The organism is Brumicola blandensis (assembly GCF_031846165.1).
GTDB lineage: Bacteria > Pseudomonadota > Gammaproteobacteria > Enterobacterales > Alteromonadaceae > Glaciecola > Glaciecola blandensis.
Map to the genome: position 1 here is coordinate 57,672 of NZ_JAVRIE010000005.1, position 57,671 is coordinate 115,342.

The 57,671-nt window shown below is 42.4% G+C and carries 49 protein-coding genes and 1 pseudogene (2 of these 50 cut by a window edge); 29 read left to right on the forward strand and 21 right to left on the reverse strand.

The features are described 5' to 3' along the window. The 5 genes from RM544_RS12550 to RM544_RS12570 all read left to right on the forward strand — a co-directional run. Window positions 1-113, forward strand: the 3' portion of a protein-coding gene (locus RM544_RS12550) for a recombinase family protein (protein WP_311362148.1). Its footprint begins 445 nt before the window's first position; 113 of the gene's 558 nt are visible here — the last part of the coding sequence; the start codon falls outside the window, past its left edge; it ends in the stop codon at window positions 111-113. A gap of 103 nt (window positions 114-216) precedes the next feature. Next, on the forward strand, window positions 217-1,203 hold the full coding sequence (locus RM544_RS12555; RefSeq protein ID WP_311362149.1) for an AAA family ATPase: 987 nt from the start codon (window positions 217-219) through the stop codon (window positions 1,201-1,203). 25 nt (window positions 1,204-1,228) lie between these two features. Then, window positions 1,229-3,730, forward strand: coding sequence for a S8 family peptidase (locus tag RM544_RS12560; protein WP_311362150.1), 2,502 nt, complete (start codon window positions 1,229-1,231; stop codon window positions 3,728-3,730). 71 nt (window positions 3,731-3,801) lie between these two features. Then, window positions 3,802-6,402 carry a DEAD/DEAH box helicase gene (locus RM544_RS12565; protein ID WP_311362151.1) on the forward strand — a complete coding sequence of 867 codons (2,601 nt, stop codon included), beginning with the start codon at window positions 3,802-3,804 and terminating at the stop codon, window positions 6,400-6,402. Window positions 6,403-6,621: 219 nt separating this feature from the next. Then, the gene (locus tag RM544_RS12570; RefSeq protein ID WP_311362152.1) at window positions 6,622-7,563 is read left to right on the forward strand and encodes a Kelch repeat-containing protein; all 942 of its coding nucleotides are present in this window, start codon (window positions 6,622-6,624) and stop codon (window positions 7,561-7,563) included. An 84-nt stretch (window positions 7,564-7,647) separates the two neighbouring features. On the opposite strand, the gene RM544_RS12575 is transcribed toward RM544_RS12570, so the two are convergent. Together RM544_RS12575 and RM544_RS12580 are read right to left on the reverse strand one after the other, a co-directional pair. Then, window positions 7,648-8,625 carry an MBL fold metallo-hydrolase gene (locus RM544_RS12575; RefSeq protein WP_311362153.1) on the reverse strand — a complete coding sequence of 326 codons (978 nt, stop codon included), beginning with the start codon at window positions 8,623-8,625 and terminating at the stop codon, window positions 7,648-7,650. Further along, complete coding sequence (locus tag RM544_RS12580; RefSeq protein WP_311362154.1) at window positions 8,625-9,134, reverse strand: MarR family winged helix-turn-helix transcriptional regulator; 510 nt, start codon at window positions 9,132-9,134, stop codon at window positions 8,625-8,627. Before RM544_RS12580 ends, RM544_RS12575 begins: the two co-directional genes overlap by 1 nt. A 271-nt stretch (window positions 9,135-9,405) precedes the next feature. On the opposite strand from RM544_RS12580, the gene RM544_RS12585 reads away from it, so the two are divergent. Beyond that, window positions 9,406-9,876, forward strand: coding sequence for a GNAT family N-acetyltransferase (locus RM544_RS12585; RefSeq protein ID WP_311362155.1), 471 nt, complete (start codon window positions 9,406-9,408; stop codon window positions 9,874-9,876). A gap of 109 nt (window positions 9,877-9,985) precedes the next feature. After that, window positions 9,986-11,686, forward strand: a complete 1,701-nt coding sequence (gene ggt, locus RM544_RS12590; protein WP_432264485.1) for a gamma-glutamyltransferase — start codon at window positions 9,986-9,988, stop codon at window positions 11,684-11,686. Window positions 11,687-11,805: 119 nt separating this feature from the next. Here the strand turns inward: ggt and RM544_RS12595 are convergent, their stop codons facing one another. The 3 genes from RM544_RS12595 to RM544_RS12605 all read right to left on the reverse strand — a co-directional run bounded on the left by RM544_RS12595 (window position 11,806) and on the right by RM544_RS12605 (window position 17,105). Continuing rightward, the gene (locus tag RM544_RS12595; RefSeq protein ID WP_311362156.1) at window positions 11,806-13,524 is read right to left on the reverse strand and encodes an amidohydrolase; all 1,719 of its coding nucleotides are present in this window, start codon (window positions 13,522-13,524) and stop codon (window positions 11,806-11,808) included. A gap of 89 nt (window positions 13,525-13,613) precedes the next feature. Beyond that, the gene (locus RM544_RS12600) at window positions 13,614-16,325 is read right to left on the reverse strand and encodes a TonB-dependent receptor plug domain-containing protein (protein ID WP_311362157.1); all 2,712 of its coding nucleotides are present in this window, start codon (window positions 16,323-16,325) and stop codon (window positions 13,614-13,616) included. Window positions 16,326-16,559: 234 nt separating this feature from the next. Further along, window positions 16,560-17,105, reverse strand: coding sequence for a type II secretion system protein (locus RM544_RS12605; protein WP_311362158.1), 546 nt, complete (start codon window positions 17,103-17,105; stop codon window positions 16,560-16,562). Window positions 17,106-17,539: 434 nt separating this feature from the next. Between RM544_RS12605 and RM544_RS12610 the strand changes: the two genes are divergently transcribed. After that, entirely contained in the window at window positions 17,540-18,553 is a 1,014-nt protein-coding gene (locus tag RM544_RS12610; protein WP_311362159.1) for a hypothetical protein, read from the forward strand. 288 nt (window positions 18,554-18,841) lie between these two features. Here the strand turns inward: RM544_RS12610 and RM544_RS12615 are convergent, their stop codons facing one another. After that, window positions 18,842-19,501, reverse strand: coding sequence for a substrate binding domain-containing protein (locus tag RM544_RS12615; RefSeq protein ID WP_311362160.1), 660 nt, complete (start codon window positions 19,499-19,501; stop codon window positions 18,842-18,844). Here RM544_RS12615 and RM544_RS12620 point away from each other — a divergent pair. Both RM544_RS12620 and RM544_RS12625 read left to right on the forward strand, forming a co-directional pair. Then, a pseudogene (locus RM544_RS12620) lies at window positions 19,491-19,775 on the forward strand (zinc-binding dehydrogenase); the annotation flags it as partial. The gene RM544_RS12615 and the pseudogene RM544_RS12620 sit on opposite strands and share 11 nt — an antisense overlap. Before the next feature lie 42 nt (window positions 19,776-19,817). After that, entirely contained in the window at window positions 19,818-20,456 is a 639-nt protein-coding gene (locus RM544_RS12625) for a DUF4437 domain-containing protein (RefSeq protein WP_311362161.1), read from the forward strand. A 67-nt stretch (window positions 20,457-20,523) separates the two neighbouring features. Here the strand turns inward: RM544_RS12625 and RM544_RS12630 are convergent, their stop codons facing one another. Continuing rightward, window positions 20,524-21,204 carry a hypothetical protein gene (locus RM544_RS12630; RefSeq protein WP_311362162.1) on the reverse strand — a complete coding sequence of 227 codons (681 nt, stop codon included), beginning with the start codon at window positions 21,202-21,204 and terminating at the stop codon, window positions 20,524-20,526. A gap of 145 nt (window positions 21,205-21,349) precedes the next feature. On the opposite strand from RM544_RS12630, the gene RM544_RS12635 reads away from it, so the two are divergent. Further along, entirely contained in the window at window positions 21,350-22,483 is a 1,134-nt protein-coding gene (locus RM544_RS12635) for a helix-turn-helix domain-containing protein (RefSeq protein WP_311362163.1), read from the forward strand. Between the two features lie 25 nt (window positions 22,484-22,508). On the opposite strand, the gene RM544_RS12640 is transcribed toward RM544_RS12635, so the two are convergent. Beyond that, window positions 22,509-23,315, reverse strand: a complete 807-nt coding sequence (locus RM544_RS12640; RefSeq protein ID WP_311362164.1) for a UDP-2,3-diacylglucosamine diphosphatase — start codon at window positions 23,313-23,315, stop codon at window positions 22,509-22,511. Window positions 23,316-23,619: 304 nt separating this feature from the next. Between RM544_RS12640 and RM544_RS12645 the strand changes: the two genes are divergently transcribed. The 6 genes from RM544_RS12645 to RM544_RS12670 all read left to right on the forward strand — a co-directional run bounded on the left by RM544_RS12645 (window position 23,620) and on the right by RM544_RS12670 (window position 32,122). After that, entirely contained in the window at window positions 23,620-27,951 is a 4,332-nt protein-coding gene (locus tag RM544_RS12645; RefSeq protein WP_311362165.1) for a hypothetical protein, read from the forward strand. Between the two features lie 95 nt (window positions 27,952-28,046). Beyond that, window positions 28,047-28,553 carry a DUF3087 domain-containing protein gene (locus RM544_RS12650; protein ID WP_311362166.1) on the forward strand — a complete coding sequence of 169 codons (507 nt, stop codon included), beginning with the start codon at window positions 28,047-28,049 and terminating at the stop codon, window positions 28,551-28,553. A gap of 352 nt (window positions 28,554-28,905) precedes the next feature. Next, complete coding sequence (locus tag RM544_RS12655) at window positions 28,906-29,418, forward strand: hypothetical protein (protein ID WP_311362167.1); 513 nt, start codon at window positions 28,906-28,908, stop codon at window positions 29,416-29,418. A gap of 95 nt (window positions 29,419-29,513) precedes the next feature. Beyond that, window positions 29,514-29,933 (forward strand): MAPEG family protein, encoded by a 420-nt coding sequence (locus tag RM544_RS12660; protein WP_311362168.1) that lies wholly within the window; start codon window positions 29,514-29,516, stop codon window positions 29,931-29,933. 41 nt (window positions 29,934-29,974) lie between these two features. Further along, window positions 29,975-30,655: an SDR family oxidoreductase gene (locus RM544_RS12665; RefSeq protein ID WP_311362169.1), complete on the forward strand. Its 681-nt coding sequence runs from the start codon at window positions 29,975-29,977 to the stop codon at window positions 30,653-30,655. Window positions 30,656-30,751: 96 nt separating this feature from the next. Further along, complete coding sequence (locus tag RM544_RS12670; protein WP_311362170.1) at window positions 30,752-32,122, forward strand: MATE family efflux transporter; 1,371 nt, start codon at window positions 30,752-30,754, stop codon at window positions 32,120-32,122. Window positions 32,123-32,238: 116 nt separating this feature from the next. Here the strand turns inward: RM544_RS12670 and RM544_RS12675 are convergent, their stop codons facing one another. The 5 genes from RM544_RS12675 to RM544_RS12695 all read right to left on the reverse strand — a co-directional run bounded on the left by RM544_RS12675 (window position 32,239) and on the right by RM544_RS12695 (window position 37,923). Further along, window positions 32,239-33,300, reverse strand: a complete 1,062-nt coding sequence (locus tag RM544_RS12675; protein WP_311362171.1) for a metal-dependent hydrolase — start codon at window positions 33,298-33,300, stop codon at window positions 32,239-32,241. A gap of 101 nt (window positions 33,301-33,401) precedes the next feature. Beyond that, window positions 33,402-34,565: a winged helix-turn-helix domain-containing protein gene (locus RM544_RS12680; RefSeq protein ID WP_311362172.1), complete on the reverse strand. Its 1,164-nt coding sequence runs from the start codon at window positions 34,563-34,565 to the stop codon at window positions 33,402-33,404. A 7-nt stretch (window positions 34,566-34,572) separates the two neighbouring features. Further along, complete coding sequence (moeB, locus tag RM544_RS12685; RefSeq protein ID WP_311362173.1) at window positions 34,573-35,355, reverse strand: molybdopterin-synthase adenylyltransferase MoeB; 783 nt, start codon at window positions 35,353-35,355, stop codon at window positions 34,573-34,575. 13 nt (window positions 35,356-35,368) lie between these two features. Continuing rightward, window positions 35,369-36,613 (reverse strand): molybdopterin molybdotransferase MoeA, encoded by a 1,245-nt coding sequence (gene moeA, locus RM544_RS12690; RefSeq protein ID WP_311362174.1) that lies wholly within the window; start codon window positions 36,611-36,613, stop codon window positions 35,369-35,371. Between the two features lie 86 nt (window positions 36,614-36,699). Then, window positions 36,700-37,923 carry an acyltransferase family protein gene (locus tag RM544_RS12695; protein WP_311362175.1) on the reverse strand — a complete coding sequence of 408 codons (1,224 nt, stop codon included), beginning with the start codon at window positions 37,921-37,923 and terminating at the stop codon, window positions 36,700-36,702. A gap of 321 nt (window positions 37,924-38,244) precedes the next feature. On the opposite strand from RM544_RS12695, the gene RM544_RS12700 reads away from it, so the two are divergent. From RM544_RS12700 to RM544_RS12725, 7 genes are all read left to right on the forward strand, one after another. Then, on the forward strand, window positions 38,245-39,618 hold the full coding sequence (locus tag RM544_RS12700) for a methyl-accepting chemotaxis protein (protein ID WP_311362176.1): 1,374 nt from the start codon (window positions 38,245-38,247) through the stop codon (window positions 39,616-39,618). 174 nt (window positions 39,619-39,792) lie between these two features. Further along, window positions 39,793-41,421 carry a glycoside hydrolase family 16 protein gene (locus RM544_RS12705; protein WP_311362177.1) on the forward strand — a complete coding sequence of 543 codons (1,629 nt, stop codon included), beginning with the start codon at window positions 39,793-39,795 and terminating at the stop codon, window positions 41,419-41,421. A gap of 95 nt (window positions 41,422-41,516) precedes the next feature. After that, window positions 41,517-41,891, forward strand: coding sequence for a VOC family protein (locus RM544_RS12710; RefSeq protein WP_311362178.1), 375 nt, complete (start codon window positions 41,517-41,519; stop codon window positions 41,889-41,891). A 68-nt stretch (window positions 41,892-41,959) separates the two neighbouring features. Then, a complete protein-coding gene (locus RM544_RS17695) occupies window positions 41,960-42,034 on the forward strand; it encodes a hypothetical protein (protein WP_489752807.1) in 75 nt (24 codons plus the stop codon). Between the two features lie 220 nt (window positions 42,035-42,254). Next, the gene (locus tag RM544_RS12715) at window positions 42,255-42,617 is read left to right on the forward strand and encodes a GntR family transcriptional regulator (protein ID WP_311362179.1); all 363 of its coding nucleotides are present in this window, start codon (window positions 42,255-42,257) and stop codon (window positions 42,615-42,617) included. Next, window positions 42,617-43,519: an ABC transporter ATP-binding protein gene (locus RM544_RS12720; RefSeq protein WP_311362180.1), complete on the forward strand. Its 903-nt coding sequence runs from the start codon at window positions 42,617-42,619 to the stop codon at window positions 43,517-43,519. The genes RM544_RS12715 and RM544_RS12720 overlap by 1 nt, the downstream gene beginning before the upstream one ends. Then, complete coding sequence (locus RM544_RS12725; protein ID WP_311362181.1) at window positions 43,516-44,439, forward strand: hypothetical protein; 924 nt, start codon at window positions 43,516-43,518, stop codon at window positions 44,437-44,439. Before RM544_RS12720 ends, RM544_RS12725 begins: the two co-directional genes overlap by 4 nt. Before the next feature lie 57 nt (window positions 44,440-44,496). On the opposite strand, the gene RM544_RS12730 is transcribed toward RM544_RS12725, so the two are convergent. From RM544_RS12730 to RM544_RS12740, 3 genes are read right to left on the reverse strand one after another with little or no spacing between them, the layout of a single operon-like run. Next, window positions 44,497-45,186, reverse strand: coding sequence for a LytR/AlgR family response regulator transcription factor (locus tag RM544_RS12730; RefSeq protein WP_311362182.1), 690 nt, complete (start codon window positions 45,184-45,186; stop codon window positions 44,497-44,499). Continuing rightward, window positions 45,187-46,257: a sensor histidine kinase gene (locus RM544_RS12735; protein WP_311362183.1), complete on the reverse strand. Its 1,071-nt coding sequence runs from the start codon at window positions 46,255-46,257 to the stop codon at window positions 45,187-45,189. It abuts the gene before it with no gap. Continuing rightward, the gene (locus RM544_RS12740) at window positions 46,257-47,903 is read right to left on the reverse strand and encodes a serine hydrolase domain-containing protein (RefSeq protein ID WP_311362184.1); all 1,647 of its coding nucleotides are present in this window, start codon (window positions 47,901-47,903) and stop codon (window positions 46,257-46,259) included. The genes RM544_RS12735 and RM544_RS12740 overlap by 1 nt, the downstream gene beginning before the upstream one ends. 165 nt (window positions 47,904-48,068) lie before the next feature. Here RM544_RS12740 and RM544_RS12745 point away from each other — a divergent pair, with 165 nt between their 5' ends. Next, the gene (locus RM544_RS12745) at window positions 48,069-48,974 is read left to right on the forward strand and encodes a TolB family protein (protein WP_311362185.1); all 906 of its coding nucleotides are present in this window, start codon (window positions 48,069-48,071) and stop codon (window positions 48,972-48,974) included. A gap of 3 nt (window positions 48,975-48,977) precedes the next feature. Here RM544_RS12745 and RM544_RS12750 read toward each other — a convergent pair whose 3' ends face one another. Further along, the gene (locus RM544_RS12750) at window positions 48,978-49,148 is read right to left on the reverse strand and encodes a hypothetical protein (RefSeq protein ID WP_311362186.1); all 171 of its coding nucleotides are present in this window, start codon (window positions 49,146-49,148) and stop codon (window positions 48,978-48,980) included. A gap of 294 nt (window positions 49,149-49,442) precedes the next feature. On the opposite strand from RM544_RS12750, the gene RM544_RS12755 reads away from it, so the two are divergent. Further along, window positions 49,443-51,566 (forward strand): diguanylate cyclase, encoded by a 2,124-nt coding sequence (locus RM544_RS12755; protein ID WP_311362187.1) that lies wholly within the window; start codon window positions 49,443-49,445, stop codon window positions 51,564-51,566. Here the strand turns inward: RM544_RS12755 and RM544_RS12760 are convergent. After that, a complete protein-coding gene (locus RM544_RS12760; RefSeq protein ID WP_311362188.1) occupies window positions 51,563-52,156 on the reverse strand; it encodes an acyl carrier protein phosphodiesterase in 594 nt (197 codons plus the stop codon). The genes RM544_RS12755 and RM544_RS12760 overlap by 4 nt on opposite strands. Window positions 52,157-52,180: 24 nt before the next feature. Continuing rightward, window positions 52,181-53,335, reverse strand: a complete 1,155-nt coding sequence (locus RM544_RS12765; RefSeq protein ID WP_311362189.1) for an aminotransferase class V-fold PLP-dependent enzyme — start codon at window positions 53,333-53,335, stop codon at window positions 52,181-52,183. A gap of 172 nt (window positions 53,336-53,507) precedes the next feature. Here RM544_RS12765 and RM544_RS12770 point away from each other — a divergent pair, with 172 nt between their 5' ends. From RM544_RS12770 to RM544_RS12780, 3 genes are all read left to right on the forward strand, one after another. Continuing rightward, window positions 53,508-54,008, forward strand: a complete 501-nt coding sequence (locus RM544_RS12770; RefSeq protein WP_311362190.1) for a prepilin-type N-terminal cleavage/methylation domain-containing protein — start codon at window positions 53,508-53,510, stop codon at window positions 54,006-54,008. A gap of 154 nt (window positions 54,009-54,162) precedes the next feature. Continuing rightward, window positions 54,163-56,232, forward strand: coding sequence for a glycoside hydrolase family 97 protein (locus RM544_RS12775; protein WP_311362191.1), 2,070 nt, complete (start codon window positions 54,163-54,165; stop codon window positions 56,230-56,232). 103 nt (window positions 56,233-56,335) lie between these two features. Continuing rightward, window positions 56,336-56,737: a hypothetical protein gene (locus tag RM544_RS12780; RefSeq protein WP_311362192.1), complete on the forward strand. Its 402-nt coding sequence runs from the start codon at window positions 56,336-56,338 to the stop codon at window positions 56,735-56,737. Here the strand turns inward: RM544_RS12780 and RM544_RS12785 are convergent. Together RM544_RS12785 and RM544_RS12790 are read right to left on the reverse strand one after the other, a co-directional pair. Continuing rightward, window positions 56,729-56,989: a DUF5062 family protein gene (locus RM544_RS12785; RefSeq protein ID WP_311362193.1), complete on the reverse strand. Its 261-nt coding sequence runs from the start codon at window positions 56,987-56,989 to the stop codon at window positions 56,729-56,731. The genes RM544_RS12780 and RM544_RS12785 overlap by 9 nt on opposite strands. Before the next feature lie 49 nt (window positions 56,990-57,038). Beyond that, on the reverse strand, window positions 57,039-57,671 hold the 3' portion of the coding sequence (locus RM544_RS12790) for a MipA/OmpV family protein (protein WP_311362194.1). It continues 378 nt past the right edge of the window; the window shows 633 of its 1,011 coding nt (coding positions 379-1,011); its start codon lies off the right edge, out of view; it ends in the stop codon at window positions 57,039-57,041.

Below are 57,671 nucleotides of genomic sequence, written 5' to 3' on the forward strand. Positions count from 1 at the left end.
AAAAAGCAAAAGCTATGTTAATTGACCCTATGATGACCAAAGCTGAGGTGGCTAAGTATTTTAACGTAAGTAGACCCACTTTAAATAAAGCATTGTGCGCAAGCGTTCAATAAAGCATAGGAGGTTGTATAGTTATTGAGGTTTGCTCCTGATGATTTTTATCGTGATTGTACAGTTAAAGAGGTATGATAGCTTCATACTGGGGAGATCCATATTATGGCCAATGCAAATCAATTAAAAGCGCTACTAAAATCGCATTTAGAGGGCGACGATAGCCGTTTTTATTCTGTCGCAATGCAAGTAGCCGCTCATGAAGCCAAGCGAGGACATGGCAAACTTGCGGAAGAACTGCGCACGTTAGTTGATCAGGCCAAAGCTAGTCGAGTAATTGAATCGAAGAGTAAAGCTGTTCCTATCAGTAAACCTAGAGGAGAACTAGCTAATCTCCTAAGTGTGAGTTATCCCAAAGCTCGACTTGGCGATATGGTGCTAAGTAGTGATCTTACTAAGCAATTGGAACGAATTATTCGTGAGCAACGTCATGCAGCCGAGATCCTATCACATGGTTTGTCTCCTCGGCGTAAGCTTTTGTTAGTCGGCCCACCAGGAACTGGCAAGACAATGACCGCGTCTGTATTGGCTGGTGAACTAGGTCTGCCATTATTTCAAGTGCGTCTAGATGGTTTAATTACCAAATTCATGGGTGAAACTGCTGCCAAACTGAGGCAGATTTTTGAATCCACCCATCAGGCTCGTGGAGTCTATTTTTTTGATGAATTTGATGCAATAGGCTCTCAACGAGGATTAGCAAACGATGTTGGTGAAGTACGACGTATCCTTAACAGTTTTTTGCAAATGATTGAACAGGATGATTCTCATAGCATCATAATTGGCGCCACTAATCACCCGGATATTTTAGATAATGCCCTATTTCGTCGTTTTGATGATCTGCTGCACTATGAGCTACCGGATGAAGTGCACATTGCTAGCGTTCTTAAATCTCGGTTATCACGCATAGCAATTAAAAATACATCTTGGAAACGATTGTCTAACAAAGCCATCGGATTAAGTTACGCGGAATTGTCCCGGGCAGCGGATGAAGTGTTGAAAACAGCATTGATTGAGCGAGCAGAAAAGATATCAGAAAAAGATATTACTCTGGCATTAGAAGAACGCCGAAAGCTATCAATTAGGTTGACGTAAAAACAATTAACGATAAGGACGTTGTATGGCAGAAAGGGAGCAAAATAATCATCCGCACTTTATTTTTCAAAATAGTGCACATTCTGAACAATTCACCTCGCCATTGAAAGGCGGCGCAAGTTCACCAATTCCCAATAGAAATCGAAATAAACATGGAGGAGCGTTACTTGGTAAGCTCCAGCAATTGAATCCTGTTTTGAATGATGCAACTACGCAGCAAAGGTTGGCTGGTGCTGATGAAGGTTTTGGTCTGCAAATTGAATTTGAAAGTTTCCCTGATGTTGAACTGGCTTTTGAATCTCTGGCCCGGGAGCGCTCAGGCATCGAACTGCGAAATGTCCGTTACGACGATAGTAAAACCTTTGCTACTGTATTTGTGCCTGATGGTAAACTTGTGTTTTTTGAAAAACTCATCTCTGCTTATCTGGACGAAGATAAGGACAAAAAAAGTGGTCCTGCACACAGTAAGTTATTGAATGCAGTATCGGACATTCGCGCGGCTACTATACAAGCATTATGGACCGATTCTCCCGAAACTATGCCAACTTCTGACGATGAGCGTCTATGGTGGGAAGTTTGGTTGCCAATACGTGGTGATAGACAGGCTACAGTGAACCAATTCCGAGAAATGGCCGAGGGATTAAACTTTCGGATCGCTCCCGGTGAGCTCTATTTCCCTGAACGTTCAATTTTACTGGTCTATGGTTCAGTAGGCCAAATGAAGCGTTCAATGATGACATTAAACAGTATCGCAGAGTTACGACGAGCTAAAGAAACAGCAGAATTTTTTGATGACTTAGTACCCGACGAGCAGGCACAGTGGGTAGATGAGCTAACTGCGCGATTATCAATACCCGAAGAAGATGCAGATGTACCTTATATAAGCCTATTTGATACAGGTGTAAACAATGGGCACCCTATGCTACAAGAATCTATTTCTAATGTTGATAAACATAGTGTAGAACCCGCTTGGGGAGTTGATGATATCGAAGGCCATGGAACAGAAATGGCCGGGCTTGCCTTACTTGGAAATTTAACCGACTTACTTGCAGCGAATACGCCAGTAGTAGTTTCGCATCGTCTTGAATCAGTTAAGCTCATTCCAGAAGATGGTGCTAATGGTGGAGACCCTCAGCTTCACGGATTCCTGACTTCCGAAGCGGTAGATCGTCCTTCCATTGTAGCCCCACATCGTAAAAGGGTTTATAGCATGGCAATTACAGCCAGAGATAACCGTGATCGTGGGCGACCTTCTGCATGGTCATCGACTATCGATAGGCTCGCGTTTGATGCTGACGAACAAGGCGAAACCCCTAAGCTGTTTGTTCTATCTGCTGGAAATATTAAAGACCCAACTGCTTGGATGGAATATCCGCAAAGCAATACATCAGATGGCATTCATGACCCGGCGCAAGCATGGAACGCTATAACCGTGGGTGCAATGACTAATTTGGCAAGAATTACAGAAGCCGATGCGGAACACTATACACCTATTGCAAATGTTGGTGGGCTAAGTCCATTCAGCACAACGTCTCAGACGTGGCAATCACATTGGCCATTAAAACCCGATGTGGTTTTTGAGGGGGGCAATGCAGCACGAGACGGTTTAGGCGCAGCCTGGATGAGTAGTTTGAGCTTGCTAACAACTCATTTTAAACCTACTGAGCGGATGTTTACAACGAGCAACGCAACAAGCGCCGCTTCAGCACTTTGTTCCCAAATGGCCGCTCGTCTAATGGCAAAGTACCCTGAATTATGGCCAGAGAGTATTCGTGGCCTGATAGTGCACTCTGCTCAGTGGACAGATGCTATGAAAGGTATGTTCCTTCCCGAAAAAGGAGAGCCGACTAAAGCGCAAACGACAACGTTGGTAAGGCATTGTGGATTTGGTGAACCCAGTCTCGATAGAGCCATGTGGAGCGCGGATAATTCTTTAACCATGATATGTGAGGAGTTTTTAACCCCGTTTAAACGCGAAAAGGGAAAAGAGCCTCAGCTGCGTGATATGAATTTACATCGCTTACCATGGCCTTTGCAAGAACTTGAAGCACTTGGTGAAACACTTGTTGAAATGCGAGTCACATTATCCTATTTCGTTGAGCCCAACCCCTCTGCACGTGGTGTTACATCACGTTATAGGTATGAGTCTCATGGTCTTCGTTTTGATGTAAAACGTCCCTTAGAGAGTGAAGCGGATTTCCGAGCTAGGATAAATGCTGCGGCCAGAGATGACGAAGAGCGGGTAAACAGAAATGAGAATGACCCAAACTGGTTGATTGGTAAAAAGAACAGACATAAAGGCTCTTTACATTCCGATACGTGGAAAGGCAGCGCAGCAGAGTTGGCAAGCCGTGGTGCCATTGCAGTTTACCCATCACTTGGGTGGTGGAAAACACGGCCTGCAACTGAGCGTTACAATCAGCGCGTTAGGTATTCACTAGTTGTTTCAATTAGTGCTCCCGATATCGATGTGGATCTATATACGCCTATCGTCAATCAAGTTGGTGTTCCAGTTGTTATTGGATAAATAGACAGATTTTTGAATTTAGCTTAAGTGCAGTAGCTGTATAACAAACAACAATTGAAGGGAAGGAATAAATGGCCTTTAAAAAAAGAACAAATAGAGTTACTGCATCTGCGAGCCCGGATCAACTTTTTAGAGAGTTACCACGGCGTAAATATCCAGATGTGTTGCCTCACCAAAAGTCTATCATGCAACTATATGCTGAAGAAGCGGAGAATGTTCCAGATGTAGCTTTACAGCTACCAACGGGAAGTGGAAAAACTCTTGTTGGGCTCCTCATCGCTGAGTGGAGAAGAAGGAAGTATGGAGAAAAAGTTGTTTATATCTGCCCGACTAAGCAATTAGTGAATCAAGCTGTTGAACAGGCCGATGCCCGTTATGGGCTGAGTGTTTTGGGTTTTACTGGCAAAGCTAAGGATTATGATCCCAGCGATGTTGCTAAATACAAGCAAGGTCAAAGTGTCGCGGTTACAACATACAGTAGCGTTTTTAATACAAACCCATTTTTCGAAAACCCAGATATAATTATAATCGACGATGCTCACGCTGCGGAAAATTACGTCTCGAAATTGTGGTCTTTAGAAATTGAAAGATTGAACACATCTCACAAGGCTGCGTTCGATGCTATTTGCGGCCTAATTAGGCCTTACTTAAACCCTACAAATTTTTCAAGATTAACAGGTTCTTGGGAAAGTCCTCTTGATAAGACTTGGACAGATAAAATACCGGTACCAGTATTCGAACAATTCAGATCTGACTTGATCGGCATCCTGGATGAATACACCTCAAGTAGTGCATTGAAGTTCGCTTGGTCGATGCTAAGGGGAAATCTGGATGCTTGTAGCATGTACCTATCAACAAAAGGTATTTTGATTAGACCACTTTTACCGCCTACATGGGCTCATGCACCTTTCACTGGCGCTAAGCAACGTATCTATATGTCTGCCACGCTAGGTGAAGGTGGAGATCTCGAAAGGTTGGTAGGGCGAAAGAATATTCACCGGCTAGCCATACCTGAAGGATGGGATGTGCAAGGCGTTGGACGTAGGTTTTTCATTTTCCCATCTCTATCTCTAAAAGAAGATAAGTGTGTTGATTTAACTATCGAGCTTTTTAACAATTCATCACGCAGTTTAGTGCTTGTTCCTAATGATTCACTCAGCGAGCAAGTGAAAAGTGCTATTAATGATAAAACTTCCTTAAAGGTTTTCGGTTCAGAGGACATTGAGGAGTCAAAACAAACTTTTATTGATACTGATGGCGCGGTAGCTGTCGTAGCAAATAGATATGATGGTATAGACTTTCCTGGAGATGAATGCCGATTGTTAGTTATCGAAGGGCTGCCTAAAACTGTGAATGCTCAAGAGCAGTTCTTAATGTCACGAATTGGAGCTAATGTTTTATTTAATGAGCGTATCCAGACTCGCGTAATACAAGCGATTGGACGTTGCACAAGATCGCTTGAGGATTACTCAACTGTAGTTGTAATGGGTAGTGAATTGGTCGACTTTTTAGCTGATACTAAGCGTAGAAACTACTTCCATCCAGAATTACAAGCGGAATTGGAGTTTGGTGTTGATCAGTCAATAGACTCTACTTTCGATGATTTGAAAGAAAATTATGACATTTTTATCAAGAATGGTGAGGACTGGGAAGACGTTAACGCTGAAATTGTAGATATTCGATCAGGTAAAACTAAAGCAAAGTTCCCTGGCATTGGTGAACTTGAGCAGTGCGTATCTAGAGAAATTGATTATGTTCAGGCCCTTTGGAGTAGTGACTTTGAAACAGCTCTCGACAATGCAGAACAGATATTGGGAATATTAAAGTCGAGTGAATTAAGAGGGTATCGAGCATTATGGGAATACTTGGCTGGATCGGCTGCCTATTTAGCAGACAAGAACCAATTTGATGGATATAAAATAAAGGTCAGGGATCACTACAATCGCGCAAAACAAGCGGCAAAAGATATTCCTTGGCTTATTGGACTTCATCGATATGCAAGTGTACCTGTCGACTCTACAGAGCAAGATGTTTCCAATTCAAGGCTAATTTGCCAAGTGGAAGGGATCGAATCATTGTTAAACTCTATGGGCAACATGCATGATCGAAATTTAATAAAGCGTGAAAAGAAAATCCGAGAAGGACTTAATAGTAGTAATCAATTCGAAGAAGCCCATAGATTACTCGGCGAACATATAGGGTTCAATGCTTATAAAGTTGAAGAAGACGCATCACCTGATCCATGGTGGCAAATTCAGGACATATGCTTTGTTTTTGAGGACCACGCCAATGCTGAGACAGATACCTTCTCAGCAAATAAAGCGAGGCAAGTTCATACACATCCTAACTGGATAAGAGCAAATGTTGACTCTTGTAAGTCGGATTCGGTAACTATATTACCTGTTTTAGTTTCGCCTGTTACTAAAATGAAAGTAGGGGCTGAACCTCACTTAAAGAATGTAGCATTTTGGAGCTTGAATGAATTCAAAGCTTGGGCTGAACGAGTCTTGGATTTCATTCGAAGAGTACGACCATCATTTCAGGAAGCTGGAGATCTTGCTTGGAGGGCTGAGGTTGCGCAAATGCTAGTGGAAGCACAGTTAGATGTAAATTCAATCAAAACCATGTTTGAGAGCAATCTATGCGCGAAGCATTTAGAAACTGTTGAGTAAATGATCAGAGTTAAAACGTAAATAAATAATACTTTTTAAACACTGAAAAGGACTTTTTGTTTACATTTTTCTTTTGTGAGTAAGCTATAACTATTAAAAACGCTTATGGTTCTTGGTGTGTAGAAGAAGTTTACAATCTATCGAGTCTCATAAGTGGAGTAGAGGCCACATAGCGAGTCTGCAAAGTGCGCCTATCACCATTATTAATAAGGATATTTAATGAGATTTACAAAATTTATTCAGGCTATAACAGTCATTATTGCCATTTGTACAATAAGCGCATGTTCCGCCTCACCACAGATGAGCGGCACATTGACCTTACCCGCTTCTAAATTGGGTCTTGCCGCTGTTAACGATGATCGCCTTGTCTATGTCGTGGGGGGCTCTGGTAAATCTTTATATGGTGACATTGATATCATTGACCCACAGTCAAACACCATAAAAACGCTCAAAAATAAGCTTACCCCAAGACGTTATCATAGTGCTATTTTTGATGGTGATGAATCTATTTACATATTGGGTGGGGTTGGCTTAAAACAGGGGCGAATGGGTTTGGTTACCGAAGTCGAAGTGTTCAATACCCGAACGCATGAAGTGACTACGATACAAAATTTACAAGCAGCAACTAGGATCAACACCGCAGTTTTCCATGAAGGTAAAATCTATGTGATGGGCGGCAGTTATCAAAGTAGGCAAGGTTTACGATCAACTGCGACCATGTTTATGTACGATACAGCTAGCAATAGCTGGTCTAGGTTAGCCGACATGCCTAGCGCTAAAGACACTAGGGCATTTGTTAAAGATGACTTTATTTATGTTGTAGGTGGTTATGATCATAAAATCAGTATGGCGGTTTTTGAACGCTATAGTATTGGTGAAGACCGCTGGGAAACACTTCCACCTTTGCCAAAAGGTATTAGTTCACACTCATTAACCGTTGTGGACAACAAAGTATTCACCTTTGGGAATTATGATAATTTGGGTGAAACATTTGTTTATGACTTTGATACTTCTACTTGGCGTGAGATTGATATCGGTTATTTACCTAGCCGACACAATGCAGCTACTACCATTAACGGTGTGACTTATGTTGTAGGTGGCACTACACGTACCTCTAAAGGTAGCCTGAATCTGATACAAACCTTCAAATTGGGTGAATAATATCAATCCTGCGATGAGGGTAGCGGGTCGAATATCTACCAGCTGTTGGGGAAGCCTGATAACTCAGGCTCCACTCCTCTTATTCTAATTGAAAAGCGAAAATACATTACTCAACGTTCGCTGAAACCAATTCATAGGTTGAATAGTGAATTTCTCAAACTCCATTCTTTTGGATTTAGGATCCGCTTTCAAGGCATTATAAAGAATAGCAATATCTTGTTTTTGTAACAGTAAGTGCGCTTCGTTTGGTTGATAGGTCGAGCCGATCGGATACAAAACAAAAGGCTCTTTTGACATCTCAATATGTCCGCCGAGAATAGCCGCAACCTCGTTTTCCTCAGAAAATGCATAAAGCAGATTGATTGACTGCTTATAAGCGTCCCAGTTTTTTACGTAAATAAGTCCCGGATACAGTGTGTCTCCCGTCAGCAGGATTTTATGCTTCTCATCATAAATGGTTATTGCGTCAGCGTGATGGCCTGGTGTGTGAATCATTCTAATAGAGCGATTGCCAAGAGTGAATGTTTGAATTTCGCTAAGCCCATTTTGAAACCCAAGTTGTGTAGCTGCTTTTTTGACGTCGCTTGAAACGACTGTCACTGTCTTATTATTAGCAAACTGCTTATCTCCAGCCTTATGATCAGCATGCCCATGGGAATGAATGACGATAAGAGGTAAGGCTGGATCAGGGCTATATTGTTGTATCAGCCTTTCTATTTCCATTGCGACAGGCGAGATATTTGCGTCCTCTATTGCACCAGTATCAAATAGCATGGCTTTATCGCTGCCCAATAGCAGGTACATAAACGGTGCTTCGAAGGTGTCGCACTTATTTTGTCGTAATATGAAGGTTTGCTCATCTAACTTAAGAATATCCATTGGCTTTGCACTATCGGCATTGCAGGTCATTGAACCGTGAAACCATTTCTTGTTCTCAATGATAGGAACGATAGAAGTCGAGTCATTTATTGGTGATTTGTCAGTTGTCGCATATCGTTGCTCGGCGATAGAACAACTGGATACAGCCATAATTGCAATGATTAAAAACAGAGAATGCCTCATTATTTTATTTCTCCTTGTCTGCTATTAGGCAGCTTTTTTATGCGCGCAGAGATGGGCTCATTCTCAATAGCTTGGCAAAACCCAAATAATACCTCCATTATCTGAACGCTTTGCTCCTTGGATATTTCATTAATGACGCTTGCTACATCCTTTGTTATGCGCGTTAATTCAGCGACGTCATCAACGCCTAGTTTAGTTAAGGTAAATCGCTGACATCTTCCATCATTTAAATCTGTGTGCCGGTATATCAGCGATAATTTTTCTAAGGCACTGACTCTTGATGCGGTTCGTTGATGAGAATAGCTCAACGCTTTAGCTATTTCGGCTATAGAAGCGCCCTTTGATTGAGCTAAAAACATAACGAGAGAAACATCCGTAATAGGAGTGACAATGGAGCTGTCTTTTAAAACTTCTGAAAATTCATCATTAATCATTTTGCTTAATCTGCTGGTCATATTTGCAAAAAATGCTGCGGAGTAGTCGAGCTCATAAAAGAAAGGTTTTTTCATATTGTCATCATTAATACAATCAATTGTACAAATGATTGTATAGTTAGTTGTTGGTATGTCAACTAATCTTTGTTTCTGCAAATTTGTTCTTTAAGAAATTGTGTTAATGAATAGATGAGAGGATTCTAATGAAAGGATGGATTACTGCTGTTTAGAACAGGAATGAGGCAGTCTTCCCCTATTCGATTGCAAAGAACTTCTTATATTGCTAGTTTCAATACCCTGAACTTTTCTATGCGTAGAACATTTGTGTGGGTGAATATTTAATACTATGGACATCATATTTCGATTGGCGACAACGCAAGATAAACCAGCACTAGACCACTGCCTGCAGCAAATCATAGAGGCGGAGAGACCAATGGATGAATGCTTGGATGATGGATTTATTGAATATTATGATCCTGTAGACTTCATTAATAACGAAAATGCCACCTTGATCGTTGCTGAACAAGGAGACGTGATTATTGCCTGTGGCGCAGCAAAACTAAAGAACGCCAAACACTTTTACCATTACGATAAATCGCTCTACTTAGCCATGATGTACGTGGCCGATGCTTATCGAGGAAAAGGAATAAACCGCGAAATCATGCAGCGACTATTAAGCTGGGGGAGTGAAAAGGATGTCGTCAATGCCTCCTTGACTGTCTACCCTCAAAATGCTTCGGCAATCAGAGCTTATGAGAAGTTAGGGTTCGAGCCCGCCCTTTTAGAAATGCGGCTAAGAGATAAGTCTGAGCGCTAAACCTGCACTACGACTTCTACTCTTCACATTGCACAACAAACTAGTGTAAGGTGATAGTCCATCACCCTAGCATGCTCAATTTTATCGATTGAACAAGGAGCTTACTAACATGAAATTACTTTTCGGGACTGCCATTGTTTGCATCGTTCTATTGTCAGGCTGTTCAAAACAAGAACTAGCGCCACAACCGCCAGTTGTAAGTGCCCAAGAGCAGGCCGTTGCAATGCCAGATCAATTTGCGGCAGATGTTGCTATGCAAATTATGGACGCCGGTGGTAATGCAGTCGATGCAGCCATTGCGGCGCAATTTAGCTTGGCAGTGACATATCCGGAGGCAGGTAATATTGGCGGTGGTGGTTTTATGCTGACCTATATGGACGGCAAAACAAATTTTCTAGACTACCGTGAAACGGCTCCTTCAGGCGCATCAAGAGACATGTATTTGAATGAGCAAGGTGAGGTAGTTAGCGATTTGCCTGTCTATGGTATTTTGGCATCAGGGGTGCCTGGTACTGTCGCTGGCATGTGGGCTGCTCATCAAAAGTACGGTAGTTTGCCTTGGGAAGACTTACTTGCGCCTGCCATAAAGCTTGCCGAGGAAGGTTTTGAGATGCCAAGTCAGTTATTTGAGCGCATCGAAGGCTATCAGAGCTCTGTATCAGAGAAAGATATTAAGGTGAATTTCGCAGATTATTTTGACGGTGTTAAGACGGGTGAAAAATTTGTACAACCGGAGCTAGCAAGCACCTTGAAGCGGATACAGATGCAAGGCGCAGATGGTTTTTACAAAGGTGAAACGGCGAAGCATATCGTCGATTTTATGAATGCAAAGAATGGCTTAATAACCGAACAAGACCTAGCTGCTTACAATGCGAAATGGCGCGAGCCTATTATCACGCAATGGCGAGAATTCACTGTCGTGAGTGCCTCACCACCAAGTTCGGGTGGCATCGCCATTGCCCAGTGGTTGCAAATGTACGATCGAGTGAAAGCGCGCTCAGGTAAAATTGAGCATAATAGCCAGCAGTATATTCACGTTCTAGCAGAAATAGGTAAACGGGTTTTTGCGGACAGAGCGGAGTATTTGGGTGATCCAGACTTTTATGATGTACCTAAAAGTGCTTTATTGGCCGCCGATTATCTCGACTCACGAGCAGCAGAAGTCAATTTAGAAGAAATATCAAATACAGAAAATGTTAAACCAGGTTTAGATGAAAGCCATGACACAACACACTTTTCAATCGTGGACAGCTTCGGCAATGCTGTATCTAATACAACCACGATAAATTTGAGTTTTGGTAGCGGGATGGTCGTTGAAGGCGCGGGCTTTTTACTAAACAATGAAATGGATGACTTCAGTGCTAAATCAGGAGTCGCTAACTCTTTTGGCGCAGTCGGCGGGGATGCGAACGCCATTGCCCCGAACAAGCGGATGTTGAGTTCGATGAGCCCAACAATTCTTTTAGAAGATGACAAAATCAAGCTGGTAACAGGCTCGCCTGGCGGTACGACTATTATTTCTTCGGTTTACTTGAGTATTCTGAATGCTATCGAGTTCGATATGAGTGCCCAGAAAATTGTCGATTCTCCACGTTTTCATCACCAACTACTACCCAAAGACATGATCTATTATCACGACACGCTAGCGGACGACGTTGTCACTGCTCTGCAAGAGAAAGGTTATGTGATGCGTGCCGGCAACTTTGGTGATTTACAAGTAATAGTGAATACTAAGAAAGGACTAGAAGCAGCGTCGGAATCTCGAAACCGAGGTAGCGCTGAAGTCACTCCTGCGGAATCAGGAATTTAGATTCCCGCCGTTGCGGGAATGACTGAGTTTCGCGGGAATGACTGGGTTTCGCGGGAATGTCTGGCTATCGTGTGTGTAGAAAACTAATTCGGTCTTCTACATTCTGCCATCAATTGATTTTACTGCTTGTGTTGATAAGTAATTTTACCACCCACAATAGTCATTACATTCTGTGCCGTTAAAATATCTGCTTCTGGGGCTGTCATAAAATCTGTATCAAAGATGGTAAAATCCGCGTATTTACCGACTTCGACAGAGCCGCGAACATTCTCTTGAAATGCCCCATAGGCGGGCCAAATGGTAAACATCTTAAGCGCTGTTTCACGACTCACTGCTAACTCTGGATGCCAGCCTTCGTCAGAACTGCCGTCTAGTCTTTTGCGAGCAACAGCGGCATAAAACTCTATGCGCGGATCACCAAGCTCAACAGGCGCATCTGAACCGCCAATAATGATTGAGCCTCGGTCAATCAGTTGCTGCCACGGGTAAGCATAGGCAAGGCGTTCAGGGCCAAGTCGGTCTGGCGCAAAGTTTAAGTCGCCAATGCCGTGGCTAGGCTGCATAGAAGGAATAATCCCCAGTTTTACCATGCGATCTTGTTGAGCGGGTGGGATAACCTGAGCATGCTCTAGTCGCCACCTTGGTTCGGCAACGGCTCGCTCACTCACTGGAACAGCATCAAATGCTTCCTCATACCAATCTAACAGCGTTTTAACCGCTCTATCGCCTATGACGTGAGTTTGAACTTGCAAGCCTTCACGCAAGGCTTTACGAAGAATGGGCTTTAATTCCTCTTCGGTCGTTCTGTTCATAAAACCGTTGTGAGGTGCATCAGAGTAATTTTCGATCAAAGCCGCACCACGTGAGCCTAGAGTACCGTCGATATATACCTTAATTCCCCGCAAATCAAACAAGTCATCCTCCGTCTTCATTCTGCCGCGAGAGAACATGGTTTCTGCTTCCTGCACATTTGCTGCCGCGTAAATACGCGTTTTCATTCCGCCCTCAGCATGTATTTCTTGCATAATGTCGACATTGATAAAGGGCATTCCGGCATCTTGCGTTGCTGCCCAGCCGAGTTTCGCATTTTGTTGCATGCCTACTTCTAGGCTATCTTTAATATATGCCTTCGTTTTTGCTGGAATAAGTTCGCGAAACACATTCATTGCAGTTGCAAGTACATAGCCAGTAGGCTCGCCATTTTCATCGCGCTCAAATTTACCGCCCTCAGGATCCGGGGAGCCTTTAGTAATACCAGCCATTGCAAGTGCTTTAGAGTTAACTAAGGCTGAGACACCGTCTGCTCTTGGCATAAACAAGGGTTTATTTTCGGTAAAAGAATCAACGTCATGCTTAGTCAAGAATCGTTTTTCATCACTCCATTCGCGCTCAATCCAGCCTCGCCCTTGCACCCACTCACCTTCCGGCACGTTTTGTGCGAAAGCTTCAATTGCATCACGGGTCTCTTTCAAAGTCGGTATCCCGAATAGGCTAAGCGTCTTAGGACGCTGACCTACGCCTTCAACATGCTGATGACTGTCGGTAAAACCTGGAAATACAAATTTGCCCTGCATATCAAGCTGTCTGGCGTTACCGCACAAATAATCCTTTGCGCCTTCGTTAGAGCCAACAAAAACGATTTTATCTGCTTTTACTGCCACCGCTTGCGCTGTGGTTTTTGCATCATTGGCTGTATAAATTATTGTATTGTGTAGCACTAAATCGGCGTCCAAGCATTGGCTATCGTCAACTGCCGACACACTTTGATTGTCAGAGCAGGCGCTGGATAGACCGCCAAGCAATATTAGGCCAACTAGTTTGATTCGATAATTTTTCATGAGCGCTTCCTTAATTTTGTTGCTTCCGAAAAAAATGCCGCTTTGAACAACAAGCGGCATTTTGGGTTTTATTAAGCTAATGACTTAACTTAAAAAGTGTAACGAGCCTGAACATACCAAGTCGCACCGTTGAAGCCAAAAGGACTGGCTTCTGAGTACAACTGGCCACTACCGCCAGCGCCCGGGTTTTCCTCTGGATAAGCATCTAACAAGTTATCAATACCTGCAACTAAGCGAGTTTCATCATTCAATTGATAAGATACTTGAACATCCAATAGCACTTCAGCGCCGATACCATTCACACCATTACCAGTATCATCCCAACCACCATAGTAGTTAGCACGAACTAAAGTACTGATATCGCCGTGAGAATGGAACCATGAAAGGTTTCCTCTCAAGTTTGGTAGCAAGTCTTCAATTGCTGCAACTCGTCCTGCGTCGATTGGGTTGACCGTACCAACACTGTCGACCTCAGTTTTGTTGTAGTTTGCTGCAAGTGTTAATCGAGAATCTCCGCCCATAAAGTCGAAACTATAGTTACCAACCAAGTCAATACCGGTCGTAGTCGTATCAAAACTGTTTGAGAAGAATCTAAATTGTGACAAGTCGTCCAAGCCGACAAACTCACCGCGATCAATCGTACCGTTTGCATCTAGGGCAGTTAGCGCCGCTGATACTGAAGCGAAGTCAGAGCCTGCTCCACCAGCAAAATTAAGTGCATCTAGGAAGTTGATATTACCTCCTAATGCAACACGATCAGTCAGTTCAATATTGTAGTAATCTACTGTCCAGCTAGTGTCGCCGATATCGAACGCGGCACCAAACGAGAAGTTTCTTGCATCTTCTGGGCCAAGCGTTGGTCTACCGTTGCCTTGGCTTTCCACGAAATCAGCAGCAATTTGTCCTGCCGCTGAGAACAATGGCAAAGTACCTTGGTCAATCAACACACCTTGTACGTTCTGTGTTGTCACGTTCGTGATGTTCGCTTGACCTGCAGTTGGCGCATGGAATCCAGTAGAGTAGGCTGCACGCAATCTAACCGTATCAGATACGTGGAAAATACCCGCTAGCTTGAAGTCAGTCGTGTTACCAAACTCACTGAAGTCTTCAGCTCGTATTGCCGTTTGGAGCGTTAAGTTTTCAGTAACATCTGCTTCTAAATCAACGTAAATCGCTTTACTGTCCTGCGAAGCGCTGGTATTCGCCGGGAAACCACCAAAACCGTTCGAGCTTGATGAGAAGCCTTGGCTAGCCAAAGGACCCAAGGCAAATGACGCTGAATCACCTGCGAATAAGTCAAATTCTTCTTTTCTGTATTCCGCACCAAATGCCACACTAAGCTCAGAATATAAGCCGGCATCCACCGCATATACAAAGTCAACGTTCAAGAGCGTTTCAGTTTGCTCTTGGCCACCAGGTACAAAGTCTCTTGGTGTATCTGGACCAAGCGAAGCGTTGATTGTGTTTTTGATGAAGAAGTCAGTTCTGTTTGAACCGCGCTGAGCACTCACATCGTAAGATAAACCGGTACCAACTGCTATTTCACCACGGACACCCACAGTGAATGCCATATCTTCATTGGTCCCGCCGAAGCGAGGTACGAAGCCATTTGGAATGGTTTCAATAAATGAGAAACAGTTTGCGCTGGCTTGAACTTGTGCAAGTAATGTTGGATCAGGGAATACATTTCCGTTTCCGCCAATTGGGATACCATCGATACATGAATCAGTATTACCATCCAAAGCACCAACGAGTACCGAGTGAACGCCGTTCTCATCACGTAAACCTGTGAGTGGATCAACCAATGGGCCAGCATATACACCGCCACGTTGGCTACCTTCTGTCACTGGGTTACGATAGAAGAAACCACCTGTTACTTGTCTTTCACCGTAGTTACCAAACAAATAAAGCTCAGCATTGTCACTGATCTCAAATCCAGAGTTGATGAAAAGCTTAACGTCGTCTTCAACATCGGGTTGTCCCCAATACTGTGGTACTTCACTCGTGTAAGTATTAATACCGACGAAGTCGTCAGAAGAGATATATCCCGCAGCAACCATGCCCGCTACGTCATCTCTAACAACCGATCTTACTGTGCCTTCAACATCTCTAATTTCAGCTGTGACGTTGATAAAGCCATTTTCACCAGCTTCAAAACCGGCGTTTGCTGAAATTGTGTAATTATCGCCATCGCCTTCAAATGTAGAGCCATAACGCGCGTTTACTTCAAAACCTTCTGAATTATCACGCAAAATAAAGTTAAGCACGCCTGCAATGGCGTCTGAACCATACTGAGACGAAGCACCATCACGCAATACTTCTACTCGTTTCAACGCCATCGACGGTATGGCTGAAATATCGACCCCTTGTGCACCATCAGAAATACCACCGCCAAGGAAGGATATAATAGACCCTCGGTGACGGCGTTTACCATTCACCAAAACCAACACATTATCCGGTGATAAACCACGTAAGTTAGCGGGTCTTACGACTGTCGCTGCATCACTAATGGGTTGCGTATTTACGTCAAAAGATGGCACTGCTGTGCGCAACATGTCTTGAACATCAGTTGATGAGTTTTGGCGAAATTCATCACCAGAAATAACATCTACCGGAACAGGTGAGTCTGCTGCAGAGCGATTTGATAAACGAGTACCCGTAACGATGATTCGTTCAGCATCGCTTTCGGCTTGCGCATCAGTGTCTTCTTCTTGAGCAAACGAGTGGAGTGGATAGGCAGTAGCGATTGTCGCTGCGAGTGCCATCGTGATTGTATTTATTTTGTAAAACTTACTTTTCATTTGTATCTCCCAATATTGTTGTAAGCGGATTTCCGTCGTGCTTAACTGCCGGTTTACTCTAGTTATCAAAAGAGATGCCCGATCTTATTATTGTATGGAGCATTGGAATTGAAGTAAGGCATTGTGCATATTCGGTTTTATTATTGTTTACGCACAAAAACATCAAGACACTATCGTGTTTTAGCATATGTGTATAGGGTGTCAAGGATAATATGGTGTTATCAAAACAGAGACTTAACAGTCATCGGTTTGTACAATGATTCTGGGCTGAGTGCCATCTTCAGGATTATCGTAAATTACACCGCATCGATCGCCCCACTCGTAGCCCTTTGGCCATATCTTGGTCAGGAGTCCTGAAGTCGTAACAGGTCCGGCCACGCTGGTTTGATTGCCTCGACCACACCAATCCACAGCGCAAACAACACCAGGGTTAGTAAAAGTGATGGCATCCAGGTTGACTAGAAATTTGACAGCAAGATTTAAATTCCCCATAGGATAGCCAGAATTTGTTCTTATTGTTTGCCCACCGATATCAATAGTGGAGTCAATGCCCGGTTGAGCTATATTTTTTATAATTGCAGAAGCATAAACTAAGTCAGAAGTGCTTTTTAAATCGGATGCCAGTTTCGTCAATTGAGCTTCTCTTGCGTCTTCTGTGAAATCAACAAACCTAGGTATGACGATGACACTTAAAATCCCAATAAGAACAATGACAACAATGAGCTCAACGAGTGTAAAACCGGTTTGTGATACATTGTTTGCTGCGGTACTTCTCTTCATTCATCCACTACACTATTAATATCTTTTAAGCCAATAATTATCGCGGCGCTTTTAAAAAACACGCCCTGATAACTGATTAATATATTTGCCAACTAAGCCATACTGAATGCGAGACTCTATGACTTCATCAAACTTACCACAGAAGAGTAAGATTACGCCATCGATGATTAAACAAGTGAAGCTCAAACAAACTGCATTGGTAATGGTGTTGAAATAAAGAATCAAGGTTTAGAGTGCCATCATTTGCTCGCGACTTTATAAGAGCTGTTTACGCGTATGCATAGAAGATGCTATTTAAAAAGGGGGTCCGTTATTGTCACAAAGGTAAAAATAGCAGCGTTGAATAGCATTATTATTGGTGGTAATTTGGTAACTGTCGAATGATTCTATATTTAAATTTTTTCGTCAAACAAGTTATCTAAAGGAATAGATATATGAAAGCACACTCAAAAAGTATTGGTAAATACAGTGGACTGCTATTTGTCATGTTCTGTTTGACCGCCTGTCATAGCATTATTGCTTCACAAATCACTAAACCACTCACACCTGTTTTTAGTAAGCTATCGGAAGAAGAAACTAGATTTTTTGGTGAGTTTTTTCGTTATTGCGATTCGAATAAAAAGTGCCTCGATTTATTTTTGCGCCAAGCGCAAGAGGTCGACACAGAGCGAACTATCAAACTCAGCCTGATTCAAGGAACAGAGAAAAAGGTTTTCAATGTCGATTTGAACGAGACCAACAGGTATTCGTCTGAACCCGGAAAATTGATTGTTATTTTTCCTGGCTTTGGGATCGATAGTCGCGTTTATTCCGGCACTTTAGCACCATGGTTAAACCACTTGTCTGGTAATGATGTGCTCGTAGCTCCAGCAGCTAATCAAAATGCAAACTTTAACTTTGGCTTAGATTCTGCCTCTTTGATTGCTGAATACATCAAGAAATCGGCTTATAAGAAGGTATCCGTATTGAGTTTTTCAATGGGAGCGGTAGCTGCAATCCACCTAGCTTCATTAACGGAAGTTGAACGCAATGTGATGATAGCGCCTATGCAGGACTTTCCTCTTGCGCTCAAGACTGTCGGAGGAATGCAATATCCAAAGCTATCTAAATTCTTAAACGATGACGATTATATTTCGATTGCCAACGAGGTTATTTTAAATAGTAAAGTTGATGCTAATACCCTGGACTTGCGTTCGCGCTTGCAACAATACCAAGTGCAGGATACTCGCAGAGTTCATTTATTTGCGAGCCGCGGCGACAGAATCAGTCCATTTCAGTATTGGAAACCATTGGCAGAAACATCAGTTTGCTTGAAACAAACCAACAAACTAAACCATACACATTTGATGGCATTAATGGATGAAGATTTGAGAAACGAAGTACTTCTGCTGATGAGAGCGCCACTAAGGAGAAATGAATGCATCGCGGAGAGTGATGTGGCTATTTAGACTTCGATATAAATGCTTTGACTGGCTTTTGTGTGGCTGGAGATTCCTACCTGCGCAGGAATGACGTAGGAGGTATTGGCTATGGCTCCTTGTGGATGAGGCCAGAAATACAGTGACCGATGTTTCTCCTGGCAAACCAATGTTTGGAAAACCTTCGACTTGCAAATAAACATCGATGTAATCATTCTCCTTAACGTGGCCTGCCCACCAAACCAGCCACTTTCTTCGCTCAAAAGTAGATTCATCATTTAACATCTTTATCTCTCGGTCTGTGGAAGTGTGGCTTTTCTATGTATGCCAAGCACTTGGAACTTGAATATTTTCAATTAAGAAATCGATAAATACTCGTACTTTCGCCGTTAGCACATTCGATTTTGGATATACTAACCAAACAGCTGCGTTATCATCATATTTGTAGTCGGGCAGGACCCGGACCAAACTTCCTTCTTTTAATTCAGTGTGTACGTTCCAAATAGAGCTCATGCAAATGCCAAGACCAGCTTTAGCTGCAATGCGAATACTTGAGCCATCGTCACATATTACTCTCGATTTTACTGGGTGAAGCGGAAAGGCATAACTTTCTCCAGCTACGGTAGAAACGAGCTTTCTTGTTTTGTTGCTGTCGAACAAAATTAACTGGTGTTGCTCTAAATCGCTTGGTTCTTTAGGTATACCGTACTTTTTTAGATAGTCTGGCGACGCACATAAAATACGTGTGTCGTCAGCTAGTTTTCGACCTATAAGACTACTATCTTCAACTGCATAGTTACGTAAAGCAAGGTCATAACCACCATCGATAAGGTTCATTTGGGTATCGGATAGCTTTAACTCAAGGTTGATTTGGGGATACTGGTCGGTGAACTTTGGTAAAATTGGTGCAATAAACAACTGCGCAAACGTACTTGATGACGCGAAGCGCAATGTGCCGCTTACCTTTTTGAATGGCAATGTTGCGACAACAGTATCGATGGTAGAAATAGATTTAACAGCAGCTCACTTCAAAGGCCTGTCGCTACATGTTGTGTTTATGTTGATCCCAATGCTTCACAATCACAGACGTGAAGAGCATGCTCGGATCTTAAAAGCCTTGAGTGAGATTGTTGAAGCAGGCGCCTTAAAACCAGTTTTGGATGAAACAGAATACCAGCTTGCAGAGATTGGTAAAGCACATGAGCGCTTAGAGAGTGGCCAAGCAATGGGTAAAGTGGTAGTGACGGTATAGTTGTTCAAATCAAGAGCTAAAGTAAATAGCTGGGGTGTCTATGTGGGCATCTCAGTAAGATTTAATCCGGGGTTTTCTTCTCCCCCTCATATTCACAATATTACTTATCGCGGCATTGTCATTGAAGGCTTGCTACACAACGACGATCCAACAGCCGAATCAATGTGGCTGCCCGCTGGTTCATTCTGGACTCAACCGGCAGGAGAAGATCATATTACAGCTGCAAATGCACAATCTAATATGATTTATCTTGAAATTGATAGCGGTCCTTACTTAGTAAAGCCCTCTACAGAAAAATTTGATAGTGGTGAAAGGCCAGTCAATATTCATAGCGACAACATTGTCTGGTTATCGGAAGATGAATCTACCCTAATTAACGGTGAAGCGATTAAACTTGCTAACCTTTGGCAAAATAAGACTAACTTGACCCGAGGCATGTTAGTAAAGTTGAATAAAGGTGCAAAAGGATATTTGTTCGGTCAAAGTGACGGCAGTCCAGAATTCAAAGCTGTGGTTATTCAAGGGCTAGTCAGCTACAAATCAGACGAAACAAAGCAAGCTGTTAAACTAAATGCAGGAAGCTTCTTTAGCTCTACAGGAAAATTTGAGCACGAACTATCAACTGAAAGTGACACCATTATTTACATTAGAACTGACGCAAAACTAAAAGCCGAATTCTAAAACTAAAGGTGGCGTCTTGCGCTTTGGACGCCATCTGTAATCGCTAATATATATGTTTCTGGCTTGCTTAATTCTGCTTTTTGCGAAGCATGACAACGCCCATCCATATAAACCAGACTATTTGGCTTAATCCAAATGCATCCTTAAGTTCTGGTAGCCCTTGATAAACAGTGAGTATACCTAGCATACCAACGACAACTCCAAATACACATAAGGCTTTAGTGATTTGCTGAGTTCGCAGCCCAACAATACTTAGTAGAAATACCCATAATCCGCCTACTAATTCGATTCCGCCTCCTAAAGCATTTGCAACTGTTGCGTGGACAAAGTACAAGACCTCAGCTTGCTGTTGATCATGAGCGTGAAGACTGGCCATAGTATTCATCCCAACAAGTGCAATCATCCCTGAGCACATCAAGAGTACCACCCAAATAAATCCAAATGCACTCGCAGTATTGAGTATATTTGATTTGTTTTTTGTCAGCATAACGTGGCTAGCTTGAACAACAATAAGCAACAAAATCCCGAAAACCAGATAGCCGGCTATATAGGCACTACTAATGAGCTCCTGGTTTGCGACTAAATAAGCAATTTTTTCCTGAAGTAAATCTGTTGGTGGGATACTGAGCATGACACCAAAAACGATAAACATCCACACATAACATAGCGGCATCGTAAGCAGCGATAGAGCTCCGTAGCGCATCAATTGACTGTTTTTATTTGCGGTAGTATTTGCTTCTAAATTCATGGCTGACCTTATTGCTAATGTTAAAAAGTTAAATTATATTCAAGCCGCTATCATAGTATTGTAGTGTGCTTAAGTCGTCCGAGTTAGTTGGGAAGGACTTTTTTTTCGAAGTTTTTACTCAACACAGGTTATTTCTCTGCTCATCATGTTTGATATTTTTATTTCGACCATAGCCATGTCGGTAGCATGCTTCTCTTTATTTTTGCTTCCGAAAGATCATCCAACGAGAGCCTTGTCGCTTGTGCTTATTTGTTTGGTCTTTTTGTCTGCGGGGTCTGTTGTTTTTAATCTACTGCCAGCACTTACCCAAGTTTATGTTAGCTTGATTCCGAGCATTTTCTTTCTTCTTATTCCCGCATTTTGGTTGTATCACGATGCGCTTATTTCAGTGAAGCCGTGGTGCTGGGATAACAAATTGTTAAAACACTTTGTTACAGTTCCTATCGCAATGCTGCTTAGTATAGCTTTGTTGGTCCTTCCTGAAGAGGATTTTAAACAAATGTTTTTCTCTTCTGAGCCAGTAAGCAAGTGGTGGTTAAGCTTATTGTCAATGTTATTTTTTATCGGTGTTCTTAGTTGGTGTGTTCTCAGTTGTGCCTACGCTATTAGTATTTTACGCCGCACAGCAAAATATCAAAAACGAATAAAATTAGTCTATGCAGATAAATCCGGGCGAAACTTAAACTGGATCGTTATCACTTCAATTCTCATTGTTTTCACTTGGGTTTATGGCTTGATTGTTTTAGCGCTTGAAGATCAATTGCTCGATTATGGGGTATCAGAAACCGGCACATTGATATTACTAGCAATTGTCGTTTGGCTAGTTGCACATAATGGTATAAGACAAAGGCCGGGCTTTGTAGAGATACAAGATGAACCAAATGCTCTGAATGACCAAACAAATAAGAAGCCTTATGAGCGCTCATCGTTAGGCCAGAATGACTTGAATCGGATATCATCAAAGTTGTCAGTAGCAGTGGATAGGGACAAAGTGCATTTTGATTCAGCATTGAATTTACCTAAGCTCTCAAAGCATATTGGGGAACCTTCCCAATACATTTCACAAACCTTATCTCAACAACTGAATACAACGTTTTTCGACTACATTAATACTGCTAGAATAAATGAAGCAAAGGAATTACTACTGGGTACAAGTAATTCAATATTGGAAATAGCATATGCTATTGGTTTTAACTCAAAGTCTTCGTTTTATAAAGCTTTTCGGCAAGATATGGATATGACCCCTACGCAATATAGGAAATCACACCCAATTCGTTGATAGACACGTTGAGCAACATCAAGTGCTAAGCGGCTTTTGTAGACGCACCAATGCGTTCGATGTCCAACTCTGAAACAGTAGCCTGATTAGTATAGGCTACCCAATCGATAAGGTTGAGATTGCCTTCGCTGTCTTCCACCAAGGCCGAGCAATTTTCTATCCAATCACCATCATTGACGTAATGAATGCCATTTACGGTATCTGATTCTGGGTGATGAATATGACCACAAATGACACCATCTAGTGATAAATCTTTAGCGCGTTGTGTGGTGGCATTCTTGTATCGTTCGATAGCCTTATTCGCACCTTTTACTCGCTGTTTAATGTAGCCAGCAAGACTCCAATACTGCCCATTTCGCCAACTGCGAATATGATTAAACCAGCGATTAGTAAAGAGTAGCGCGTCGTAAGCTTTATCGCCTATCCATGCATGAAATTTACCTAAAGTTACGTCACCGTCGCACTGGTCACCATGTAGCACTAAGTAGCGCTTATTTGCTGCAGTATGGTGTACGTATTGTCGTTTTATTTCGATATCGCCAAACTGCATGCCTGAATATTTTTGCAAAGGCGCATCATGATTACCCGGTAAGAAAATCACTTTAGTCGTGCCATGACTCAAGGCGATGATTTTGTGCATGACCTCGTTGTGCGAATCTGGCCATCTAAATTGCTTACTCATGGACCACATATCGACTATATCACCCACTAAATAAAGACGATCGCAATGCATATTATTGAGAAAATGAAGTAAAAAATCGGCTTTACAATCTTTATTGCCAAGATGAGTGTCTGAAATAAATACGCTTCTGAAGTGTGGTACCTTAACCATAGTAGTTCCAAGTAATCTCTTTACTTGGACCACTACTCTAATCTTCGTAATTGACAGTTAGTTTACACCTTAGTGAAGATACCGTGACACCAAGGTTTTCTATGACGTGGCAAAAACTAACGTTTTATTTTGGCCCCTGTTGTGACAGGACATTCACCTTGATGCTTTTAAATACAACAATCAGCCAAAAGCAGTAAAACTTGCATTTTGAGAAAATGCGGTTAAATTATATACAATTAAAAATTAGCAAATTTTTCAGTATTGCCGTTTTTATTACCTTCACGCTAATGGTAGGAAAAACAAAGTGCATTCGGAAGCCACGAAATCAACCTATGCAGCACCCAATCGAAAGTTATGGGTCTATGGTTTATTAGTGGCTACAGTTTTAGGCGCCCTAGCTTATTTTGGCCTTCTTAGTCAGAAAGACCGCTCGGTCAACCACGACTACTACCGGGTTCTGTACGAAGCATCTAACACCTTCAATGAAAATTTACTCAAGCTAGATAGCATGCATAAGTACAAAGAGAGTGTGTCATCTATCCGCTCACTTTTACCCAGCTATTCCCGCACTTGGAAAAACAAAAACGAGAAAGGCTCGGTCGACGCCGAGAGTCTAAAGACCTTCCAGTATAAAGTCGTCGGTACATCTTTGTTTGTCACTTCACCAGAAAACGAATCCTTTGAAGCCAAGCTGGCTATCGGTGATATTTTACCTCAACCTAAAAAGGGCTTTAGTCAGTTTTTGTTTGCAAACGAAAATGATGTACTCGCCATGGTCGGCGCAGAACGGACCATTTCTATCGTTGAACTCGACAGTATCAACAAACAAATTCAAGCTAAGAACAAACAATTTCAATTTAACTTTAGTGACACAAAAGCCAGCGCTTCGAAGAGTGGACCTGCGCCTTTACCGACCTACAGTAACCATGTTGATATGAAAATATCTTACGGTGAATTTCGCGTTTATATTTTTCCATTTACTTTAAAAACGCCATTACATCAGGGCGAATCAGGCGAAAATAGTGCTGCCCTCGATCGTTTATATTTAGTGGGTTTGCTGCCTCAAAGTAAGCTTTCTAGTCGTGGTAGTGGTGATTGGAATATGTCGTTGTTGATAGTATCACTCAGTAGCTTGTTGTTTATGTGGTGCATGCTTCGGCTTTATTTACTTCCCAAAAACCAGTCAATCACTAAAACCTTTAGGGTTCTGGTAGCCGCTTCCAGTTATTTGTTTTTCATTGTACTTATTGCCTTAGTCTTGGCCTATTTTCAGAAAACCGTTTTGGAAACCAAGAAGGACAACTTGGCCCTTCATTATGCTAAGAATATCGAAACCAATCTCGCAAGAGACGTGCATAGCGTATTTTCTGACTTAGCAAGTTTTAGAACCTTCTACTACAAATTGATCAGTGCTATTTATGTGATCCCAAAAGCGCAGCAAGAGAGCGGAGAGTTTACCGACAGCCAGATTACTTCATTTAACAGGAGTGTGAAGGATGCCTTGCTGAGTTTGCATGACTCACCTTGCAAGGATGATTCAAGGGGGACGAAAATAATACGTGACCGTATGCCAGGAACGGCAGGCACAGCCATGCAACAATACAATATTACTTACGATTGTAATTTAAGCCCTAAGGATGAAGGCTTTGTTAACATTGAGCTTGATAGTAAGGCTATATTAACCATCATTAATGCCAGCAAGTCTTCTAAAGATGGCCAAGCAACGCTTGATTTTTATGCTAACAATCAATCCCTAAAATTAGTCAGTAATGAGTCGTTAGAAACATCAATAAAACCAAGCTTCGATCGCACAAGCCCAAATAAAATCCTCTCGGTTTTCGCATTGAATCGAGAAGGTAATTCTGTGCTGCCATCAGTGAATTATCAAGAAGGTAACTCATTGCCAGAAACGTTTAACTTGTCACACCGAAACTACTACAAACGAGTTCGTGATCACAAGGGATGGGATATTACTATTCCCAAAGAATATTTGGCTGACCAAGATAATCCACCGCTAGCAGATGTCAGCTACAAGAATATCTACATGCAGCGCTTGTTGAATGTTAATAATGGTACGCGTGGCACAACCATTTCAATGCCAATTGTTGAACCATCTCTGGATAAGCGAAGCACGAAGACCTTAGATTACATTATGGGCGCAGATGTCTTATTGCCCTCTTTATCTTTAGGAAAAGCGCCGCCATATGATTTTGTCTATATGGTTGTCGATCGCAGTTCGGGGGAAGTGTTATTCCACAATGATAGTAGCCGCAGTTTGGTTGAAAACCTTTACTTTTCGGGTGATACAAAATCATCTTTGAGTAAATGGTTAAAGGCCGGTTTAGACCATTACAAAGAGCTATCAAAAGGCCTTATAGAGGGTGTTTATCATGGGCAGGATGGTCGTTTTGCAGTATCAAAAACAATCGTAGATAGGTGGGCGGTTGTCGTCTTCTATCCAAATGATAGCCTTCAAACGTTTATGACCAATCAGTTCTTGTATATCGCTACCACGTTTGTCGCGATTATTGGCTTTATGGTCTTAGTTATTTTTACTGTGCGCCGCTATGTGTGGACTAGCACTCTGAAGCGTAAATTGCATTTGCCAACTAAGCTGAATGTGCGTTTGATCATGTTGGTTAGTTCGCTGCTATTCGGCGCGGGTTATTGTTTTTATATTGTAGGCTATAACCTTGAAACTCTCATTTTTGAGGGAACGACTGTACCGCTCTCGCTGATAGTGCCTTTTGTCGGCCTAGCTATAGCCACATACGCTGTTTATGTCGGTTGTTATAATCACTTTTGCTATCCTTTGAAAGGGATGAAAGATAAGTTGTCTCAAGCGTCGAATAAAACGGCTAAGGAAGGCTCGAAGCGATTGATTGCTGCGGTATTAATTGCTGTCGGTGTTCACTTTATTTATTTGCAGCAAACGGCTGATGCACCACATAAAAGTTTAGACTTTCATTATCAACAACTGGCTTGTAATTGGCTGAACTATGAGCGCGAAGAACTAACCTCAATCGGTTTGAGTCGTTACCCTAATAGTATTACGTCTAGTCGAATATCACCTTTGGACTTACTGCCAATAGATGACTCGTGGCGGAAACGCTTAAAAAGGGATATGCCAAGTTCAAATTCTTCAATAAAGGCACCGGACAATGCGCAAACGGTCGCAGGCAGTTACTGTGATAATCACTCGTCACAAGTGCATCCAGATGACTATCCAAGCCTAAGTTCGGTGTTCGGTGGTACTTATTTGTGGCAGTGGATAAACATTTACATACTGGATAAAGAGCTGGCCGTTGACTATGTGCCATTTTATCAGATAGACAAAGATACACAGTCCGACATTAGTGTGTCTTCGAGTTTATTCAACCAAACACTTCTGTTTTCATTCCTTCTTGGGATCATTGCGATCATGTGGTTTCGTTTTAACACTAAGATCGTATGGAATAAGATGTATTGCCCCGAACGCTTCCTGCAACATATTCAGAATATGACACGTTCAGTGCATCAGCTAGACTTTGAGGAGCGCGCCACTAATCTGGTTATTGAATGTGACACCATTAAGCTGAATGGTATCGGCTTGGCCCTACTTTTGAGAACGATGAGCATAGGCAAAACTCATCATGCGAATAATCTACTTGATGGTTTTGATGAACTTTTTGAGCTCAGTCCCTGTTTACAAAAATTCAGTGCAGATGGCTTATTCTTGCCCAACCTGAAACTCAATATAATGAGGGGAGAGACTGCCAAAGACATGGAAATAGAATTGTGGGATATCGAAACTTGCTTAGAAAAAAGTGAGTTTAGACAGCCTTTGTTAGATCTCATTATGGAACTCAAGTCTTTGACCCTATCGCAACAATTGGCAAAGTTTACGATTTTCACAGGCTTCCACAGTTTACAACGGGTAAAAATGAAAGACCCATTAATGACAGAGAAGAACACGCTACTTGACCATGCGGAGTATCTCTCTTGGGCCGAATGTTTAATGGACTTCATGGTGAGTGTGCCTGATAGCTTTATGCAAGGAATCGACTTTGCGTTGCTAAAAGAAGAAGTTGACCATTTTCCTGAGTTGGCGTTTATTGCAAAAGATGTCGCTGAAAAACCCCAAGAGGATGACTGGGATGGTGTATTCAAACGTGATGAAGATCTTCTTCTCGAAAGTCGATGGGCAACGATTAATTACATCTTATTGAACGCAGAGGCGCTATATCGATTTAAATGGGAGTCTTGTTCAAGTGCCGAAAAATTAGCTTTGATTAACCTTGCGAAACAGCAACGGATCAACCCAGCTAACACTCAAATGATCGAACACTTGGCATTAAACGGATTGATTACGGTTCGCAAAGGTAATTTGGACATAATCAATCGGAGCTTTGCCCACTTTGTTCTGCATGCTGAAACCGCTGAAACGCTGAACCAATTGATTGCTGAAGGAGAGGCAGGCGTTTGGAAGAACTACAAACTACCATTGGGTTTATTGATCGTTTTAATTATTGGCGGTATAGCGCTCACCTCTGGTGAATCGATTTATATCATCGCGGCTTCGATGGCAGGTATCCTGGGCACCATTGCCAGTGTGACCAATAGTGCGAATCTATTGCGAGGGCAAGTGCAGGATTAGGAAACTCGCGAGGTGCTAGTAATCGTGTTATCTTCGCAAATTATGCTCTTGTAGCCATCTGTCCAATTACTAGCCCAAAGAAGTATTCGTTTAAAATGAAATTAATCCAGATCGATAAAGCCCGCTATCGCAAGCATCTCAACTACGTCATCATTACCTGTATTGCTAGTTTAACCGCGGGTAGTTTGGGTATAGCGCAAAGTTTAATTGCTTTATTTCCCGATCCAAGCGGAAGCCATTTCCATTGGAATTTAACGGGAGTAATCATCAGTGCTGTCGTGATTGGCCTCGTGTTAAACAAAATTAAAAACAATCATTTTATGACCGAGGTGACTTACGTTTGGCAACTGAAAAAAGTGCTAAACCGCATTAATCGTAAAATGATGAAACTCAAACCTGCCTCTGAAGAGGGGAATGTAAACGCCATGATTTGCATTCATTATAGCTATGCAGGCTCAAGGTTACTGTGGGAGCTAGACGACAATACCATCATTATGGAGCAACTCGCCCTAGATCAAGCTGCCCTTGATGGTTTAGCTTCAAAGTACAATGTAAATCTACAAGCAGAAGACTTTGAAGCATCTATGCTCGATCAATTTTAGTCATTAGAAAAGCATGATACCAGTTTATCATGCTTAGTCTGTCGCATCTAAAGACAGTGGGTGCTGAGCATCCCCATTCCACTTCGGTTGCTACTAAGTCAGTAAAAAGTTCCTACCATTATGAAAGATTTACTGAAGATCACTATTAATTTGGTCACTAAATCAGCGTACAGCCCATAGAATACGCGTGGGCTCTTCATGGCTCGCTTTTTGCTCCCAGCATAGTCATGTGTGCGACGCACAACAAGTGCTTCTATTGTATTCAACACTTGTACCGCAGTGAGATATTTCGAAACCTATCTGTGGTTAACTGCGATCGCATTCTCGTTAACTTGAACTACGGGAGACTTTTATGTCGACTTCAAAACATGATTTTAATTCTTACTTTATTGCGTCAAATGTCCAGTCTGCAGTTGATATTGTCGATGCGATAAAAGCCGAATCAGTAAGTGAAAACGATATTGGAACAGTGAGTCGAGATCCTCAATTTAAGGTGGCGGAATTGCCACAAGCCGACCTGAGTGACAAATCTAAATTACCGGAAGCGCTCAAGCGTGGAGCTCTCCTTGGTTCAGGCTCAGGATTGCTAGCAGGATTATTGTTAACAAGCTTTCCCGTTGCTGGCGTTACCGTAGGTGGTGCGGCCATATTAGCAATGACTGCGGGTGGTGCTGCATTAGGCTCATGGTCAGCAGGCATGATTGGAGTTAGCGAAAATAGCGAACTTGTGCAGCAACTTGAAGATGCACTGGAGAACGAAAAAACAATCATTTTCACGAATATTAGTGACGCTGAGAAAGAGCGGATCCTGATGAGGCTGCAACCCATTGCTGCGGCCGGAGAGTTAGAGTTCGGGAAGATTTAATGTCAGCTCAGTTTTTTGAATATAACTACAAGGGGCCATTGTGAGAGATGGCGTCTTGTTAGCTGCAGTAGCAATAGCAAAGGAGTATTAAGGTTATGACTAAGTTACCTCAATCTATTTACATCGCTTTTTATCTGTACCTCATAATGGTTTTGGTGCAATGGGGTGTCGCCACATTTTCTAAGGCTAAACAGCCTAACGCTGTCCCTGGAAAAGTTGACCAAGACTTATCGCACGATAGTTTTGTATTCCGAGCACATCGTACTTTCCAAAATACACTGGAAAACAGCTTATTGTTCGTTGCTACAGTATTGTTTGGCATTGCTATAGGCCAACAGGGACTGTGGTTCGGAGTACTGGTTTGGGTATATGTCATTGCTAGGATCATACATATGGCTCTTTACTACGCGATAGCGACTGAGAAAAATCCAAGCCCTCGCAGCTATTTCTTTATGTTGGGCTTACTCGCCAATGTGGCGTTACTAGGTTTGCTTGCTTACTCGCTTTTCATCTAGCTGCGGTAAACCAAGATAATAAACAAAATAAGGATAGGAATATGAGTAATTCAAAGATTATTTTAATCACCGGTGCGTCAAGTGGTATCGGTAGAGAAACTGCAAGAGTGCTCGTTGAACATGGGTACAAAGTTGCTCTTACAGCGCGAAGCGAAGACAAATTAAAGGCGCTAGTTGATGAGCTGGGTGATAGCAATGCTTATTTCGTTAAGGCTGATGCGTCAAAGTTAGATGAGCTAGAACAAGTGGTCGAAAAAAGCGTCGCGCACTTTGGACAATTAGATGCGGTTTTTGCAAATGCAGGCATGGGCGTGAGTGCAACTGGCACCGAGGGTGGAGACCCGCAGGAGTGGGATAAAATGATAGATATCAATATCAAAGCACTGACCTACACAGCAAAATTGACTATGAAACACTTACGTAAAACAGAAGGTCATTTCATTATCACGAGTTCGATTGCAGGTAAGATCACGCTGAAAGGGTCTATTTATGGTGCGACCAAATGGTTCGCTTATGGCTTTGGTAAAAACCTATCAGCAGAAATGAAAGAGTGGGGCGGTAGATGCACCACTATTTGTCCTGGCATGGTTAATACCGAATTCTTTGATGAAGCTAAGCCAGATAAGCTGGATCCGCGTGACATCGCGGACGCTGTGCTCTACTCGTTAACAACAAATGAACGATGTAATATAGACGAGATAACGTTGATGCCTACGAAGTAGTCTACACAGCAAGGTTATCGCACTGATCTTTAGGTCAGTGCATTTTCTCAAAAAATTATGCTCTTTTTTGCATCAACCACCAGAGGCTAGGGCTTAGTGGCAACGATAGATCTAACAAAAGCAGATATACGCAACGCAATAGTCAAACAAAGTACACCTATGCTACTTGGTATTACGGCGGTATTTTCAATTTCACTTGTAGACACTTATTTTGTGGGAAAACTGGGTACCAAAGAGCTTGCTGCTTTAAGTTTCACCTTCCCTGTAACCATGGCAATTGCTAGTTTATCCGCAGGACTCGGCGCGGGTGCTGCATCGATTGTTAGTCGAACCATGGGGGAGGGTGAACAATCACATGCTAAGCGCCTATCTACCGACAGCCTTATCTTTTCTTCACTGTTTGTGACATTGTTGGGTACGATTGGCTTTTTTACTGTTGATCCGCTCTTTTCTTTATTGGGTGCTAAGGGAGAGACACTCGCATTAATTAGCCAATATATGAAAATTTGGTATTTATCTATGCCGTTTTTAGTTATTCCCATGGTAGCAAACGCGGTTATAAGGTCGGTTGGCAATGCCAAGTGGCCCGGGATAATTATGGTGGTCTCTGCATTAATCAATATTGGCTTAACGCCTCTTTTCATTTTCGGTTATGGACCTGTTCCTGCTATGCACATAGAGGGAGCGGCCATTAGTACTGCTATCGCGAGAATTTTCACATTCGTGCTCGCCTTATATGTTATCTACAAACATGAAGACATGTTGTTGATATGCTTGCCTTCTCTCTCTCAATTTATTAATTCGGTCACTAAAGTCATTAAAATAGCGCTACCAGCTGCTGCAGGTAGCGTGGTTAATCCTCTAGCAATTGGGGTCGTTACTGGATTATTGGCTAGCTACGGGGATAATGTTGTCGCTGCATTTGGTGTAGGCACCAGAATAGAATCTTTTGCCAGTATTCCTCTACTCGCACTGTCAGCTGCGATTGGTCCCATTGTTGGACAAAACTGGGGCGCTGACCAAAAAGGGCGTGTTATTAAGTCGATTAAGTATTGTTATAGTATTACTCTGATTTGGGCATTTAGTGTAACCGTTGGGCTCTATTTCTTAGCGCCATCGATCGCTAGCATTATCGCTTCAGATAGCTCAGTTGCCGACATTGCTAGCTCATACTTGTTGGTAGTGAGCTCAAGCATTGCCGGGTATGGTTTTGTTATTATATCGGCGGCGGCATTTAACGCGCTTGGAAAATCAACGACAGGCTTGGCGCATTATCTAGTGCGAGGCTTCGTTTTGTATGTACCGCTCTCGTGGCTCGCAACGCTTTGGTTTGACTATCAATGGGTATTTTACGCGATAGCGGCTTCTAACATTGTCTCTGGTATTTTTGTGGCAACATACACCCTTTATTGGTTAAAAGTAGCCAAAAAAAATGACTGCGAGCCAAATGCCTTTAGTTTCCAATAATTGGCACATAGACTCTGTTTAACCTTTATGACTTCACGCTAGTTTAAACTGCCCTTGATGCTTCTATGCTCGACCAATTTTAGTTATTAGAAGAGCATGATACCGGTTTATCATGCTTAGTCTGTCTCATCTAAAGGCAGCGGTTTGCATGGCGCAGTGGGGCTAAGATTAACGCTTGGATCCCAAATTCGATCCCAAATTTTACCCACTGACGCAAAATCTGGACGCGCACTCACTTTTTTCGCATTTATAGCCTGAATACCTTTAGCGTCCGTTTGAGCAACCACAAAGTTAAATACGTAATTACACTCAACGCCCATTCGTAAGTCAGACATGATGATATTGTCGTCTTGTCGCTTTACTGAATAAAGTCCTTTCGTAAACCACGCTAAGCGATTGATTGCCCAGTTATCACTTAATGGATCGAGGAGCATGGGGGAACTTGGATAAGCTTGGAAACTCACTTCACTTGGTTCATCGAAGACTGACGCATAAATTTCATGATATTTGGTGATATTGCCAGATTCTGACACAGCGACGACTCGCCACAATAAGGTATTTAGTGGAGCAGGAGTGCTGACATAGGCGATAGCATCTATTCCTTTTTCCCCCATTGCTATTTCGACTTTTTGGTCGATCATTACCTTGGCACTCAAGCTCCATGCAATGTATGCCGTGCTAGCAATTATGCCGAATTTATTTGCCCTTATCGCGCTAATACTTGGTTGTTTGAGTGCTAAGGCAAAGCCCAAACCAATCAGTAGTGGCAGAGTGTATAAGGGGTCAATGATAAACAGGTTGGAAACGCCATACGGATATTCAGTCAGTGGCCACATCAATTGCGTACCATACACAGTAAAGCTGTCTAATAGTGCATGCGTGCTTAAAGTGAGAAACACCAAGGCGAACCACCGTAGCTTTAAATGTGCAGTGTTTGGGTGAAACTTACTTAATAGCCAAGCGATGATTGGACTGACCAACAAGTGTACCCACAGTGAATGACTGAAGCCACGATGATAAGTGAAGGATTCAACGTCACCAGCGTAGGGTATTAAAACGTCTAAGTCAGGGAGAGTGCCTAATGCAGCCCCGTACAAAATCGCCCTACGGCCTATTTTATTCCCTAATACCGCATACCCGACTGCTCCACCAAGCGCGATTTGAGTTAATGAATCCATAATTACTACTATTGCTTTATTTTTGGTATAGCCTTGATACTAGAGGATGCTAGGAAATAGACCACATCATTCTGATTTAAATTTATGTTTGTAAGGGGATGCTAGATCGCAAAACTTGCAGACGGATACTTAATTGAATCGCAGTTATTAAATTTAGCAAAGCGCTCTAGCTCTGCTATCAGTTTAGGCATAAAGCCTGGCATCTCGTTGTTTGAGCTTGCTAGCTGGCCATTCTCAAGGTGCAGACTAATAACTTCTAACTGCTTTAGCTTTCTGTGGGCCTTGCAATCGATGCGCGCGACAAAGCGATCACCGAATAATACAGGTAGGGTGAAGTAACCATATTGTCTTTTAGCTGGTGGAACATAACATTCAAGTTTGTAGTCAAAGCCAAACAAGGCGTTCAGGCGGTCTCGATGAATAAGTACATTGTCGAAGGGGGAAAGTACTTTGACCGTGTTTTGAAAGCGCAGACTTGCTGCCTTATTTTCTATGTGATGATAAGTATCGGGGTGGTTTTTATTTTGAATGGATTCAATTTCACCAGATCGTAGTTTGGTGTCGATAATCGCTTGCATAGCATCGCGAATAGGTTTGCCGGTTTTTAAATGGAGGAGTTGTTTCTTGGTGAAAATGCCATGGGCTTTCATAGTATTTTCGAATAGGTACTTGGCATACTCTTCAACACTGGGCATTGATAAATCAATATTGTCTGGCAGGCAGCGCTCTCGTAAGTCGAATACTTTCTCCATCCCTTCGCGCGCGCAAATCATGATATCGCCTTGCATAAAAAGCCGCTCAAAGGCTCTACGACTTGGGCCCATGTTCCACCAGTCACCGGTATTTTCATTCTGTTTTTCGATATCTCTCAAGCGGGTTGGGCCGTGTTGCTCAATGCGCGCCAGTATCGATTTCAATAAGCTAGGGTCAGTGCCGTTATAATAACGATTCTTGTTGTTGCGCAAGTCTTCCATAGCAGGTAGCGCAAAGCGATAATCACGCATTGGTAAATAAGCCGCGGCATGATACCAATATTCAAACACCTGCTTATTGGCGACTAATTCATTTAAATAAGATGGCTGATAATCGGGCACTCTGCTCCACAAAATGTGGTGATGAGCTCGCTCGATAACAGAGATGGTATCTATTTGTACATAGCCTAAATGCTCTATTGCTTGAAGTGTTCCTTGCAAACCTTTCGAAAATGCGGGTTTTCGCGCTAAGCCCTGTGTTTGCAGTGCAAGCCGTCGGAGAACTTTGGTCATCGCGGATTTAATCCAATCTGCTTTCTGTATCGCCGTTCTCGACTGAGCATACGGAACAAGTGGCGTTTGGCTTTACGCCGATGCTTTGCCACTGCGAATTCATAGCATCGAAAAGGTGAAGCTGATTGATGTTTACCTTGCCGTACGAGGTAAGCAATTTAATGGCTTCAAGAGCTTGGTATGCGCCAATGAGTCCAACCACCGGTGACATCACACCTGACTCTACACAAGTTAATTCTTGTTCTCCGAAAAACTGACTAATACAGGCATAACATGCTGAATTCACTCTGGGCGACACGCAAAAGACTTGGCCTTCCATCCGAATCGCGGCACCAGAGACCAGATCTGTTTTGTACCTATAGCAAAGGCGGTTTATATCATTGCGTGATTGCAAATTATCGGTGCAATCCAAAACCAGATTATGTTGCTCAATTGCTGCCGATAAAGCGTCGGTGTCTAGGCGGTAATCTATCGTGTTGAGTTGAACACCTTGATTTATTTGTTCTAGCGTCGATTTTGCAGATGATACTTTCTTTTTGCCTATATTGGCTTCAAAGTGGAGTACTTGCCGCTGTATATTGGACAGTTCAACAATGTCATCATCAACAATGGTTAATTCGCCAATGCCAGCGGCGACCAGATATTGGGCTGCAGCGCAACCTAATCCGCCAGCACCAATGATCAGCACTTTACTATTTAGTAACAATTCCTGCTTTTCCAAATCAAAACCTTGCAAGGAAATTTGTCTGGAGTAGCGCATCGCTTCTCTAGTGCTAATACTTTTTGTCATTATCTACGCCTTCTCAATCTGATGACTGAATGAGTGAGCTAAACGGCAGAATTGTGAGGTTTTCACCAATCTCTACACGTCCACGCTCTTGCTCAATCAGGGCATAACAATTGCTGTTAGAGAAGCAAGACAATACACCTGAGCTCTGAGAGCCAGCACTTTGCACACATAAAAGGCCTTCATCATTGGTGAAGAAGGTGGCTCTTTGGTAGTCGGCACGCCCAGGTCTTTTTCTAAATACGGAGTTTGCCTCGGCTTGCAACTGAATGCCCGAAGAAGGTAGTTGCCCAGCCATACATTTGAGCGCTGGTGTGGCAATTTGGTCAAAGGTCACTGCGCTGGAAACTGGGTTACCAGGCAAGCCGAAAAACACACTCTTTTTTAAACGCCCAAATGCCAATGGTTTACCGGGTTTGATAGCGAGTTTCCAAAAATCAATATCGCCATATTCATCCAAGACTTCTTTAGTGTAATCCGCTTCACCCACTGACACACCGCCACTCGTAATAACGCAATCTGCTTCTTGGTCGGCTCGTTCAAAGGTTTGTTGAATGAGTGCTCTATCATCGGGGATAATCCCCAAATCAATGACCTCGGCTCCCAAGCTTGTCAGCATTGCTTTTAGCATTGGCCGATTAGTATCAAAGATACGATCGCTGCGCGCCGCTTCGCCGACCGAAAGTAATTCATCCCCCGTAGAAAACACGGCAACTTTGATTTTGCGATACACTTCAACTTTGTCACAGCCTAAAGAAGCAAGTAAGCCAATATCAATAGGGGACAGCTTTTTACCAGACTGAAGGACACTTGCGCCTTCTCGAATATCATCGCCTTTGGGACGCACGGCCTCACCCTTATCAACCGCCACTGTGAATGATACGGAGTCTCCTTCGACTTCGGCATTTTCTTGCATAATGACGGTGTCTGCACCCTTTGGGAGTTCCGCCCCAGTCATGATCCTTACGCATTCACCAGGCTCAATACGGTGCGAAAAAGCGTTCCCGGCGAAGCTTTTGCCAACCAACTGAAACTGAGAAGTGTTGGTCAAGTCTTCGTGTCGTAGTGCGTAACCATCCATCGCAGAGTTGTCATAAGCGGGCACATTGATTGGAGATGAAACATCCACAGCAAGCACACGATTAAGAGCATCATCTAGTGAAACCTCTTCGATTTCCTTCACCACATTAATGGCGCCTAATATAATCTCTTTTGCTTTAGATACGGGCAGTAAACCGTCAGTATCACAATTCCACGCCATGCTTCGTTCTCCTTTTTGGCAGCACTTTTTTTGCTACGTTTATAGCCGTCTAATATGCCCGTTTAAGCAAATAATTTCATCTGCTTTCACCCATGTTTCTCAGGAGAACGTACTGGCTTATCGATATATGTAGATTTTTGCCGCCCGTTTAGCAACCAACCAATCGGAGACCATGAGACAAACAAAACATAAGTCAGCATACCAATCGCGATGGTGCCAAAAGCACTGATGGCAAATTCGACTAGCATCGGTAGATCGGTATCGAGTAGCAAGAACTGTAAAATCCATACCAAGGGTAAATGAATGATATATACCCAGTAAGACGAGCGTGAGACAAATTGAGCGACCTGACTCTGTCGGTCAAAAAAGCGCTTTCCTACCAATAAAACCGCTAGCACCGTATACATAGACAAGTAGGCTTCTGCGCTGGCTTTTATTGTTTGATTCAAGTCTACATCTGGACTGTTTGTGAGGTTATGCATCGCATCCATAATAGTGAATGAACTCGGCATAAATGAATAGTAGATGATGTAGTAGGCCAGTCCAATGATCAACAAAGGCCACATAAATGGCTGAATAGCATCTAGCACACGGGGCTGATTATAAATACCCCAACCTAGTACAAAGAAAACCCCATGGAAGCCAAAAGCCCAAAGTGCCGGACTGAGCTGCTCAGGTGCTGGTAAGGGGGAAAATTGGGTCAACATTGAAGGAACGAGCACCAAAGGTAGCAAGAGTAAAAATACAATGGGGTGCTTTATGACAGGTGTATGCCAATCAATTGCTTTAAGATTGAGTTTTCGATAAACGAAAAGAAACATCAAGGTCAGTGCATAAAACCAAATCAGATAATATAGAAACCATAAATGCATAGTGCTAAGCGGCGGCTTTGGCGCATCTGGATTATTCAGCATACCGGTAATTAACCCTAACATTGGTGAAGGGTTCGATACCGATTGTGCCGCCCATGAGAATATGGTGACAACAGCAATAGTGATCAGAGGTAAAAAAATGATAAGAGGTAGCGCTATACGCAGACTTCGGTTTTTGATTACAGCGCTTGCGCCTCGCTTCTTATAAAGTAAGGCGCCGAAAAAGCCAGCAACCAAGAAAAACAAAGGCATTCGCCAACCATGTGTATAAAAAGCAACAAAGTCGATGTAGCTTGCATTGTCAGTGCTTGCCGACATCCATACTTGGCTCATTAGAGGGCTGTATGCCAGAGATGCATGAAAGAAAACACCCAGAAGCATTGCAAATGCTCTGATGTTATCCATGTAGTGAATTCGTGAGTTAGAGACCGGTCCCATAAGGGGTTCTCCTTTTAATAAAAGTTATTGGTCGTGCAGGTAGTCAGTCAAGTCAGACCGCTTACTCCGACGATGATAATGTTAAACATCGAGTCAACTTCAGGTGAAATGTCGACATTTGTTTCATACATTGATTACATAACTTTTACTGAATCATGGGCCTTCTCTCTTAGGTACTAAGACGCGTTTGGTTAATTACCCGCCTGTTGTGATAAGTATGCACAATCAAATCGACTTTGCATAGTATTGTTAGTTTAGCGCTAAAGAATCAACTATATTTGCCGCTAAAAACGTAGGCATAACTTAAACTAAAAAAACTCCATGCAATCATATTCAAGCTATAGCGAACCGAGTTCAACGAACGATGACCCAACTGTTAGTGCAGAGTCACGCGAAATCATAGCGACATCTTCCATAATAGACGCACTCATAGAGGGCGATTATTCGATTCAGGCCGATACTTCAACGGCGCTAGGCCAAAAGTTACAAAGACTTATCGAAAAGCTGGGGGAAAATGCTAGGAATGATTTAAATAGGGTGGTTGACCTTTCAATTAATAATAATGAGGCTTCAATTGCAGCAGCCCAATTACTTTACGATTTAAAAAATGTTGCTGCGTTCTCTCAAAGAATTGCCTCTGCTGCGGAAGAAATGAGAGCCTCTGTTGGTGAAGTTAAACAATACAGTGAGAGTATTGATCAAGGCACAACGAATTCATTTAATGCGGTTGAAAAAGTACTAGGAACTCTCGGTAAGGCAGTTGAAACATTCGACGAAATAAAGGCGTCTGTTGCTGAAAATAGCGCAAAGCTGACTGGGCTGACTCATTTTACAAAACAAGTAAGGGATATTTCCGACCAAATAAAAGGCATAGCATTTCAGTCTAATATACTGTCAATGAATGCTTCGGTTGAAGCCGCTCGCGCTGGCGATCAGGGGCGTGGATTTGGTGTTATTGCACAGGAAATTCACTTGCTCTCAGGTCGTTCTGAAGACGCCACCGCTCAAATTACTAAATTGATCAATAATTACGAAAGCGAAGTTGCGGGTATTATGAAATCTCTTGGACAAAGCCAAGCTATGGTGGAGGAGGGGCAAAGCTCTATCAACCTAGCTGATTCCGAAATGAATACAATGGTTGATCAGTTCAAAGCAGTGTCGGAGAACACATCTCAAATATCATTAGCGCTAAGCGAACAATCACAAGCCTCGGAAGAAGTAGCGAAAGGCATAAACACTATTGCTATGCATTCAGATAAAAGCGTGGCAAGTACTGACAACATTGTTGAATCAATTGAGTCAATCCAGTCGCATATCAATCAAGAAATTCTGGCCGTTTCTGAACTAAATATTCGCGGAAAAATAGTTAAACTGGCCCAGTCTGATCATGTCATATGGAAAAAGCGTTTGGTAAATATGATTGCGGGTAAAGAAGGTTTGAGCTCACATGAACTGGCAGATCATCACAGCTGTAGACTTGGCCTCTGGTATGACAAAGTGAATACACCTGAACTCCGCTCCCATCCGGCTTTTGCTCAACTGGAAGAGCCACATCGCTTGGTTCATGCTCATGGTAAGCGTTCTGTCGATTTGTATAATGCAGGAAATATTGGGATGGCTTTACAAGAAATTCAAAAAGTTGAGCAAGCTTCAAGGCACGTTTTAGCGCTATTGAGGAAACTTGAACATGTCTAGTGATTAGCGCCATGAAAACTGTTCATAACAACCTAATCTGCAGTACCTTTCAACTCAAGCGACCCCCGTGGTCGCATTTTTATGGCGCTTTGACTCAGGTCGCTTGTAAAGCAAAGAATGCCAATTTAACATCGTTTTAACAAAACCCTTCAGGCTTCGGCAGTGTAGAAAACGATGAAAAAAAATCTTGTTAGATTAGGAGCCCGTGTTCTGCTGGCTGGCAGTATTTACTTTTTAGCTTCAGCAAAATCATACGCTGGTTGGGAAGTGTCTTGGATTGATCGCTTTGACGGTGACAGTGTCAATTGGGACAACTGGACCGCACAAATACAAGCCAACTATAACAATGAAATACAGTGTTATACCGATGATGATAGTTCAGCGTTAAAAAACTATGATGTATCCGATGGCACGCTTAAGATTATTGCGCGTAAACAGAATATCGACTGCCCGGGTCAAAGTGGTGCTAGTAGAACGTGGACATCGGGTCGCTTAAACAGTAAAGACAAAGCTGAGTTTTTATATGGACGTTTGGAAACGCGGCTGCGATTCTTAGAGCTCCGAGGTGGAACTTGGCCTGCTTTTTGGATGCTAGAGAATCGGATTGCTGAAAATCCGATAAAAGGTGATAACGACAATGTTAATTGGCCGAACCCCGGGGCAGGTGAAATTGACGTTTGGGAGTGGTTTTCTAACTCTGGTGATTCATACATAACCAATTTCTTTAACGTTCACAACTGCGGAGGTGAAGTTCGTCCTGCTTATCCTGGCGGCGCTCCAGATGTGATGGTGTTTAATCGCTACGCGATAGAGTGGACTGCACAGGACATCACCTTCTATATGAATGACAACGTGGTTGCGCAACACAACCTAAGTGAATGCCCACAGTACAAAGAACCTATGTTTGCCTTAATCAATGTTGCTGTCGGTGGCAACCTTGGAGGGGCGGTTGATCCTGAACTTACCAGCGCGACTTTAGAAGTTGATTATATTGCACACTGCGTTGCTTCAAGCGCAAACGAAAGACAATACTGCAACGAAAGCACACCAGTAGCGCTTGATGATGACGGTGACGGTGTCGTTAATGCTGATGATTTATGTCCAAATACAGAGGCAAATACAGAGGTTGATGCAGATGGATGTGAAGTGCAGCAACAACCCAACGAAGCGGCTCCAGAACCGTCTGAAGAGTCAGTGAATGTGATTTCCTTATTCAGTGATAGTTACCAGAATATTGCGGATATAAATTACAATCCTAACTGGAACCAGGTGACGCAAGTTAGCCAAATTCAGATACAAGACAATACGGTTTTGAAGTACCAAAACTTGAACTACCAAGGCACGGACTTTGACCAAAACAAACAAGATGTTTCTAACATGGCTGAATTTCGTCTGGACTATTGGACCAAGGATGCTACTCAGCTACGCGTTTACTTAATCAGCCCTGGTCCAGTTGAAATTGCCTATGATATTGAAATTGAACAGCAGAGCTGGCAATCAGTGGCTATTCCAATTTCCGTTTTTGATGGCGTTGATTTGACCAACCTTTTTCAGTTGAAAATAGAAGGGAACGGTACAGTGTTTTTAGATAATCTACTTTTTGTCGCTGAAACGCAAACCGCTAATCCACCGCCTGCACCGCCAGCAACACCGCCTGCACCGCCAGCAACACCGCCTGCAGTAGAACCTGAGCCATCGCCAATTGATACTGAATCGAGTGGCGGCGCGACATCACTCTCTTTGGTTTTATTGCTTACTTGTCTTGCTTTGATTCGCCGTCGAACGGCACTGACTAAAGACTAGTTCTGAGTTTTGAGGTAAGTTGACTAAAATAACAATGTTTATTTATTGTTCTATACTTTGCTTGGAAATATTCCAATAAAGCAAAGGAGAACGACATGCAAAATCCAGTAGGTTGGTTTGAAATATATGTTCAGGATATGGCTCGAGCAACTGCCTTTTATGAAAAAGTACTACTAACAAGTTTTGAATCAATTACTGACCCGACAGATGACTCGGTACAGATGATGGCTTTTCCATCTAATTATGAAACTTATGGTGCCAGTGGCGCGCTGGTGCATATGAAAGGTGTTCCGTCTGGTGGCAGCACGATGGTGTATTTCTCGTGCGATGATTGTGCCATTGAGCAGTCTCGAGTACTTGATGCTGGTGGCAAAATTGAAAGAGAGAAAATGTCTATTGGTGAATATGGTTTTATCTCCTTAGTGTGCGATACTGAAGGCAACATGATTGGACTGCATTCTCAAACATAGCGCATTTACACAAGGAACTGCAATGCAATCGCCGAATCTAGTCTAGGCTTCATCTGGCGATTGCTAGACTGATGCACCTTCGTGAAAATGGTGAAAGCGCACATGCTTTTTCTTTTAAAAGCAACTTCAGCAACGGTCAGTAGAGAGTCCTCAGTCAAGTGAGCAACCTGCAAAACCCTGTCAAAAATTAGAAGCCAAGCATAAACACCGATAATAAAAACTTGCCTAAGGTGTGTTGGTGATGTATAACACTATTAAGTATTGGTGTGTTGGTGATGTATGACACCTAGTTTCGCTTCTATCACTTGTGTTGAACACTTAACTATAGTCGGTAATTAAAACAACTATGACGAGGAAAGACCTATGTCTAAACAATGGGATAACGATATCCCTATTTACATACAACTTTATCAGCAAGTCATTCGTCGGATTCTAGATGGCAACATTACTGAAGGTGAAGCCTTACCATCTGTTAGGACAGTGGCTGCAGAATATCAACTTAATCCGGTCACCATTTCTAAGGCATATCAGATGTTACAAGACGAGCAAATTGTTGAAAAACAGCGTGGTTTAGGCCTATTTGTAAAAGCAGGTGTTCAAGAACTCATATTGGCAAGAGAACGCAGTCACTTTTTAGAAAAAGAGTGGCCTGTCGTGTTAGAGCAAATTGCTCGTCTCAAACTATCTGCTGAACAACTGCTGAGCGCACAAAAGGAGGGGAAATAATGGAAGCCTTAATTAGAATGACCAGGCTGAGTAAGAGTTACGGTAAGAAACCGGTATTGAAGAATCTCAACCTTTCTGTAATGCCGGGTCAAATTTTAGGTTTAGTTGGGCCTAATGGGGCAGGCAAAAGTACTTGTCTTCACGCTATGTTGGGCTTAACAAGCTATGAAGGCGATATAGAAGTCTGTTCTTTTAACCCGCGAAAACAGCGTATCAATATGTTGAAAGACGTCGCCTATATTTCTGATGTTGCTGTTTTACCTTCTTGGTTAAAAGTTTCCGATGCGCTGAGTTATATGGAAGGTGTTCATCCTAACTTCGATATTCAAAAAGCCAAAGCATTCATCGCAAAAACGAATATTAGTTTGTCGTCTAAAGTGAAAACGCTATCCAAAGGCATGGTGACACAATTACATTTAGCCTTGGTCTTGGCTGTCGATGCGAAGGTTTTGGTATTAGATGAACCAACACTGGGGCTTGATATTCTTACTAGACGCCAATTCTACACCCATCTTCTGGAAGAGTTTTACACCGAAGAAAAATGCATTGTAGTGACCACGCATCAGATTGAAGAGATTGAAAATATTCTGACTGATGTCGCTTTTATCCGCGATGGCGAAATTGTGTTGGCTGAAAGTTGCGAAGACCTAAATGCTCGCTATCAATTGTTAGCCGTCGATAATGAACACTTGGCTACAGCGCAAAGTTTAAAGCCACTGTACTCCACGAGCATGATGGGGTTGCACAGTATGTTAATCGATCTCAATCAGCTACCAGAAAATCATGTACCACTTTCAGACTTGGGTAAAGTTCAAAAAGCGTCGTTAGCCGATATTTTTGTTGGTTTGATGTCGAAAGAGCAAGTTGTTGACGAGAAAGAAGTCGAAGGAGAGAACGCATGAACTATCAGCAAATAAAAAGTAGCTTTCAACGCGAAATCTGGGAATCTCAGAAGACCTTTGTATGGACCCCGATTGTCATGGCAGCCTTGTTCTTCGTGCTGCTAGCATTTGAACTCCTTACGGCAAATGACTACCAAATGGAGAATATAGGTAACTTAATTAAACTGGCGCAATATCCTGATGCTAGCGAACAACTTGATCGTTTTGGCTTCCTTCTTGTTCAAGTTGTGATGGGGATATTTCTATCGATTGCTGGCCTATCTCAGCTACGCTATTTCTTATCATGTTTGTTTGACGAGCGACGAGACTTATCGATTTATTTTTGGCGTTCGTTACCGGTTTCAGATTTGCAAAATATCATTGTGAAATTCGTCACTGGTGCTCTCGTTATACCCATCACTTTCATTTTGGCGGCTATGGCTTTAATTTTTGTTGGGTTTAGTTTCTTTCTGATCCTAATGTCGATTACCCTATCAGGCCCTGATATTGGCGTTTGGCAGTTTGCGTCATCGGTGAATTTGCTCACTCCAATTATGAGTGTTTTCTTAAGCATTATTCCAATGACCTTGTGGATGTTTCCAATATTTGCATGGTTAATGTTGGCATCTATGATTGCAGGTCGAGCACCGTTTTTATGGGCGCTTCTGCCGATTGTATTCGTAATGCTGGCTGAAGTCGTCATAGTGAAAGTGTTCAATAGTGGCGATTTCTTTTTTGTTTATGCATTAAGAGACTATCTTTCGATTAGCCCAGAATTGCTTGCTGAGAATGGCATACGATTTACGTTTGAAAATGACGGTTTTACACCTGATTTAATTCCAAAAGCGATTATGAGTAAAGTGGGTATGATTCCCTTGGGTTTAGGTGCTGTCTTTATGGGCGCAACGTATTGGTTGAGAGTGAATCGTAGCCACGAGTAGAGAACACAGTAAAACAAACGTTCTAGCTTGGCTCAGCTTGCACTCATGCAATCTGAGCTACAAGGCCCACAGTCTTTTAAATTCGCTGGTTTGTCTTTTGGAAATAATCACCTTCAGGCCGTTTTTCAGTGCGACCTGAAGCGAGCCATTCTCCATTGCGTCTATAGATTCTATAAAGTGCGTATTGACTAGCCAGCTCCTACTCGCTTTAAAAAATAAATCGTGATCTAAGCGTTCATGGATAGCACTGATAGGCCGGTGAACGCATGGTGATGCTTTATCAAAATAGACTTTTGTGTAATTTCCTAAAGCCTCAAAAGCGAAGATCTCGTCCACGCTCACAAAATAACATTCGTCTCTATCTTTAATAAAAATACGTTTTTCAGGACTAAGGGTCTCCTTTTGGACTCGTACTTTTGACAAAGCCTTTTCCAAGCGTTCTTGACGCACGGGTTTTAATAAGTAATCGAGCGCATTGTATTCAAATGATTTGATTGCATGTTCATTGAATGCTGTCACGAAGATCACTTGTGGCATTTCTTGGCACTGCTCCAAAATATCGAAACCGTCACCATCAGGCAAATCAATATCAAGCAAGAGTAAATCGATAGTGTTGTGCCTCAAAATCTCAAGTGCATCTTGCACGTTAGCAGCCTCAGCAACAACTTCAACATTGCCTATCGCCAGCACTTGCTGTTTTAGTTCGAGTCTTGCCAAGCGGCTGTCATCAACAATGGCAATGCGCATTTATTTCTTTTCCTCAAATTGTTCTAAGGGAAGAACGATACTCACAGTAGCGAAACCATTATCGTAGGACAGTGATAGTGACGGGGACACTACACTATTTTTGGGATATAACAGCGCTAACCGTCGGCGAATATTCTTTATTCCGATGCCTGCGTTCGATTGAGTCGAGATATTTTCATTCACTTTTGGCAGCGGATTACTGACATGAATATGCAGTGCGTTTGCTTGCTCGATTGTTATTTTAAGAGAAATAACACCGCCATCGACCAAGCGCGCTACGCCATGCTTGATTGCATTTTCAACACACAACTGTAACAGCATTTTTGGTATCAATGCGCATTGAGCCTCGTCACTTACCTCACTCTCAAACCTTAATCGATCTTCATATTGTATTTTACATAAGGCGATATATTCCTGCAGAATCTCAAGCTCTTTCTCAAGGAGTACTTTTGCACTTTGGTGCTGCTCCAATGAATAACGTAACATGTCCGATAATTGAGCGAGTGAATCTCTAGCTTTGTGAGGCTCTTCTAAAATACTGGCGCGTATGTTGTTTAAGGTATTGAACAAGAAGTGCGGGTTCAATTGTTGCGACAATACTTCTAATTGACTGCTGGCTAACGCTTCTTTTATCGCGTAAAGCTGGCGAACTTTTGTCAGCAAAAGGTACACTACTGACCAGAACAACGAAGCGCCAAACATATTATACCAATTACCCCAAAACATCGTTTTAATAGCGAACCAATGCATACCTTCAGGGATAGGAGGCACTGAGCCAAAGTAGATGAATAGCAGGATGCAAAGCACCATAAGGGATGTACCGAAACTCGCTCCCAGCATCGATTGAACGATGAAGTATATGACTTGATAAAATATGTTTGCAGTGTTCAAGAAGCGTCTGAAACCATAACGGCTGACGTAAGAATAGAGACCGGTTCCAAAAATCAGAGTGATCGCAAAATAAATTTCTTGGTGGGCCAAGCCTCTAGTGAAGTGAATACTACCTGTTATTACCGAAAATACCGATAGCCAAGCTAAGAGCTGATAGTAGTGTACATATCTGCTTTGCATTAAATACTCTGCAGAGATTTGTCACGAGTTAGTAGTTGATGCGCTTTTTGGTCAAAACTACTCGCTTGGTTGTTCAACATGATAACGGCTCTTGACCCATCCAAATAAAAGCCCATGAAAGTACTGAACCCGCCTGTCATTCCGTTGTGCCAAGCATATGTTTGTCCTTTATCGTCTTTCATAAGCATCCAGCCTAATCCTTGTTCAAATTTACCGGCGGTGGGCGTGTAGGGTGTGAATAGCAACTTGGCAAGTGCGTTCTGTTCCGTCGACATCAGCATCATATATTCAGCGTATTTAATCATATCGTCAAGACTTGAAACTACTGCACCTGCACCAGACGCAGCACCCAATGTCCATTTAGGCACGGCTAAACCTGAGGCATTATGACCTTGCGCCATACTTTTTGCCGGATTATTTATCTCAGGAACAGTGTCAACCGAGAGGTAGCTATTGTCCATTTTAAACACGTCGAAGATATGTGTTTGCATTTCATTAGCGAGATCTGTATTGCGGTTAATCGCCAGTGCCTCACCTAAAACAGCGAAGGCGAAATTAGAATATTCATGTTTGTTTTCTTCCGGTAAGTACGTTGGCGCAAGCAAATCTTCCTGCAACATTTCGCGCGTAATATGCTTGAATGGGTTTTGTGGATCCATGCTTTTTTGTAGGCTAGGAGGATTGCGCTCCAAGCGGCTCGTATGAGTCGCTAGTGCTTGCATAGAAATAGGAGACGCATTTTCAAAAAAACGGTCAACGGTGGTTTGTAATTCGAGCTGGCCCTCTACTACTTGCTTTGATAACAGATACGCAGTGAATGTTTTACTAATTGAGCCTATTTCATATTGTGTCGTTGGGCCATGCTCACCCCAAAATCGGGTAGTGATCTTGCCATTTTCTATCACGGCTACGCTTCCACCTTTTTCACCAAACTCAGCAGGCTTAAATTGCAAATGAGCATTTTTATCATTGACCTTACTCAATGTAAGTGGCATTGGCATGCCTTGCACGAAAGTGCCTACGTAGCCTTCACTACTTTTCGTGCTAGAAAATTTGGCGCCTAGAATCTCTGACGTAAAGCTTAATTTTTGCGTATCTATCGATATTTCGTTTATTGGGATCCCAAAGCTATTTTGTGCAGGGCTATCAAGCGCTGCAGAATAGCCGTCTTTGATCACAGCAATATGCAAAGCTAGGGGAAGCGTGCTGCTTGCATTGATTTTTAAGTCGCCAATGTACTTACCTTCAAATGACATTCTATTTAAGTCGTCTTTAGATAACTTGTGAAGCACTAAAGGCATCGTTTTGCCTTGAGTAAAAGTGCCTTCAAGTTTGTCGTCAACTACTTTACCTTCAAAGGTCGCACTTAAACCCTCGTCAAAGAAAGAAATACTCTGACCGTCAATAGTGAAGCGGCTTGGATCTCGGTCATGCATTCCTTGATTGGGGCTATTGATGGTGAGTGTTTTATTGTTCTCACTAATTTCAATACCTATGGCAAGTTTAACCCCTTTTGATATTTGTAGTTCGCCTCGCCACATTCCATCATATGTGTTTTTTTCGCTAGCATAAGTAAGTGGCAATGCCATTAATTGGATGGCAAGCGCAAGAATAAACAGAGATGCTATCTTAGTCACTTTCTTCATTTCGATTCCTTTTTCTTTACTGGACGCTATCACTGTACTCAAATATTTTGATGAAGAAATAAAAATATGACCAGCGGTCAATAGAAGTGACAAACGGGAAAGCTTAGCTTAGAGTATCTTGATTAGGCTTATTGATGCCATTTAACACTGTGTTTAAGGATAGTTATGAAATCCATTGTTTTGATTTTACTTACTGGGCTTTGCCTTATATCAACAGCAAATGCTCAGCAAGGCAGTGATATCTATATGGGGGAATTACGAATAGGTGAAGAGGCAATTGTCTCAAATTTGCAAGCTGTAACGAATAACCCAGCTTACACAAATCAGCCTTATTTTTTTAACGCTTCCAGTTTGTATTTTACGCAAGAGCTTAAAGGCGAAGAGGCGCAAAACGGACAAATGGATATTTTTGTGTATGACTTGCCTTCGAAAAGCGTCCGGAATGTAAGTCAGTCTAGTGAAAGTGAATATTCACCTACACCAACGCCCGATGGAAATGGTTTATCAGTTATTAGGGTTAATGCGGAAGGTAAGCAAGAACTTTGGCAATTGGGCTTTTCAGGTGAGCCGCTTCAGCACTATGTGCCTGCAATAGAGCCGGTGGGGTATCAAGTATGGATGAATGAAAAAGAACTTCTTTTATTTGTGCTAGGCGAACCGCATACTTTGCAAAAAGTAAGTATTGATAAGCCTAATAATAAAGGCGCTGTAATTGACGATAATATCGGTGCAAGCTTGTATCGGGTGAATAACAGCGATTGGTTTCTTTATTCGCGAGCAGCTGATAAAACGGAATTAAAGGCTTACCACCAAAAAACACGCGTGAAAAAAGTCCTCGCTGAGCTTCCTAAAGGTAGTCAGTACTTCTCAGTGAGTGCGAATGGAAATGTCGTCACAAGCGATGGTAATAGTTTGTATTATACGGAAGTAAAGTTAGCAAATGACGGCGACTTAAGTTCAGAAGGAGAGTGGTCAAAGGTTACCGTCGAGCATGCAAAATGTGGCTCGGGCGTTTCTCGCACTGCGATTTCTCCCGACGGTAAAACCGTAGCCCTAGTTTGTCCGCACTAATGGCTAAGACTGCTTTTGCTCCTCTGCCTCTGCCTCGGCTTCAGCCTCAAGCTCTTTTTCTACTTTTTTGAGCTTTTTGATATCTGCGCCCAGTGAACGCTCTACTGTTTTCCTACCTAAAAATGCAATAGGACCGTAAGGGTATTTACGCTTGAAAAATTTTTTAAAAATCATGATAAATCCTTTTTGAAAAATGAATGGATGTAGGTGCTTAGGAGATTTGCTTTTTTGCACTGACCTAGTGCCTATCATCCGGATTGCTGGAAATAATCGGAAAAACGTCTTAAACAGGTCAATATCCTTTTGATGTTTAAGATTTAAGGTCATATTAATGCATTTTACCGGTTTTGTCATTTTATTGTCATACGCAGATATAAAAAAAGGTTTCTGATAAGCCGATAAAAAAGGTAGAGTAATGAAGAGCTTTGAGTGGTCGATATATACTAAATGAGCAAGCATGAGCAAAGTATGAAAAAGACAAACAACGCAGCAGTCAGAGATTGGCTTGTGTGTGCTCTCTTGTGCCTGTCTGCGATTGGCTTAAATGCCTTTGGTAATATAGCTATTTATGGCACGATCGAGCTTTATTTCGGCAGTATTGCTGCTCTTTTATCGATTCTTGTATTACCACTGCGCTTGAGTCTACTAGTTCTTTTGGCTAGCTTAGGTAGTTTCTACTCACAACTTGCCAATTTCTATTTTGTTGGGGTGCAGGCTCTCGAGTATTTCTTTGTACTAACCTTAGTGCGGTTGAAAATAAACTTTCTTGTGGCCGTGTTCTCTTTTTGGTTATCGATAGGCTTACCAAGCACCTTAAGTATCCTGCATTTCTTAAGCGATCAGAACCTGCGTTCCTCGTTATTTACTGGGGTTACAATTAGTTTAAACGGTTTTGTGTGTGGTATTTTTGCCTTGTTTGCCTATTGGTTTGTACCAACGGTTAGCCAGTTCAAGCGTTTTAATCCAAAAGCCCCACGCTTTTCAAATGTTGTTTTTGAATTGTGTATCGTCAGTGTCATTTTACCTACCATACTGGTCACGCTCGTATTTACTTGGCAATCTGCTGATGAAACAGAGAAGCGTATTAGTAAGGAGCTTGTTAGCGCCTCTTTGCAGTTCGATGAAATTATTACTGACCGTATTGAGCATAATCTACACACTGTTATTTCGGCAGCAGAAACGATTCAAACGCTGCCATCCCTAAAGAACAAAGGGGCCTTATTAAACGCGGTTGCCAATTCAAATGACGACATTGAGAGTATGTTGGTGAGTGACGCATTAGGCAATGTGACAGTAGTCGCCCCTGAAGCTTACGCAGATATTTTCTCTAACCTAGAGAACTTAACTATTGCTCAGCGAAATTATTTTCAACAAGCTAAGACAACGCAGGAAGCGTTTATATCAAAGGTGTTAGAAGGACGGGGTTTAGGTAGTTTAGACATTGTGGCTATCGCTGCTCCTATCATGCGTGATGGTGAGTTCATCGGTATTGTGCAGGCAGCGACAAAGCTTGAACGAGTAGTGAATTTTGATGCATTGGATAGACTAGAGAATAACGGAATTGACGTCATTGTGACGGATAATGCAAATGCTATTGTTTATAGCTCGCTGAATTTAGAGCTGGATCGGAAGTCACTTTTCGAAGTGCAGCGATCATTTAACCCCTTTTTGAGAGATACGCCGGTACTCGATATCTCTGGTACACCTTTCATGTATGCCAGCAGTCAGAATCGATATGGATGGAATATTTATACATTAGCGCCACCGTCTAAGGTATTCACCAGCATCGTGAATTACTTTTTGTATATTGGTTTGACACTACTCGTTTTACTTATTTTGATTGGTTTAATGGCGAATAGGTTGGCAACAAAAATCACTCGCCCTTTGGTCAACTTAGAAGGCTTTTTAGAGCGCAAAATTTCAGTCGATAAACTGCTACCAGAATCTACCATTAGTCGGGAAATGGAAGCTGTAACTCACAGTTTAATTACGGCTAGAGAAGTGAGTGAAAACTTCCAAAAAAACCTAAAGCAGCAAGTTGATGACAAAACGAAAGCGCTTGAGGAACTAAACCTTAAATTGCTCGAAAGCTCTCAACGGGATGCGCTGACAAACTTGTATAACCGAGGTGCTTTTGATCAACTGGCACTTGTTGCCCATGAGAGCTTGGCGAGCCAACAAAGACCCTTCGCGCTCCTGTTGGCCGATATTGATTTTTTCAAGAAGGTGAATGATACTTTTGGCCATCAAGCGGGTGATCAGTGCATTATTGAAGTTGCTGAGGCGTTGCAAGAAATGTGTCACCAAGAGCATGACATTGTTGCGCGTTATGGTGGTGAAGAGTTTATTATTCTGATTGATTGCGCTGATAGCAAAGACCCGGTGGCCTTTGTTGAAAGTATCAGGCAGCGTATTGAAGTGGGTCACGTCCAGTACAACGAGCATCGAATTAAATTTACCATGAGTTGCGGATTAGTCTCTGTTCAGGACGATTTTTCACTTCCACTAGACCGCCTTATCACTATTGCAGATGAGCAGCTTTATACAAGCAAAAGAAGCGGTCGTAACCAAACTACTATTAGGGTTGTTTAGTTCCAGATTGACTCAGACTCAGCTTTGACAAATTGAATTAGCTGGGGATAAAACAGCAAAAAATGTGTCGAAAAAAGCGTTTTATTGTTTTGGACAAACTCATTCGCAGCCTCTGCAAACACTACTTTCCCTTTTAATCTTTTTTCAATTTGATAGTACGCGCGTTCACAACTCGATAAGGCTTGGTAATCACTGAGCCAGCGATATTCTAAAAGCCCTTTTCTAACTGCTTGAAAGCGACCCTTTACTGGGCTATCGAAATTCGCGAGTTTGCTATAGAAACGACTTAATAGATCATCCAGGCTCTCAGTTTCGAAGCTTTGCCAATGCTGACATAACAGGTGATCGAAATGAATATCGATAACCACACCAGACATTCTACGAAGCTCTTTTGGAAAGCTTTCTCTTAAGTTTTTGATACTTTTGTGATGATCAGTAAAACTATCGATTCTTCGATGCAGTTTAATGCCATGTTGGTGCTCTTCGTCTAAATGAGAAAGCTCACTTCCTTTAACAAAGTCGCCGAGGAAGTTACCGACCATACTGGTTTCGCTTAGTTTGGCCAGATGGATGTGCGCTAAATAATTCATACTATGTGTATGTGGTGTAAGTGATTAAAAACAAGCTGCAATAGCATCCAAGTCTTCAATGTCATTCATGATATGCAAAGACAAGCGAAAAATGTTTTCACGGCGATCAAAGTGTATCTTGGCGCTTTTTAGCTTTCCTTCTACTTTATCCATATCATTCGCTCCCACACACAAGCTACCTCCTTGCTGCTCAATGTCTTTCAAGGCTGGTAGAATAGACACGGTACTTTTGGCTTGTAAGCGTTCAATTAAGCCTGCTTTGAGGTCCCTGTTGTAAGCGATTATGTTGTCGATACCAATCTTCAACATTAGCTCTATAGATGCACTTGCCATCACAAAGGGTGCTATGCTGGGCGTACCTCCCCAAAAGCGCTTTGCTGAGGATGCTGCTCGATAATGAAGTATATCAAATTCAAATGGATTTTGATGTGAAAACCAGCCAGTGATATCTGGCTCTAGCGTGTCAACTTGATCTTGTTTCACATACATGTAGCCAGCGCCGGGGCCTCCGCAAAGCCACTTCACACATGATCCGAAAAGCGCGTCAACACCCCAATCTTGAACATCAATTTTGCTGATCCCTGCTGATTGAGCAACATCAACTAAGGCATATACGCCTTGTTTTTTGGCTAAGTGACCTAAGGCTTTCACATCTGACTTTTGAGATGTGTTTGAATGCACATGAGTAAACAGACAAGCCAAAACATCATGAGCCTTTAGGGCGGTATTCCATCCGTCTATGTCGTTAGGTTCGCAGTGGACGAGTGCGAGTTTTAAGCCATGGCTTTGTGCTAAACCGCTGACCACAAAACCCATTGAGGCAAAAGCGTCTTTATGCATCAATACAGTGCGACGATTTTGGTTTTTATCTAACTTCGCAATTGCTGTTAAGTACGCTGAAAAGCCCGAGGCTAGATTAGTTTGGGGGCAGATCACACTTTCATCAGCGTTAATCAGGCTTCCTACCTTGACACAAAAGTCATCAATGACTTCTAGCCAATGTGGCCAAGCATCGCCCCCCAACTCAGCCCAAGGATTAAGGTAATGTTGCTTAAGTGCAGCTTCTGCAACTCGTGGTAAAGGCCCTACTGAATGGGATAGAGCGTAGGTTCCCTTGGTTGGATAAAAGTGTTCTTTATACCCTTTGGCGTGGTTCTCAAGGCCTAGATCAGTTTTCAAAACTCATACCTTTATGTTGATTTTGGTAACGCAAAGTCGTACTGCTTTGTTATCCTATTCTTTCAGGATTGTATTTTTGCATAGAGTGAATAGATAAAGCACATTTTATTTTTAACTCGGCAAGCAGGATGTGATTGAAGTATTGATATCAAACATAGAGAACAGCTACATAATGAGAGCACAAAAAGGCTTTACCCTTATCGAATTAATTCTAGTGATTATTCTTTTGAGCATTCTCTCTGTAGTCGCTATTCCGCGTTTTTTAAACTTTGCTGAAGATGCTAATCGCGCTGCGTTTAAAGGTATCGCCTCAGCATTTAGAAGTGGTGTAGATCAGGTTCATATCGCATGGTTAGTCCGAGCTAATGGGCAGGCAGTGCAAGATTTCATCCCAATCAGCGACCCAGCAGTGTTAGGCGACTTATCTGTCAACAGCTTTGGGTATCCAGCCGATACGCGTGGTACCAGTCTTACTTTAAATAGCACCAATGATTGTTTGGATGTGTGGCGTGCAGTATTGTCGACACAAGACGCATCAGTAAATAACAATAGCAATCAAACGTTTCAAGGCGTTTACCTTGGCGGCGGTTCATGTCGTTATACATATAATGCAGAGCCAAGCTTTACTGTGGTATACAACTCTATCACCGGTGAAATAACCATAAACGACTGAGCTTGACGGGCAACCCTCAGCTACATCCTGCTTCACTAGCGTATCGCGTGAACGACTTTCTTATGTTACCCATTTAACATGCTATTAACTTAATCGTTTAAGGTGTTATAATTAGGGCTACTTCATAAAACACCTCGTTTTCAAGGAGAGCTACATGCGGTTTCTAATATTATTAAGTTCACTGGTGCTGGTTAGTGTCAGCGATATTGCTCACGCAAAAGATGTGCTAGTAGAGTCGCCAAACAAAACGATTCAACTAGTCTTTACTGATGATAATGACCTTGCTCAATATAAGTTAATCTATAAGGGCAAAGAGTTAATCAAACCAAGCAAGCTTGGTTTTACATTCGTAAAAGCCCCTTCATTTTATCGTGACTTTTCATTAAGTGAAGTCAGTCGCAACGCTGTCGATTTAACTTGGGAACAACCTTGGGGTGAGCAACGTTTAATCCGTGATCACCACAATGAAGTACTAGTGTCGTTTACCCATAAAGTCGACAAAAACATATCTTTCTTGGTTCGAGCTAGAGTCTTTAATGACGGTATTGGGTTTCGGTATGAAGTGAAAAACCAAGGTGAGTTAGCAATCACTCGTGAATTGACCGAGTTTTTCTTACCCGACTCTCACGCCGGTAAAGCCTACTGGATCCCAGGACAAGGTCGAGAGCGCTACGAGTATCTTTATAATGAAACACTGTTGAATCAAGTGGCAACTGCTCATACACCGATGACAGTTGAATATCCAGATGGAACCCATGTTGCAATCCACGAAGCAGCCTTAGTTGATTTTGCGGGCATGAGTTTGACTAAACAAGAATTAGGTAAGTTTACTGCGGATCTCGCTCCAAGAGCAGACGGTGTGCTTGTGCGAAAGAAAGGGGATTTTACTTCTCCCTGGCGCACAATTACGGTGGGTGATAGTGCCGTGTCATTGATCAATTCTTACATATCATTAAACTTGAACGAACCAAATAAACTCGGCGATGTAAGCTGGGTTGAACCCGGTAAATATATTGGTATTTGGTGGGGAATGCATATCGATAAATTTAGCTGGGGTTCGGGCGAAAAACACGGCGCCACAACCGAGAGAGCTATTGAATACATGGATTTTGCGGCGAAACATGGATTCGATGGTGTATTGGTTGAAGGTTGGAATACTGGTTGGGATGGTGATTGGATTGCTAACTCCGAACTTTTTTCATTTACACAAAGCTACCCTGATTTCGACATAAAAAAGGTGACCGACCACGCTAAAAGTGTTGGGATAAAACTCATTGGACACCATGAAACTTCAGGTGGAATTACCAATTATGAAAGCCAAATGGAAGCCGGTTTTGCACTATATGAGAAAGTCGGTGTTGCACAAATTAAAACAGGTTATGTTGCTCATGGACAAAACCTAAAACGTCGAGACGAAAACGGCATCATGCGCTACGAATATACCGATAGCCAAGATGTGGTTAATCATTTCATTAAAAATGTCAGTACCGCAGCAAAATATAATTTATCTATTAACACGCATGAATCAGTCAAAGACACCGGGCTTCGAAGAACTTACCCGAACTGGATATCTAGAGAAAGTGCTCGTGGTCAGGAATACAATTCGGGCTGGGCAGCACCGAATCCGCCTAGTCATATTCCACTCTTGGCATTTACTCGCATGTTATCCGGCCCAATGGACTTCACGCCAGGCATATTTGATTTGGATTATGAAAGGGTCAATGAAGGCGGCCCAGAGTGGGGAAATAAAGAATTCTTACGACCACTGAGCACAATCGCTCGCCAGTTGGCACAATATGTTGTGATTTATAGTCCCATTCAAATGGCCGCAGACCTCCCTCAAAATTACGAAAATAAGCCTTCTCCCTTTCAGTTTATTAAAGATGTGCCAACGGATTGGGAAGAAACTCGTGCCTTGCAAGGAAAGGTTGGTGACTATGTTGTGATTGCGAGAAAAGAGAAAAAGCATCGTCAGTATTCCGGTAACGACTGGTACTTGGGGGCTATTACTGATGAGAAAGAGCGAACCGTGACAGTCGCACTCGATTTTCTATCAGATGATGCTACTTACGAGGCACAGATATATAGAGATGGCGACAAGGTAGATTTCAAAACTAACCCATACGACATCATCATTGAAACGAAGAAGGTGAAAAAGGGTGATCTTATTAAACTTAGGTTAGCTGCTGCTGGTGGCGCTGCAGTGCGTTTTAAGCTTCTATAAACCATCACATTAATGAATGTAATGCATATCGATATATAAATATTATTGTGTTCTGATTCTTCGTATAGTTTCACTATTCAAGATGAGCCTTCGGAGAGTTAGAATGAAATTGTGCAATTTTGCAAAAGTAGCGAAAGAAATAATCTTAAGCGGTTTACTCGCTTTGTCTTTATTTGCTTTGCTAGCAGGTCAAAGTGCAAGGGCAAATGTCGAGCAAGATGTGCCTGTTGAGCTTGAAAAGAAGATTGCAACAAGCATTGCTACATTGACTGTTTTGGAACAAGCCTATTTTGAAGAGAAGCAGCGATTAAGTCATATAGAATTAGCATTTCAAAACAATGAAAAGGGAATAGCGGAAGTTTTTGAGCAAGCTATTGTCTTTCATAATTTAGAGGATGCACTAATAACAGTGAGAGCAAGTCTGGTTAAAGAGCTTCTGCTTTTGAAGGCTTCGCAAGTTTATGAGAACGGCACTGCCGAGACAAAGAAAGCCCGTTTACTTTAATAGTTCATGGTCTTCAGGTAACTGATGCATTATCCAGACAACTAAGCGACGCTTTAAACTAGCTAAGTCTTCCTTATCTTCTGGAAGCGCTGTTATTAACTTATCATGCACTAATAGGCGATATAGACTTTCAATTTTCTGCTTGGCGGAATCGGTTGCGGAAAAGCCATTGTACCCTCGTTTCTTTGCATAACCTTCTGCGATGAATAGGGCCTTCTTAAGCAGTGCTGCTTCGTTCTTAATTTTTTTCATTCAAGCCTCCAGCTTCTTTTCAACAGCTTAACCTAAGTTAGCCTGACATTCACCATTTGGCTTTCTCTTCGCTTTTGTAGAAACGCCAAACAAACGCAGCGGCAATAGAATAAGTGACTTCCTTTTCAAATAATGGACTGTCCTTATTAGCTGCTTGGCTATGTAGTTGTACTGAGCTCCCAATGAAGGCTCTGATGTCTTCACTCACTCTAAAAGAGACTCCCAAAGAAAGTTCAGAGCCTAGGTACCCAGATTTAGCATTGAATGCGGGTCTTTCAGGTGTGGCAAACTCAGGACTGACCTCATAGAAATAATCGTGTGTTCTTTCCGTTGCAAAAATGGCACCGAACGACACCGTTATAGCGGTATCTTCGTGTTTGAAGCCGCGATGTTGATAGGACAATTGCGGCTCGAAAATAAAACCACGATCGTCGATACTACCAAAGTCTGTTGAGAAAACCGCTCGCGCTTGCAAGCGCAGATCCAAACGACCTTTACCTAAATTTGTGCCAGTACTTTTACCTTGCGTATTTTTATCAAAGTCATAATCGCCCAATTTAAATATCATTTGAGGACCAATCTCAGCTAAAAAATCGAGTTCTGGCATGCCTTCTCGAGCACTATTGTCCTCACTGTCGGCAGGCAATGCTGCACCAAAAGAGAAGTCTATTTCAAAGTTTTC

Bases quoted from the DNA above. Each gene is read 5' to 3' on its own strand.
- RM544_RS12555 (WP_311362149.1), top strand. From the start codon at position 217: ATGGCCAATGCAAATCAATTAAAAGCGCTACTAAAATCGCATTTAGAG.
- RM544_RS12560 (WP_311362150.1), top strand. From the start codon at position 1,229: ATGGCAGAAAGGGAGCAAAATAATCATCCGCACTTTATTTTTCAAAAT.
- RM544_RS12565 (WP_311362151.1), top strand. From the start codon at position 3,802: ATGGCCTTTAAAAAAAGAACAAATAGAGTTACTGCATCTGCGAGCCCG.
- RM544_RS12570 (WP_311362152.1), top strand. From the start codon at position 6,622: ATGAGATTTACAAAATTTATTCAGGCTATAACAGTCATTATTGCCATT.
- RM544_RS12575 (WP_311362153.1), bottom strand. From the start codon at position 8,625: ATGAGGCATTCTCTGTTTTTAATCATTGCAATTATGGCTGTATCCAGT.
- RM544_RS12580 (WP_311362154.1), bottom strand. From the start codon at position 9,134: ATGAAAAAACCTTTCTTTTATGAGCTCGACTACTCCGCAGCATTTTTT.
- RM544_RS12585 (WP_311362155.1), top strand. From the start codon at position 9,406: ATGGACATCATATTTCGATTGGCGACAACGCAAGATAAACCAGCACTA.
- ggt (WP_432264485.1), top strand. From the start codon at position 9,986: ATGAAATTACTTTTCGGGACTGCCATTGTTTGCATCGTTCTATTGTCA.
- RM544_RS12595 (WP_311362156.1), bottom strand. From the start codon at position 13,524: ATGAAAAATTATCGAATCAAACTAGTTGGCCTAATATTGCTTGGCGGT.
- RM544_RS12600 (WP_311362157.1), bottom strand. From the start codon at position 16,325: ATGAAAAGTAAGTTTTACAAAATAAATACAATCACGATGGCACTCGCA.
- RM544_RS12605 (WP_311362158.1), bottom strand. From the start codon at position 17,105: ATGAAGAGAAGTACCGCAGCAAACAATGTATCACAAACCGGTTTTACA.
- RM544_RS12610 (WP_311362159.1), top strand. From the start codon at position 17,540: ATGAAAGCACACTCAAAAAGTATTGGTAAATACAGTGGACTGCTATTT.
- RM544_RS12630 (WP_311362162.1), bottom strand. From the start codon at position 21,204: ATGAATTTAGAAGCAAATACTACCGCAAATAAAAACAGTCAATTGATG.
- RM544_RS12635 (WP_311362163.1), top strand. From the start codon at position 21,350: ATGTTTGATATTTTTATTTCGACCATAGCCATGTCGGTAGCATGCTTC.
- RM544_RS12640 (WP_311362164.1), bottom strand. From the start codon at position 23,315: ATGGTTAAGGTACCACACTTCAGAAGCGTATTTATTTCAGACACTCAT.
- RM544_RS12650 (WP_311362166.1), top strand. From the start codon at position 28,047: ATGAAATTAATCCAGATCGATAAAGCCCGCTATCGCAAGCATCTCAAC.
- RM544_RS12655 (WP_311362167.1), top strand. From the start codon at position 28,906: ATGTCGACTTCAAAACATGATTTTAATTCTTACTTTATTGCGTCAAAT.
- RM544_RS12660 (WP_311362168.1), top strand. From the start codon at position 29,514: ATGACTAAGTTACCTCAATCTATTTACATCGCTTTTTATCTGTACCTC.
- RM544_RS12665 (WP_311362169.1), top strand. From the start codon at position 29,975: ATGAGTAATTCAAAGATTATTTTAATCACCGGTGCGTCAAGTGGTATC.
- RM544_RS12675 (WP_311362171.1), bottom strand. From the start codon at position 33,300: ATGGATTCATTAACTCAAATCGCGCTTGGTGGAGCAGTCGGGTATGCG.
- RM544_RS12680 (WP_311362172.1), bottom strand. From the start codon at position 34,565: ATGACCAAAGTTCTCCGACGGCTTGCACTGCAAACACAGGGCTTAGCG.
- moeB (WP_311362173.1), bottom strand. From the start codon at position 35,355: ATGACAAAAAGTATTAGCACTAGAGAAGCGATGCGCTACTCCAGACAA.
- moeA (WP_311362174.1), bottom strand. From the start codon at position 36,613: ATGGCGTGGAATTGTGATACTGACGGTTTACTGCCCGTATCTAAAGCA.
- RM544_RS12695 (WP_311362175.1), bottom strand. From the start codon at position 37,923: ATGGGACCGGTCTCTAACTCACGAATTCACTACATGGATAACATCAGA.
- RM544_RS12700 (WP_311362176.1), top strand. From the start codon at position 38,245: ATGCAATCATATTCAAGCTATAGCGAACCGAGTTCAACGAACGATGAC.
- RM544_RS12705 (WP_311362177.1), top strand. From the start codon at position 39,793: ATGAAAAAAAATCTTGTTAGATTAGGAGCCCGTGTTCTGCTGGCTGGC.
- RM544_RS12710 (WP_311362178.1), top strand. From the start codon at position 41,517: ATGCAAAATCCAGTAGGTTGGTTTGAAATATATGTTCAGGATATGGCT.
- RM544_RS12715 (WP_311362179.1), top strand. From the start codon at position 42,255: ATGTCTAAACAATGGGATAACGATATCCCTATTTACATACAACTTTAT.
- RM544_RS12720 (WP_311362180.1), top strand. From the start codon at position 42,617: ATGGAAGCCTTAATTAGAATGACCAGGCTGAGTAAGAGTTACGGTAAG.
- RM544_RS12725 (WP_311362181.1), top strand. From the start codon at position 43,516: ATGAACTATCAGCAAATAAAAAGTAGCTTTCAACGCGAAATCTGGGAA.
- RM544_RS12730 (WP_311362182.1), bottom strand. From the start codon at position 45,186: ATGCGCATTGCCATTGTTGATGACAGCCGCTTGGCAAGACTCGAACTA.
- RM544_RS12735 (WP_311362183.1), bottom strand. From the start codon at position 46,257: ATGCAAAGCAGATATGTACACTACTATCAGCTCTTAGCTTGGCTATCG.
- RM544_RS12740 (WP_311362184.1), bottom strand. From the start codon at position 47,903: ATGAAGAAAGTGACTAAGATAGCATCTCTGTTTATTCTTGCGCTTGCC.
- RM544_RS12745 (WP_311362185.1), top strand. From the start codon at position 48,069: ATGAAATCCATTGTTTTGATTTTACTTACTGGGCTTTGCCTTATATCA.
- RM544_RS12750 (WP_311362186.1), bottom strand. From the start codon at position 49,148: ATGATTTTTAAAAAATTTTTCAAGCGTAAATACCCTTACGGTCCTATT.
- RM544_RS12755 (WP_311362187.1), top strand. From the start codon at position 49,443: ATGAAAAAGACAAACAACGCAGCAGTCAGAGATTGGCTTGTGTGTGCT.
- RM544_RS12760 (WP_311362188.1), bottom strand. From the start codon at position 52,156: ATGAATTATTTAGCGCACATCCATCTGGCCAAACTAAGCGAAACCAGT.
- RM544_RS12770 (WP_311362190.1), top strand. From the start codon at position 53,508: ATGAGAGCACAAAAAGGCTTTACCCTTATCGAATTAATTCTAGTGATT.
- RM544_RS12775 (WP_311362191.1), top strand. From the start codon at position 54,163: ATGCGGTTTCTAATATTATTAAGTTCACTGGTGCTGGTTAGTGTCAGC.
- RM544_RS12780 (WP_311362192.1), top strand. From the start codon at position 56,336: ATGAAATTGTGCAATTTTGCAAAAGTAGCGAAAGAAATAATCTTAAGC.
- RM544_RS12785 (WP_311362193.1), bottom strand. From the start codon at position 56,989: ATGAAAAAAATTAAGAACGAAGCAGCACTGCTTAAGAAGGCCCTATTC.